The sequence below is a fragment of the Sphingomonas sp. TZW2008 genome (genome assembly GCF_002117915.1).
Classification (GTDB): Bacteria; Pseudomonadota; Alphaproteobacteria; order Sphingomonadales; family Sphingomonadaceae; genus Sphingomonas.
Window position 1 is genome coordinate 224,596 of sequence record NZ_BDJB01000001.1, and the last position, 48,587, is coordinate 273,182.

Below are 48,587 nucleotides of genomic sequence, written 5' to 3' on the forward strand. Positions count from 1 at the left end.
TAATCCTCCGTCAGGCTCGCCTCGTCGAACGGTGCGCCATGCGCCGCCTCGAGCGCGACGAGCACCTCCGTCGCGATCGCGCAGCCGACCCCCGACAGCGGCAGGCCGGCACCGATGGCGGCGCGCAGCACCATCTGGCGGCCGTGCGATTCGGCGAATTCGTCGGCATAATGGCCCGAAACTAGCCGGGCTGCCGGATCGATCAGCGGCATCACCGGGATCTGCACCAGCGGGTGATCGCCGATCAGTGCGTCGTAGACCTTGAGTTCGGCGGCGTGCACGACATCTTCCGCGTCGTGAAGGACGACGGCGCGCGTCACCGTACCCGCCGCCGCATCGTCGGCGCACAGCGTGCGCCACAAGGTGTTGAGATTGTCCGCCTTGGTCGTCGGGCCGGCACGCGGTCCGATCACCAGCCGGATGCGATCGTCGCGCGCAGCGACCGCGGTGACGACCGCGATCGTCGCGGCATCGTTGGGATAACAGCCGACGTAGAGGCGATAAGAGGAGTGATCGAGCCGCGCGAGCGCGGTCGACAGCATCGCGCCGATCACGCCTGCTTCCTCCCACGCGGGCACGAACATCGCGATCCGTCTTGGCGTCTCGGGATGCGGCAGATCGGCCAGCGCGCGCCGCGTGCTGCCGTAACGAAGCCGATGCCAGGCCCAGCCGACGTCGACGAAGAGATCGTCGAGCCCGAAGATCAGGAAGCCGACCGCCGCGAACAGCGTCACTTCGCGAACCGCGAGGTCGAGCCCCGCCAGCAGCATTTCCCCCACCGCGCCCCAAACCCCCCGATCGGTTGCGATACGCGACGCTACCACGGACTTATTCAAAATGAAGGCTTTTTCCTCTGGACCGGCGGATTCGATCGCGAACGCCTGCCACCCGTGGCGGACAGCTGGAGTAGCGCCACCAACCCCGTTAGGATGCCACCGAGGGGGAGAAAGCGATGAGACTGGCGGCGCGGCTCGCGATCCTGGCACTGGCGCTAGCGCCGGTCGCCGCGCTGTCGGACAATGCGCCGCGCGTCATCCTGGCACAGCCGGGGGTCGAGGCGGGTGGGATCCAGCGCTACACGCTGCGCTTCAGCCAGCCGATGATGCCGCTGGGCGATCCGCGCGCGGCGGCGCCGGTGACGGTGGAATGCAGCGTCGGCGGTACCGGGCGCTGGGTCGACCAGCAGACCTGGGTGTACGATTTCGCGACGGCGCTGCCCGGCGGCACGACGTGCAGCTTCACGACCCGCCCGGGCCTGAAGAGCCTGGCAGGCTACGCACTGAGCGGTGAGCAGCGCTTCACCGTGGATGCGGGCGGGCCGGTGGCACGCGCCGTGCTGCCGACCGCCGACGGGAGCGAGATCGAGGAGGACCAGGTGTTCCTTGTCGCTGCCAATTTGCCACCGACGCCGCAATCGGTGGCGGCGGGTGCCTATTGCGCCGTCGACGGTATCGGCGAGCGCATCCCGGTGGAGGTGCTGGGGCGCGACACCGCGGGTACGCTGCTCGCCGGGCTGGGCAAGGATCGCTGGGAGGTGCGCCAGTTCCTGGAGAGCGGCGGCATGCCGGCGGACCTGCCCGAGGCGGGCGCGGCGCGCGATCGCGCGACGGCGGGGGTAACGGCGCTGCGCTGTCGCCGCGCGCTGCCGCCGGGGCGCGACATGGCGCTGGTGTGGGGAGCGGGTATCGCCGCGGCGGGCGGCAAGCGCGCGGGCACCGATCAGCGCTTCGACTTTACCGTCCGCAAGCCGTTCACCGCGCGCTTCGAATGCAGCCGCGTCAACCCGCAGGCCGGATGCAGCCCGGTCGAGAAGGCCTATGTGCGCTTCACCGCCGCGGTTCCGATGTCGCAGGCGCGCGCGATCCGCATCGTCACCGCCGACGGGACGCAGATCGCGCCGACCTTTGCCAAGGAGGAGCAGCAGCGCGCGACGGTGAACGACGTCACCTTTGCCGCGCCGCTGCCGACCGGCGTGCGGGCCAGGCTCACCTTTCCGGCAGGGGTTCGCGACGAAAGTGGGCGCCCGCTCGCCAATGCCGAGCGCTTCCCGCTGGACGTGGCGTTCGATGCCGCGCCGCCGCTGGTGAAGTTTGCCGCGCCGTTCGGCATCCTCGAGGCGAAGGAGGGCGGCGTGTTGCCGGTGACGGTGCGCAACGTCGAGCCGGGGCTGCAGGGCCGCAACCTCGCGGTCGGCGGGGCGGCGATGCGCGTCGAGAGCGGGACGAACGGGCTCGACGGCGCGGTCGCCGAGTGGCTGCGCAGCGTCGACACGGCCGGCGAGACCAACATCGAGGACGTGACCGACGCGAAGGGCGAGGTGATCCGCCGCGTCAACCATACCGGCGACACGTCGATCCTCGCGGGCAAGGGCAACAAGCTTAGCGTCGCGCTGCCGGGCAAGGGGCGTGATTTCGAGGTTGTCGGCATCCCGCTCGCGAAACCAGGCTTCTACGTCGTCGAGCTGGCGAGTCCGGTGCTCGGCCGCGCGCTGCTCGGGCGGGCCGCGCCGCGCTACGTCGCGGCGGCGGCGCTCGTCACCAACATGGCGGTCCATTTCAAATGGGGGCGCGAGCGCAGCCTTGCCTGGGTGACGCAGCTCGACACCGGGCGGCCGGTGGCGAACGCGGCGGTGGCGGTGAGCGACAGCTGCACCGGCAAGCTGCTGGCGCGCGGGATGACCGATCGCAGCGGCGGGCTGATGATCCCCGCCGGGCTGCCGCAACCCGAGACCTATGCCAGCTGCGAGGCGAGTTCGACCGCGCACGCGCTGATGGTGTCGGCGCGCAGCGGCGACGATTTCAGCTTCACGCTGACCGAGTGGGGCGAGGGCATCCGGCCGTACGACTTCGACCTGCCGTACGGCTATGACGCGCGCCGCGAGATCCTGCACACGGTGTTCGACCGCGCGCTGGTGCGCCAGGGCGAGACGGTACACATGAAGCATATCGCACGCCGCCCGGTGGGCAGTGGCTTCGCGATCCCGCCGGGGTTCCGCGGCACGCTGAAACTGTCGCACCGCGGATCGGACACGCAGTTCGAGGTGCCGCTCACGATTGACGCCAACGGCATCGGCGAGACGGCATGGACCACACCGGCGGGCGCGCCGATGGGCGACTACGACCTGCAGGTGGTGACCGGCGATCGCACGATCTACACCGAGCAGAGCTTCCGGCTCGACGAGTACAAGCTGCCGACGATGCGCGCGAGCGTGAGCGGGCCAAAGGGCGCGCTGGTGCGGCCCAAGAGCGTGCCGCTCGACCTGTTCGTCGGCTACCTCTCGGGCGGGGGTGCGTCGAACCTGCCGGTCGACGTGCGCGTCGGCTGGTCGCCGCGCAGCGCGACGCCCGAGGGGTATGAGGCGTTCACCTTTGGCGGGCGGCGGATCGAAGAGGGCGTGCGCCCGCTCGACGGCGACGGCGAGGAGACGGGCGCGGCGTTCCCGCCGACGCAGACGCTGCCCGCGACGCTGCGCGCCGACGGGACGCAGCGCACCAGCGTTGAGGCGCCGACGACGCTCGACGGCAATTCCGACATGCGCGTCGAGATGGATTACCAGGATGCCAATGGCGAGACGCTGACAGCGAGCCACACGCTGCCGGTGTTCGGCGCGGCAGTGCAGCTCGGCGTGCGCACCGACGGCTGGCTGATGAAGCAGGACGACCTGCGGCTGCGCTTCGTCACGCTCGATACCGACGGCAGGCCGGTGAAAGGGCAGAAGATCACGGTGGCGGTGTACAGCCGGCAGGTGCTGACCGCGCGGCGGCGGCTGATCGGCGGCTTCTACGCCTATGACAATCGCGTCCGCGTGACGAAGCTCGACGCGAGCTGTTCGGCGACGAGCGATGCGCAGGGGCTCGCCCAGTGCAGCCTCAATCCGGGCGTATCGGGGGAGGTCGAGGTGGTGGCGACCACCACCGACGGTGACGGCAACATCGCGCGCGCGACGCGATCGGTGTGGCTGGCGGGCGATGAGGACTGGTGGTTCGGCGGCGACAACGGCGACCGGATGGACGTGGTGCCCGAGCAGATCGCCTATCAGGCGGGCGATACCGCGCACTTTCAGGTGCGCATGCCGTTCCGCAGCGCGACCGCGCTGGTGACGGTGGAGCGCGAGGGCGTGCTGTCGAGCTTCACGACGCAGCTGTCGGGCAAGGACCCGGTCGTCGCGGTGCCGCTCAACGGCGCCTATGCGCCCGACGTCTATGTCTCCGTGCTGGTGGTGCGCGGGCGCGCGACGCAGAGCTGGTGGGGGTGGCTCACCGGGCTGTTCGGTGCGCGCGACGATGCGCCGGCGCCGACCGCGCTCGTCGATCTGGCCAAGCCCGCCTATCGCCTCGGCATCGCCAAGGTGAAGGTGGGGTGGGAGGCGCATCGCCTCGGCGTGGCGGTGAAGGCCGATCGCGCGCGCTATGCTGCGCGCGACACCGCGCGCGTCGCGATCGCAGTGGCGCGGCCGGGTGGGCAACCCGCGCGCAGCGCCGACGTCGCCTTCGTCGCGGTGGACGAGGCGTTGCTGCAACTCGCGCCCAATCCGTCCTGGGACGTGCTGACCGCGATGATGGGCGATCGCCCGCTCGCGGTACTGACGGCGACGGCACAGAGCCAGGTCGTCGGCAAGCGGCACTACGGGCGCAAGGCGGTGGAGGCGGGCGGCGGCGGGGGCGGCGACCTGTCGGCGCTCAACCGCGAGAATTTCCAGCCGGTGCTGCTGTGGAAGGGGCGCGTCGCGCTCGACGCTGCGGGGCGCGCGGTGGTGCCGGTGCGGCTGAGCGACGCCTTGTCGTCGTTCAAGCTGGTGGCGATCGCGACCGACGGCGCGCAGCTCTACGGCACGGGCAGCGCCGATATTCGCACCGCGCAGGATCTGTCGATCTATGCCGGCCTGCCGACGCTGGTACGCAGCGGCGACTATTATGCGGCGGGCTTCACGCTGCGCAACGGATCGGACCGGCCGATGACCGTCACCGCCGAGGCGTCGCTGACGCCGCGGATCGCGCAGGGGCGGCCGATCACGGTGACGATCCCGGCGGGGGGCGCAGCACCGATCGCGTGGAACCTATCGGCGCCCAATGCGGCAGGTACGGTGCGCTGGCAGGTGAGCGCGCGCACCGCCAACGGGCGGGCGGCGGACCGGATCACCGTGGCGCAGGACGTGATCCCGGCGGTGCCGGTGGAAACCTGGGCTGCGACGATCGCGCGCGTCGGCGAGCAGACGACGATCTCGATCGCGCCGCCGGCAGGCGCGGTGCGCGGGCTGGGCGGCGTCGACGTGCAGCTGAGCGACACGCTGGCGCCGCCGCTCGCCGGCGTGCGCGACTATATGGCGGCCTATCCGTACGATTGCTTCGAGCAGCGGCTGAGCCGGATCGTTGCGCTGGGCGATGCGCGCGGCTGGGCGGCGCTCGCGGGCGAGATGCCGACGTATCAGGCCGCCGACGGCCTGCTGCGCTACTTCCCCGGTGACACGCTGGCGGGATCGGAGGCGCTGACCGCCTACGCCCTGTCGATCACCGCGGAGGCGGGGCTGGCGATCCCCGAGACGGTGCGGCTGCGCATGATCGAGGGGCTGCGCGCGGTGCTCGACGGACGGCTGCGGCGCGAGGAGTACGGCGACGTGCGGCTGCAGCGCGTCGCCGCCTTTGCCGCGCTCGCGCGCACAGGCGCGGCGGAGGCCGGGATGCTCGGACAGCTCGGCATTGCGGCGAACGAGATGCCGACCGCGCTGCTCGCCGACTATCTCGTCGCGCTCGATCGCACGCGCGGCATCGCCAATGTCGCCGCGCTGCGTGCCGCGGGCGAGGCGGTGCTGCGCGGCCGGCTGGTCTATGAAGGATCGCGGATCGACCTGTCGGATCGCGCCAATGCGCCGTGGTGGCTGATGTCGTCGGCGGACGAGGGTGCGATCAAGGCGCTGCTGGCGACGCTCGGGCGGCCCGGCTGGCAGGACGAGGGGCCGCGGATGATGATCGGCACCGCGCTGCGTCAGCGGCGCGGGCACTGGGACACGACGCCGGCCAACGCCTGGGGCACGCTGGCGGTACGCCGCTTCGCCGCACTGTATCCGGCGCAGGCGATCGGAGGCACGACGACGCTGTCGCTCGGCGCGCAGACGCAGTCGCGCGGCTGGCCGCTCGACTCCGCGGCGCGGCTAGCGCGCTTCGCGCTGCCCGCCGCGCCGACGCCGCTGCGGCTGGCGCAGGCGGGCGGGGCGGGGCCGTGGGCAAGTGTTGCGGTGAAGGCGGCGGTGCCACTGACGCAGCCGCTCGCCGCGGGCTACCGTCTGTCGCGCAAGTTTGATGTGGTACAGGCGCGCAACGCTGGCCGGCTGACTCGCGGCGACGTGGTGCGCGTGACGCTGACGGTACAGGCGTCTGCGGAGCGCAACTGGGTCGTCGTCAGCGATCCCGTGCCGCCAGGCGCGACGGTGATCGGCGGGCTCGGCGGGCAATCGGCGATGCTGGACGAGGGCGGTGCCGGCGAGGGCGTGACGCCCGCCTATGTCGAGCGCGGGCGGGAGGCGTGGCGCGGTTATTTCGCCTGGGTGCCGGCGGGATCGTTCACGGTCAGCTATACGATGCGGCTCAACGGGGCGGGGCGTTTCGGGCTGCCGGCATCGCGCGTCGAGGCGATGTACTCGCCCGACATTCGCGCGGCGGTGCCGGTGGGGACAATGAGCATTGCGCTGCAGTAAGGTGCCTCTTGACGCATGTCTGTGTCGCGAGCCGCAGCGCGCTGCGGCGCGATCGGGACGAGCGTTGCGATGAGCGTGCCTGACGCGGCTCGCGCTGCCGCCGAAGCGCCTGGGGGACGGTCATCGCGTGTTGCGGACGAAGAGCCCGTCGTGTCTCGCGAGGGCAGGGTGGCGATTGCCATCATCCTCTTGCTCGCGGTGCTGATCGCCGCCGCCGACTGGCTGACGCGCCCGCCGCCGCTGCCGGGCTACGCACAGACACGCGCGCGCTGGCAGCCATCGGAAGCGTGGCTGTACGATCGAAGCGGGCGGCTGATCGATTCGTCGCGCGTCGATTTCGCTGCGCGGCGGCTCGCATGGACGCCGCTGGCCCGCGTCGCCCCGGTGGCGCGCGCGACGATCCTCGCCGCCGAGGACCGGCGGTTCGCGCGTCACGGCGGGGTCGACTGGCTGGCGATCGCGGGGGCGGCGCGCGACCGATTGGAGGGAAAGCGCGGGCGCGGGGCGAGCACGATCGCGATGCAGCTCGCCGGTTTCCTGTCACCGGCGCTCGCACAGCCGGGCGCACGCGGGTGGCACGACAAGATTCGCCAGATGCGCGCCGCACGGGCGATCGACGCGGCGTGGAGCAAGGACCAGCAGTTCGAAGCGTATCTCAACCTCGCCGGATTTCGCGGCGAGGCGCAGGGGATCGGGGCGGCGGCGCTGGGGCTGTTCGGCAAGACGCCGGCGAGCCTGTCGCGCGACGACGGGCTGCTGCTCGCCGCGCTGCTTCCCGATCCGCAGGCGGACGCGGCGTCGATCGCGCGCCGCGCCTGCGCGATTGCCGGGGGCGGATGCGCGCGCTTCCCCGCGCTCGCCGCATCGATGCTCGGCCCCGCACGCAGCCTGCAGCTCGATCCGGGGCTCGCGCCGCATCTGTCGGACCGGCTGCTGATCAAGGCCGGGCTGAAGGTGACGACGACGCTCGACCTCGCCGTCCAGCGGCTGGCGATCACCGCACTCAGGCGTCAGCTGCTCGGGCTCGGCGCGACGCGTGCGCGCGACGGTGCGGTGATCGTCCTCGACAATGCGAGTGGCGACGTGCTCGCCTATGTTGGCGGGATTGGCGGCCATTCGACGAGCCCCGCGGTTGATGCTGCCGCCGCCTATCGCCAGGCGGGATCGACGCTGAAGCCGTTCCTTTACGCGCAGGCGATCGAGCGGCGCTATCTGACGGCGGCGTCGATCCTCGACGACACGCCGGTGCAGCTCGACACCGCGTCGGGCCTCTACGTGCCGCAGAATTACGACCACGCGTTCAAGGGGCCGGTGTCGGCGCGCGTCGCGCTCGCCGCATCGCTCAACGTGCCCGCGGTGCGAACGCTGCTGCTGGTCGGGACGGAGCCGTTTCGCGACCGGCTGTGGGATATGGGGTATCGCGGGCTGGTGGAGGGCGGGAGCTATTACGGCTTCAGTCTCGCGCTCGGATCGGCCGAGGTGACGCTGGGCGAGCAGGCGGCCGCGTATCGCGCGCTGGCGAACGGCGGGCGCTGGTCGCCGCTGCGGATGGTGCGCGATGCGGCGCCGGTGCCGCCCCGCGCGGTGACGGGTGCGTCGGCGGCATGGATTGTCGGCGACATCCTCGCCGATCCGGCGGCGCGGGCGGGCACGTTCGGGATGGATTCGGCGCTGCGGCTGCCGTTCTGGGCGGCGGTGAAAACGGGCACGTCAAAGGCGATGCGCGACAATTGGTGCGTCGGCTTCTCGCGCCGTTTCACCGTTGCGGTATGGGTGGGCAATGTCGAGGGCGATCCGATGCGCGCGGTATCGGGGACGAGCGGCGCGGCGCCGGTGTGGCGCGACGTGATGACCACGCTCGAGCGGCGCGGCGCGCTGCCCGCCCCGGCGCGGCCCGACGGTGTCGTCGCGCAAGCCGTGCGTTTCGCCAGCGCCCGCGAATTGCCGCGCACCGATTACTTCCTGGCGGGCACGCAGGTAGCCCAGGTCGTCGCCGCGGCTGCTGCCGCGCGACGGCCGCGGATTACCTCGCCGGTCAGCGGCAGCGTCTACGCGCTCGATCCCGATATTCCGCCCGCGGCGCAGCGGCTGGCGGTCGACGTCAGCGGCGCGGCGACGGCGCATCGCTTGCGGCTCGACGCGCGTGACCTGGGCAGCGCCGAGCATGCGCCAATGCTGCGCGTCGGACCGGGGCGGCACGAGCTTGCGTTGGTCGACGTCGCGGGAAAAATCGTCGATCGGGTATCATTTACCGTACGGTAGAACCAATTCGGATCGCGCGCGTTTGCCGAAGCAGTCCCACCCCCTTTCGGGACTAGTGCCGGATCCCAAGCCAGGCACCGACCGCGCCGCGGCGTAGCTTGCGGCGCGGTCGTTCTTGGCGCCCACTCGTTGCGGCGCCGCTGGACGTCCGTTTGCTCGCGCAACGCAGAAGGCCGGGCGATCGCTCGCCCGGCTCTCGCCTTATCCGGTAGCGGGAGCTTACCAGTAGAAGTTGCGGATCACGTTCAGCACGATGCCGCGGCGGTAATCGACCAGCACGACGTCGTTATAGTGGCGGATCCAGCGTGCGTTGCCACGCGCGGCCGGCAGGCGGTAGCGCCACGGATCGTTGATCCAGTACCGCTGGCCGTAATAGAGCGGCGCGATGCGCGCACCAGTGCGGAAGGTATTGTAGCGGAACGGCGCGCGCCAGTTGCCGCGCGAATAGAGCGCCCGGTTCTGGTTGCGGTAGCCCTGCCAGTCGTTGCGGCCCCACGCGCGGTTACGGTCCTCGAACCGATCGCGGCGGTCCTCATAGCGATCGCGACGATCGTCACGATACTCCTGGCGAGCGTCGCGCAGGTCGCGGCGCTGCTCCTCAACCTCGCGCCAGTCGCCGCGGCGCTGCGCGTCGCGCACGTCGCGCTGTTGCTCGCGAATCTCCTGCCGGTCGCGGCGCAGCTCACCGTTCTGGGCGCTGGCCACGCCGGGCAGCGCGATCGCGGCGATCAGGGTAGGAATGATCAACTTACGCATGATCGTAGACCTTTCATCTTGGTGCGGCATGAACACCGTTGCCGCGCCATGGATGCAGGTTTCGCACGATTCGGCTGAATGGCGTGGGAATGCGCCTGTCAGCCAACAGAAAGGATCGTCACGCCGGCGTTACGGCGCCCATCCGTGATCTCGTTTACGGGCCGGACGGGCCACCGGCGCCGGCCGCGCCGACGGTGCCGATGTTGCCAAACAGATCCTGGAAGAAGCCGCGCTTGCGCCCGAGCGTCGGCGTGACCTTCTTCGACGGATCGATCGCCACCACCTGCTCGGCGTTCCAGCGGCGGATCGCGGAAACGTTGCCCGCCTGATCGAAGCTGATCTGCACCGTCAGCTGATCGCGCACCTTGGGCACGTTGAAGGCGTAGTTGCGGCTGTCGCGCGAGACGTAATACCAGTCGCCCTGGTTGAACTGGCTGGCGAAGCTCGGCTGGCCGAGGGTGGCGAGCACCGACTGGCGATTGTCGACGCCGGGCTGGACCGCGTTGAGCAGGTCGTTGTCGACGACATAGCCCTGGTGCGACCGCAGCGGGGCGCAGGCCGATGCGGTGATCGCCAGCGCGGCGACAGCGGCGAGAAGGGGAAAACGCATGATCACTCCGCAATAGGCCCGCGACGGGCGACACGCCGTTGCGTCGGCGGCCATTCGCCTCAATATGCCCGCACGACAGGCGATACAAGCACGGGCGCCCGCGGGGGCGACCGGCACGACACGAAGGTTCGACGATCTTGGCTCTATTCGACCGGTTCCGGCGGCGCGACCGCGAGGCGGCGGCGCCGCTCTATGCCGCCGTGGTGGCGCGCGCGCGCGATCCGCACTGGTATCTTGCCGGCGCGCCCGATACGCTCGATGGGCGGTTCGATATGGTCGCGGCGGTGCTGTCGATGGTGCTGCTGCGGCTGGAGGATGAGCAGGCCGAGCCCGAGGCGGCGCGGCAGATCGTGGCGCAGCTGACCGAGCGGTTCATCGACGACATGGACGCGCAGGTGCGCCAGATCGGCTTCGGCGACATCATCGTCGGCAAGCATGTCGGGCGGATGATGGGCATGCTGGGCGGGCGGCTGGGCGCGTATCGCGACGGCGTCGCGGCGGGTGACCTGTCGGCGGCACTGGTGCGCAACCTGTGGCGCGGCGAGCCGCCGGCGGACGGTGCGGTGGCTGAGGTGGGCGCAGGACTGCTCGGCCTGCGCCGCGCGCTCGATGCGGTGCCGTTGGCGACGCTGCAGGCGGGGCGGCTGGCATGACGCCCGAATTCTCGCGCCCGGTGCGCGTCGACACGATCGGCGAGGGTGAGCGCACCGTGACGATCGAGGCGGACGCGGGCGAGCGCGCCGCGCTGGCGAAGCGGTTCGACCTCGTCTCGATCGAGTGGCTCTCGGCGGACTTCACCGTGCGCAAGGAAGCTGCCGGCATCCGCGTGGCGGGGCGCGTGACAGGAGCGGCGGTGCAGGCGTGTTCGATCACCGGCGACCCGCTGCCCGTGACGATCGATGAGGAGACGCAGCTGCGCTTCGTTGAGGACGATGCGCGCGAGGAGGAGATCGAGCTCGACGACGAGGCGATCGACGTGCTGCCGCTCGAAGGCGGCGCGATCGATCTCGGCGAGGCGGCGGCGGAGACGCTCGCGCTGTCGCTCGACCCGTTTCCGCGCGGGCCCAATGCCGCCGCCGCGCTCGCCGCCGCCGGCGTCGTCAGCGAGGACGAAGTGACGCCGCTCAACGCCTTCGCCGCGTTGAAGGACAAGCTCGCCAAGAAGGGCTGAGCGGCGGCTAGTGCGTGCCCGTGCCGCGCACTGCCGACAGCGTGGTGCCGGCGGTGATCTGCTCGACGTCGGTCTTGACGTGCAGCAGGCGCACGCCGCGTCGCTCCATGGCGCGGGCGAGCGCAGGGGCAAAATCTGCGGTCGTCGTCACCGTTTCACTCCACGCGCCATAGGCCTTGGCGAGCAGCGCGAAATCGGGGTTGGCGAGGCGCGTCGCGGAGGGGCGATCGGGGAACTCGCGCTCCTGGTGCATGCGGATCGTGCCGAAGGTGCCGTTGTCGACGACGACGACGAGCATGTCGCAGCCGTGCTGGATCGCGGTGGCGAGCTCCTGCCCGTTCATCAAGAAATCGCCGTCGCCGGCGACCGCGACGACCATCCGGCCGGGGCGGCGCAGCGCGGCTGCGACGGCGGCGGGGACGCCATAGCCCATCGCGCCCGCGGTCGGCGCGAGTTGCGTGCCCGGGCCCGCGTACGGCCAGTAGCGATGCCACCAGCCAGAGAAATTGCCCGCGCCGTTGCAGATGATCGTATCCGCAGGGAGCGCGGCGCGCATCGTGCCGACGCATGGCCCGAGATCCATGGCGACGCCGTCGCGCGCGGCGGGGGTCGACCAGGCGCGATAGGCGTCGTGCGCGTCGAGCTCGTGCGGGTGCGCCGGACCGTCGATAAGCGCCAGCGCCTCGGCGAACTCGGCCATCGTCGCGCAGATCGCAAGATCGGTACGGTACGTCATGCCGAGCTCGGTCGCGTCGGGGTGGACGTGGACGAGCCGCTGGCCGGGATGATCGGGAGTGATCAGCGTATAGCCGTCGGTCGTCGCCTCGCCGAGCCGTGCGCCGATCACCAGCAGCAGGTCCGCCGCCTTCACCCGCGCGACGAGCGCCGGATTGGGGCCGTAGCCGAGGTTGCCGGCATAGGCGGGGCAATCGTTGGGCACGGCATCTTGGCGGCGAAAGGCGGCGACGAGCGGTACGCGCGCGCGATCGGCCCAGGCGGCGACGTCCTGCCCCGCCGCGCTGTCCCACCCCGCGCCCCCAACGATCGCGACCGGACGCTCGGCGGTGGCGAGGAGATCGGCGAGCTGCTCCATCGCGTCCGGGTCGGGCGCCTGGCCGACGCGCTCGACGCGCGGGCGATCGATCGCCTCGACGCGGTCGAGCAGCATGTCCTCTGGCAACGCGAGGACGACGGGGCCGGGGCGCCCGTTCATCGCCACGGCATAGGCGCGCGCGACATATTCGGGAATGCGGCGCGCGTCGTCGATCCGCGCGGTCCATTTGGCGACCGCGCCGAACATCGCCTCGAAATTGATCTCCTGGAACGCCTCACGGTCACGCGTGCCGCGATCGACGTCACCGACGAACAGGATCATCGGCTGCGAATCCTGCCTGGCGACGTGGACGCCGATCGACGCGTTGGTGGCGCCCGGCCCACGCGTGACGAAGGCGATGCCGGGGCGGTGCGTCAGCGCGCCGTCCGCGCACGCCATGAACGCGACTCCGCCCTCCTGCCGACAGGTCACGACGTCGATCGCGGGCGTATCGACCAGCGCGTCGAGCACCGCGAGGAAGCTTTCGCCAGGCACGGTGAAGATCCGGTCGCAGCCCTGGCGCACGAGCTGATCGACGAGGATGCGGCCGCCGGTGCGGGCCGATGGAGGGTTCGTCATCACCCTACCCTAGCCCCGCGGGGCAGGGGCCGCCACTCGTTATGGTCGCCGATCTGAGCGGCAAGGCGGCCGGGCAGCGCGGCGATCACGGCTTGCTAAGTCGTCCGCCTTAGCCGATCGTCCGCCGCAAAGAATGGAGAGGATCACCATGGCGGATTTCGAACTCGTCACCGACGGCCTGCGCTTTCCCGAAGGGCCGGTGATGATGCCCGACGGCAGCATCGCGCTGGTCGAGATCGAGCCGGGGCGGATCACGCGCGTCCACCCCGACGGTCGCAAGGAGACGATCGCGGAGCCGGGCGGCGGGCCGAACGGCCTCGCGCTCGGGCCCGACGGCATGCTCTACTGCTGCAACAACGGCGGGTTCGACTGGCACGAGAACAACGGCATGCTCGCGCCCGGCGGGATCGCGAGCGATTATTCGGGCGGGCGGATCGAGCGGATCGATCCCGCGACGGGTACGGTCGAGGTGCTGTACAAGTCGGGCGATCACGGCTGCGTGCTGCGCGGGCCGAACGATCTGGTGTTCGACACGCACGGCGGCTTCTGGTTCACCGATCACGGCAAGATGGACCACAAGAAGCGCGTCCACGACGTCGTCGGCATCTTTTATGCCAAGGCGGACGGCAGCCATATCGAGGAAGTCGTCTTCCCGTCGAACAATCCCAATGGCTGCGGCCTCTCGCCCGACGGGAAATGGCTCTACGCCGCCGAGACCTACACCTGCCGGCTGATGAAGTTCGCCGTGACCGCGCCGGGCAAGGTGGATGCGACGGCCGGCGTCGGCGGGCCGGGCATTCCCGTCTATCGCCCGGCGGGGTGGAAGTTCTTCGATTCGCTCGCGGTCGAGGCGTCGGGCAACGTGTGCGTCGCGACGATCGGCGAGAGCGGGATCAGCGTGATCTCGCCCGACGGCGAGTTGGTCGAGTTCGTGCAGACCGACGACGTGTTCACGACCAACATCTGCTTCGGAGGAGCAGACATGCAGGACGCGTACCTGACGCTGTCGGGCACCGGGCGGCTGGTGAAGACGCGCTGGAACCGGCCGGGGCTGAAACTGGAATATTGAACCACTGGCGGGTGCGCCCCGGTTGCGCTAGCGGCCGGGCGACACGGGGGAGATTGTTATGGCGATCCGGGGCACGCGCCGGGCCAATCGGCTGGACGGAACGGACGATCGTGACGAGCTGATCGGCGACTGGGGCAACGACCGATTGTTCGGCAACGGCGGCGACGACCTGCTTATCGGCGACCTCAACGGCGACACGTCCGACCGCGCGGCGGGCAACGACCAGCTGTTCGGCGGCGACGGCAACGACGTGCTGATCGGCGGCCGCGGCGACGATCTGCTGGTGGGCGGCAACGGCAACGACACGCTCGTCGGCGGCTATGCCGAAGGCTATTTCAGCGAGGATCCGGCGAGCGGCCCGGCGATCGTCTATGGCAGCGCGGTGCCCGCGGGCAACGACAGCTACAACGGCGGCGCGGGGATCGACACCGCGATCCTACAGTATCGCGGCGACGGCGCGATCACGCTCGACATGTCGGTGACGAACCGCGCGGCGACGATCCGGCGCGACGGCGTCGACGCGGGCTCGATCGTCAACGTCGAGGCGCTGGTATTCCTGGGCGGCGACGGCAATGATCGCGTCACTGCGGCGCGTGTCTCGGCGCCGTTTCTGATCGATACGCTCGACGGCGGGGCGGGCGACGACGTGCTCGACGGCGGCGGCGGCATCGACCTGCTGATCGGCGGCGCCGGCAACGATACGTTGATCGGCGGCGGCGAGGACATCGCCTCCTACGAGGATCGCGGGCTGGCGAGCGACGACATGGCGGGCGTCACGGTCGACCTGCGGCTAAACCGCCAAGCACAGGATACCGTCGGATCGGGGATCGACACGCTGATCGGCATCCGCGGCCTGTACGGCAGCGGCGGATCGGACGTGCTGATCGGCAACGGCAGCGCGAACGAGATCATCGACCGGCTGAGCGGCGACGACCGGATCGAGGGCGGCGCGGGTAACGACAGCCTGCGGATCGACCGCTTCCTGGGCACGCGCGCCACGACGACGACGATCGACGGCGGCGTTGGCAACGATGCGCTCGACTTCGCGTCCAACCGCAACGCGGCGCATTCGGTGACGCTGATCGGCGGGACCGGCGACGACACGATTGCGGTCGAGGGCGCGGCGCGCGCGGTGATCGACGCGGGCTACGGCGTCGATCGCGTCGCGGTGGATACGTCGGCGGGCCTGTATCAGGTGACGCTGGGCGGCGGGGCCGACACGCTGATCCTGCGCGAGGCGGCGGACGCGACGCTGCGCGAGCGCGAGGTGCGTGTCACCGATTTTGCGACTGGCGACGCGGGCGACAAGGTCGACTTGCGCGATTGGCTGTCGACCGCGGCGGTCGGCTACGTCTCGGGCGACGATCCGTTCGGCGAGTATCTGAAGCTCGGCCGCCGCGGTGACGACGTCGTGCTGCTCGCTGACCGCGACGGTGCCGGCGACGCCTATGTCTTCAATACGCTGGTGATCTTCGAGGACACGCGGCTGCAGCGGTTCACCGACGCCAATTTCATCCTGCCCTCCGCCGCCTCGGCGATGGACACATTTGTATCGGATTTTGCCTGACCCATGCGTGATACCGCTATTTTCGATTTCGGCGGGGTCGTCACCTCGTCGCCGTTCGAGGCGTTCAACCGGCTCGAGCGCGAGCGCGGGCTGCCGCACGATCTGATCCGGCGGATCAACGCCACCGATCCCGACGACAATGCCTGGGCGCTGTTCGAGCGCGCTGAGATCGATGCGCGCGGGTTCGACGCGAAGTTCGCCGCCGAGGCCGAGGCGCTGGGGCACGAGTTGCGCGGCGAGGACGTTCTGGCGCTGCTGTCGGGCGATATCCGGCCGCGGATGGTGCATGCGCTCGATTGGCTGAAGACGAACGGCTATAAGCTCGGCTGCATCACCAACAACGTGCCGGCGGGCGAGGGTGCGGGCATGTCGCGCAGCGCGGAGAAGGCGGCCAAGGTCGCCGAGGTGCTCGCGCGGTTCGACCATGTCGTCGAATCGAGCAAGGTCGGCATCCGCAAGCCCGACCCCAAGATCTACCAGATGATGCTCGATCATCTCGGCAAGCCGGCAGCGAGCTGCGTCTACCTCGACGACCTCGGCATCAACTGCAAGCCGGCGGCGACGCTGGGGATGCGCGCGATCAAGGTGACGGGCGAGGCGCAGGCGCTCGACGATCTCGCCGACGCGCTGGGCGTCGAGCGCGGGCTTTTCTGACGATCAGGCGTGACGGCCGAGGAGGACGCGGCGCATGTCGCCGCGTACCTCCGCGGTAAGGTAGAAGAGATAGGGCAGCAGAAAGCCCGCACCGCCGAGCAGCGCGACCGGCGCGAGCAACAACCCGCGCGCGCTGAAACGCTCGCGCCAGGCGGTCCACGTCGCCGAGAGGATCAGGAAGCACAGGAAGTCGAGGTTGAACTGGCCGGGCCACGCCAAGCGCGCCATGTCGCCGAAGAAGATCGGCACGAGGTTGAGGCCATGGCGCGCGATGACGAGCGCGGTATAGCCGACAAGAACCACCCAGAGCGCCGCGAGCAGCGCGCGAAACGATGCCATCTTCCTACCTCTCCGATGGTCCGGCCGACCGACCGGATCGCGGTATGATGGTAGCAGCCGATGACGGCATCAAGCAAAGTTGAACACTGGTTCACCTTTGCTTGATGCCGTCAGCGCGAGCGGCTAATCGCGGGCTCCGGACGACAGCGAGAGGCAGCGCGGCAATGAACAAGCTCTATCCCGATGCGGCGGCGGCGCTCGACGGGCTGCTGCACGACGGGATGACGATCTGCGCCGGGGGCTTCGGCCTGTGCGGCATCCCCGAGCGGCTGATCGACGCGATCCAGGCGGCGGGCACGAAGGATCTGACGATCGCGAGCAACAACGCGGGAATCGACGGTGAGGGGCTCGGCAAGCTGCTGCGCACGCGGCAGGTCAAGAAGATGATCTCGAGCTACGTCGGCGAGAACAAGGAGTTCGAGCGCCAGTATCTATCGGGCGAGCTCGAAGTGGAATTCTGCCCGCAGGGGACGCTGGCCGAGCGCTGCCGCGCCGGCGGGGCGGGCATCCCGGGCTTCTACACCAAAACGGGCGTCGGCACGCTGGTGGCTGAGGGCAAGGAAGTGAAGAGCTTCGACGGCGAGGATTACATTCTCGAGCGCGGCATCCGCGCCGACATCAGCATCATCAAGGGCTGGAAGGCGGACGAGAGCGGCAACCTCGTGTTCCGCAAGACGGCGCGCAACTTCAACCAGCCGATGGCGACCGCGGGGCGGATCTGCATCGCCGAGGTCGAAGAGGTGGTGCCGGTCGGCAGCCTGGATCCCGATCACATCCATTTGCCCGGCATCTACGTGAAGCGCATGATCATCGGCGCCCCGTACGACAAGAAGATCGAGTTCCGCCTGACGCGGCCGCGCCCGACGGACGGCGCGGGAGTGGCGGGCGAGGGAGCGGCGGCGGCAGCGTGAAGCGCGCGATCGCCGCGGTGATGCTGGCGGCGCTGTTGCCGGGCTGCGTCGCGGCGGCCATTCCCGTGGCCGCGGCGGGCGTGATCGGCAAGCGCAGGCTCGACGCGCCCAAGCAGCGCAAGGCGAAGCGGCAGTCGGCGGCGGCCGCGCCGGTCGCCACGCCGCTTACGCCGTCGCTCGCAGGGGAGCGGCTGACGCTGCTGCCGAGCGGGAGCGCGCTGCCGCCGCCCGGCCCGTCGTCCACGGTAGCGACGCCCGCTCCGCAGGCGGGATGGCGCGCGCTGGTGCGCCATGTCGCGACGGCGATGACGAGCGGCGCGGCGTGTGCCGACGGGACGACCGCGGTGCTGATCGATGCGGCGGTGGCCGGTGCGGCGGCGGGTGAGCGCGATGCGGGCACGGCATCGATCAACGCGCTGCGCACGATGGGTGCGAGCGTGACGTTCGTCGCGGCCGATCGCACCGCCGCGCGCGCAGAGTTGGCGAAGGCAGGGATGGTCGAGGCTGATACCGTGATCGCCGCGCCGGCGGACGTCGTGAAGATCGCGCGCAGCGGCTGCGTGGTGGCGAGCGGCGGCGGGCGCCGCACCGATTATACCGGGCTTGCCTGGTTCGCGCTGCCCCCCGCCGTGCCGGCCGTGGCGAGCAAGGCGCCGTGAGCACGCCGCGCGCAATCGATATCGCCGGCGTGATCGGGGCGGACGACGCTTCGGTCGAGGTAGCGCGCATCTGGGTAACCGATCATGCCGGCAGCACGGTGCTGATCGACGCCGGCGTGCTCGAAGATCCGCAGGTGTTCGGCCAGCTGATGGCGGACACGATCCGCCACGCCGCCAAGGCCTATGCCGCGGCCTGGTCGATCGACGAAGGCGCGGCGCTGCAGGCGATCGTCGACGGCGTCGCGGCCGAATTGCGCGACCAGTTCCACACCATCACCCCGTTGCCCGAAGGACGTATCAACTGATGCCCGACACCGCTGCCGCCGCCACCAAGGGGTGGGACCGCAACCAGATGGCGGCGCGCGCCGCAAAGGAGCTGCGCGACGGCTATTACGTCAATCTCGGCATCGGCATCCCGACGCTGGTCGCCAACAACATTCCCGAAGGAATGACGGTGACGCTGCAATCGGAAAACGGGATGCTCGGCATCGGGCCGTTCCCGTACGAGGGCGAGGAGGACGCGGACCTCATCAACGCGGGCAAGCAGACGATCAGCGAGCTGCCGCAATCGGCCTATTTCGGCAGCGAGCAGAGCTTCGCGATGATCCGCGGCGGGCATATCGACCTGACCGTGCTGGGTGCGATGGAAGTGGCCGAGAACGGCGACATCGCGAACTGGATGATCCCCGGCAAGATGATCAAGGGCATGGGCGGCGCGATGGACCTCGTCGCGGGGGTGAAAAAGATTATCGTCGTGATGGAGCATGTGTCGAAGGACGGCAGCCCGAAGTTCATCCCCGCCTGCACGCTGCCGCTGACGGGCAAGAACGTCGTCGACATGATCGTGACCGATCTCGCCGTGTTCCAGCGCGACGATCACGCGAGCCCGTTCCGGCTGGTCGAGCTGGCGCCGGGGGTCAGCGCCGAAGAGGTCGCAGCGAAGACGACGGCGCGCTACGTTTCCTGACGCGCGGTTTCGGGCATCGCGACGGCGTAGAGCAGTAGGCCCGCGCCCGCGATGCCGGCAAGGACGAGAAAGGCGGGGGTGTAGCCGCCCCACACGATGATCGCGCCGGCGAGCGTCGTCGACAGCGCGCCGCCGAGCCCCTGGATCGTCGCGGCAATCCCCTGCGCGGCGTTGAACCGCCCGGTGCCGCGCATGATCGCCGCCACGACGACGGGGAACAGCGCACCGAAGATCCCGGCGCCAATCCCGTCGAGCAGCTGAATGGTCAGCAGCCAGACCGGGGCGTCAGACAAAGTGTAGAGCACGCCGCGCGCCGCCAGCACGGCGAAGCCCGCGAGCAAGATCGGCTTGTGCCCCAAGCGATCGGCGTTGCGGCCGACGACGATCGCGACCGGCACCATGACGAGCTGCGCGCCGACGATGCATGCGGCGATCAGCGACGTCGCCTCGCCCCCGCCGACCCGCTTGGCGAGCAGCTGGCCGACCGAAGGCAGCATCGCCGCATTAGCGAGGTGGAAGAGGAAGGCGGTGGCGGCGAAGATCGCAAGCTTTGGCGAGCCGCGTAACGTTTCGGCGACTGTCGCGGGGCGCGCATCGACATCGCTGTCGCAGCCGCGCGCGGTGGCGTGATCGATCGCGGCGGGATCGACGCGCAGGATCGCAGCGATGCTGAGTGCGGCGAGCCCGGCCATCAGCCAGAAGACGACGACCGGGCCGAACTTCCACGCGAGCAGACCGGCGAGCGCGGCCGACACGGCGTTGCCTGCATGGTTGAACGCCTCGTTCCGGCCGACGCGCTTGGCGAACGCCTTGGGACCGACGATGCCGAGCGTGATCGCCGCGATACCCGGCGCGAACACGGCGCCCGCGGCGGCGGCGAGCGACTGGCCGATCGTGACGAGCGCGAAGCCGCTGACGAACGGCAGCGACAGCGAGGCGAGCGTGACGATCAGCGCGGCGGCGACGAGCATCGCGCGTTTGGCATGGATGCGGTCGACGAGGATGCCGGCGGGGGTGGTGGCGAGCAGCCCCGCGATTCCCGCGATTGTCATCACCAGTCCGGCGGTCGCCTCGTTCCAGCCGTGGCTCGGCCCGCGCACCGCGACGAGGTAAATGGCGAGATACGGACCGAGCCCGTCGCGCACGTCGGCGAGCAGGAAGTTGAGCGCATCGAGCGGCCGCGCCCGGTCTGGCGCCGGCACTGGCTGGCCGGGTTGAGCGATCGCAACGTCGGCCATGGAGCAACAAACCTTGAAAGGGGCCGGTGCGGAACGATCGGTCGGACGAACGGGTCCAAGGGAGCGCCGACTTTCTGACACATAGGCGAAACGCCGCCTTCGCATTGCCGCCGATCTCGGTTAATGCGCTCACCCATCATGGCTAGCCGTCCGTTCACGCTCTACGAGAAGGTCTGGGCCGCGCACGTCGTCGAGCGCCGCGACGACGGCACGTGCCTGATCTACATCGATCGCCACCTCGTCCACGAGGTGACCAGCCCGCAGGCATTCGAGGGCCTGCGTGTTGCCGGCCGCCGTGTTCGCCGCCCCGATCTGACGCTGGCGGTGCCCGACCATAACCTCCCGACGACGGCGCGCGTCGACGCCGCGGGCGACGAACTACCGATCGCCGATCCCGACAGCGCGACGCAGCTTGCCGCACTGCGCCGCAACGTCGCCGAATTTGGTGTGCCGTATATCGACGCGCTCGCCGCGGCGCAGGGCATCGTCCACGTCGTCGGGCCCGAGCAGGGCTTCACGCTGCCCGGCACGACGGTGGTCTGCGGCGACAGCCATACGTCGGCGCACGGCGCGCTGGGCGCGCTCGCCTTCGGGATCGGCACCAGCGAAGTCGAGCATGTGCTCGCGACGCAGACGCTGCTGCTCAGCCCGTCGAAGACGATGGAAGTGCGCGTCGAGGGCAAGCTCGGCTTCGGCGTCGGGCCAAAGGACGTGATCCTCGCGATCATCGGCCGGATCGGCGCGGCGGGCGGCACCGGCTACGTCATCGAATATACCGGCAACGTCATCCGCGAGATGTCGATCGAGGGGCGGCTGACGGTCGCCAACATGTCGATCGAGGCGGGCGCGCGCGCCGGCATGATCGCGCCCGACGACACGACCTTCGCGTACATCAAGGGCCGGCCGATGGCGCCGACGGGCGCGGACTGGGACAAGGCGGTGGCGTGGTGGCGCAGCCTGGCGAGCGACCCTGGCGCCGTCTACGACCGGACGGTCGTGATCGATGCAAACGAGATCGCGCCGGCGCTGACCTGGGGTACGAGCCCGGAGGACGTGGTGTCGATTACCGATACGGTGCCCGCGCCCGACAGTTTCGCCGACGCATCGAAGCGCGAGGCGGCGCGCAAGTCGCTCGACTATATGGGGCTGACGCCGGGTACGCGGCTGCAGGACGTGCCCGTGCAGCACGTCTTCATCGGATCGTGCACCAACAGCCGGATCGAGGATCTGCGCGCCGCCGCCGCGGTGGCGCAGGGGCGCCGCGTGGCGGACGGGGTGCGCGCGATGGTGGTGCCCGGATCGGGGCTGGTGAAGCGGCAGGCGGAGGCCGAGGGGCTCGACCGGATCTTCACTGGCGCAGGTTTCGAGTGGCGCGAGCCGGGTTGTTCGATGTGCCTGGCGATGAACCCCGACAAGGTGCCGCCGGGCGAGCGCTGCGCGTCGACCTCCAATCGCAATTTCGTTGGGCGGCAGGGGCCGGGTGCCCGCACGCACCTCCTCTCGCCCGCGATGGCGGCGGCGGCTGCGGTGACGGGGCGGCTCGCCGACGTGCGTGAATTGATGACCGAAACGGGGAATGCGTGATGAAGAAGGTGCTGGTGCTGCTGATCGCCGGATCGATGCTGAGCGGCGTCGCCGCCTATGCCGCGATCGCCAAGCCGACGCTGCTGGCCAAGACGCGGCAGCACTGATGCAGGCGGTGCGCCAGGTATCGGGCCGCGCCTATCCGTGGGGCGCGAAGAACATCGATACCGATGTCATCATCCCGGCGCACTGGCTGAAGACGATCACGCGTGCAGGGCTTGGCCGCGGCGCGTTCGAGACGGTGCGCGCGCAGCCGGGCAACGTCTTCGACGATCCCGCCTATGCCGGCAGCCCGATCCTGATTGCAGGCGACAATTTCGGTTGCGGATCGAGCCGCGAGCACGCCGCCTGGGCGCTCGGCGACCTGGGGATCCGCGCGGTGATCGCGCCGAGCTTCTCCGACATCTTCTCGGGCAATGCGTTCAAGAACGGTATCATACCCGTCGTTCTGCCGCAGGACGCGATCGACCGGCTGATCGAGGTGGTGAAGGCGTCGGGCGGCACCGAGGCGATCACCGTCGACCTCGAGACGATGACGGTCACCACGCCCTTCCAGGATCGCTTCGTCTTCGCGCTGGACCCGTTCCGCCGGCAATGCCTGATGGAAGGGCTGGACGAGATCGGGCTGACGCTGGCAAGGGATACCGCGATTTCGAAATTTGAGGCGATGCTGGACGAGCATCGCCCGTGGATCGCGGGAGAGACTGATGCGAGCATTGCTGTCGAGGGCGCCGGGCGGACCTGAAACGCTGGAGATCGGCGAGCTGCCCGATCCGACGCCCAAGGCGGGCGAGGTGATCGTGGCGGTCAAGGCGTGCGCGATCAATTATCCCGACGTGCTGATCATCGAGGACAAGTATCAGTTCAAGCCGCCGCGCCCGTTCGCGCCGGGCGGCGAGATGTCGGGCGTGGTCGAGAGCGTCGGTGAAGGCGTGACCGCGTGGAAGCCGGGCGACCGCGTGATGGGCAACACCGGCAACGGCGCGCTGGTCGAGAAAATCGCGGTGAAGGCCGACAACATCTACGCCATCCCCGACGAGCGATCGTTCGAGGAAGGCGCGGCGATGCTGCTTACCTATGGCACGACGATCCACGCCCTGGTCGATCGCGGCGACATCAAGGAGGGCGAGACGCTGCTGGTGCTCGGCGCGGCGGGCGGCGTCGGCCTCGCGGCGGTCGAGCTTGGCAAGGCGTTCGGCGCGCGCGTCGTCGGCGCGGTGTCGAGCGAGGAAAAGGCACAGGCGGTACGCGAGGCGGGCGCCGATGACGTGATCATCTACGGCCGTGCCCCCTTCTCGAAGGACGAGAGCAAGGCGCTGGCCGATACGTTCAAGGAGAAGGCGGGCAAGAACGGCTTCGACCTCGTCTACGACGCGGTCGGTGGCGATTATGCCGAGCCGGCGCTGCGATCGATGGCGTGGGAGGGGCGCTATCTGGTGATCGGCTTCCCCGCAGGCATCCCGAAGATCGCGCTCAACCTGACGCTGCTCAAGAGCTGCGACATCCGCGGCGTCTTCTGGGGCGCGCACGCGGCGCGCGAGCCGGAGCACAACCGCCAGAACATCCGCCGGCTGTTCGATCTGTGGCGCGAGGGCAAGATCGCTCCGCGCGTGACCGAAGTGTTCCCGTTCGAGAAGGGCGGCGAGGCGATCGCCAAGATGGCCGGGCGCGGGGCGATCGGCAAACTGGTGGTGCGCGTCGCGGGCTGATGCGCAGGCGCCCGTCGTCTGGCGCGAGGGCGCTTGCAGGACGCACGCGTGCTTAGGCGTGGCGAGGTGCGCGGGTGCGACGCCGTACGTGTTGCGTCGCGTCCCCGCCGCACCTATCCCGTCGCCAAACAGGAGCACGCACACCCATGACGACCTTCGACGATCGCGAACGTGCCTTCGAAGCCAAGTTTGCGCATGACGAGGAAATGGCGTTCCGCGTCGTCGCGCGGCGCAACCGGCTGCTCGGCCAATGGGCGGCCGAGCTGATGAAGCTGACGCCGGAGGAGGCCGACGCCTATGCCAAGACGGTGGTCCACGCCGATCTGGAAGAGGCGGGCGACGGCGACGTGGTGCGCAAGGTGTTCGGCGATCTGAGCGCAGCGGGGATCGAGATCGACGAGGCGGCAGTACAGGCGGCGCTCGACGAGCAGACGGTGGCGGCGCGCCGCCAGCTGATGGAGCTGAAGTAACATGCCGATGGCGGCGGACGAGATCGCCGCGCTGATCCGTGCCGGCATTCCCGATGCCGAGGTCGAGATCACCGACCTGGCGGGCGACGGCGATCATTATGCCGCAAAGGTGACCGCCGCGTCCTTTGCGGGCATGCCGCGCGTGAAGCAGCACCAGGCGGTCTATGCCGCGTTGGGCGGGCGGATGGGCGGTGTGCTCCACGCCTTGCAGTTGACCACCGCCGTGCCGAAGTAACCGGCTGCAGCAGTTTTCCCGCGAGGACCGACCATGACCGACGACACGAACGCCCGCATTGACGCGGTGGTGAAGAACAACCCGATCGTGCTTTTCATGAAGGGCAGCCCGCTGTTCCCGCAGTGCGGCTTTTCGAGCCGGGCGGTGGCGATCCTCAACCATCTCGACGCCGAGTTCGAGAGTGTCGACGTGCTGCAGGACCAGGGCATCCGCCAGGGCATCAAGGCCTATTCGGACTGGCCGACGATCCCGCAGCTCTACGTCAACGGCGAGTTCGTTGGCGGATCGGACATCATGATGGAAATGTACGAGAGCGGCGAGCTCGCTGATCTGGTGAAGGGCACCGCCAAGGCCGAATGAGCCGGGTGCGGGCGGGCGTCGCGAGATCGAAGAAGCGACACCCGCCCACTGAAGCGTAACCACGCTCGGTACGCGGACAATTATGCACTCACCGTGCCAATCGCGGAGAGTGGCGGTTTTCCGGCGGCTCGACAGGTTAACGCGTCCGACAGCCCACACGTGGCTGTAAAAACAACCGACGGTTTTTCCGGCACTTGGCGCCCTTGGCGGCGCGAGCCGGCTACGCGCCAGACCGCGTATTGACTACGCTTGTAATCGGTGTAACTACAGCTGTAGTTGCAGGAGACGAGTCGTGGCCGAACGGATCAGCGATGCCGAGCATGCGGTGATGGAAGTGCTGTGGGACGAGAGCCCGCTCACCGCGCAGGATGTCGCCGAGCGCGTCGATCCGGCGCGCGGCTGGAGCGCCAACACCGTCAAGACGCTGCTCGGCCGCCTGCTCGCCAAGAGTGCGATCAGCCACGAGGAGGACGGGCGCCGGTATCTCTATCGGCCTGCAGTTGAGCGCGGCGACTATGTCGCTGGTGAATCGCGGCGGCTGATCGATCGGCTGTTCGGCGGCAAGCTGACCCCGCTGGTCGCGCACCTTGCCGAGCGTGACGAACTGTCGGCGCAGGACATCGCCGAGATCGAGACCTTGCTCAAGGCGCTGAAACAGTGAGCGGGCTGATCTATGCCGGCGGGGTCGCCTGGCTGGTCGAGGCGATCGCGGGGAGCGCGGTGATGATCGCGCTCGTCCTGCTGCTGCGCGCGCCGGTGCGCCGCGCGTTCGGCGCGCCGGTCGCGTACGCCCTGTGGGCGCTGCCGCTGCTACGCCTACTGCTGCCGCCGCTGCCGCAGGGCCTGCGCGCGCAAGTCGCCGCGCCGCTGCCGGCGCCGCTTGCGGACGTCGGGCAGCAGGTGACGGTGTTCATCGTTCCGGCCGCGGTCGATGGCCCAGCGACCTCGTGGTTGACGCCGGGTCTCGCGCTTGCGCTGGTTTGGGGCGTCGGCGCGGCGGCATTCATCGGCTGGCATGTCCTGTCCTACGCGCGGTTCCGGCAGCGGCTGCTGCGGCAGGCGACGACGATCGACCGGGTGGATGGCATCACGATCGTCGAGAGCGCCGCGGCGGCGGGGCCGCTCGCCTTTGGTGTCGCGCACCGTTTCGTCGCCTTCCCACGCGACTTCGCGGCGCGCTACGACGCTGACGAGCGCGGGCTCGCGCTGGCGCACGAACTCGGCCACCACCAGCGCGGCGACTTGGTCGCGAACTGGTTCGCCCTGGCGATGCTGGCGCTGCACTGGTTCAACCCGCTCGCCTGGTACGCATTTCGCGCCTTCCGCGCCGACCAGGAGATGGCCAACGACGCGCGCGTGCTGGCACGGCTCGGGCGGGGTGCGCGCCACGCCTATGCCTGCGCGATCGTCAAGGCGGCGCACGGCGGCGCGATCGCGGCGGCCTGCCATCTCCATACCGTCGACGACCTGAAGGGGCGGCTGCGGATGCTGGGGATGGGCGGCGTGTCCCGAGCGCGTGCCTGGTCGGGCCTTGCCGGCGTCGCGGCGACCGGCGCGGCGGCGCTGGCGCTGACCGCGTCGGGAACACAGGCGGCCGAGCGGGTGCGTGCAAGCGTCGCCAAGGCCGCCGACGCGACGCTACCCGACGTGTTGCCGCGCGTTCTGCCACAGATCGTACCGCCGCACGCCGCCGAAGCGAAATCGGTCCGCGTCGTCGTCGAGCAGGACGGGCGGCGGACGGTGTACAAGGGCAAGGCGGCGGAGGCGTGGATCGCGGCCAATCCGGTGCCGGCGCCGCCCGTGCCGCCGGTATCCCCGACGGTGACGGCACCGGCGGCTCCGCCCGCGCCGGCCGGCGTCGCCAGCGTGCCGGTGCCCCCGACGCCCGCCGTGCCGCCCGCCCCGCGTGTGATGCTGCACGGCGGTGCGATGACAGTGAACGTGCCCGAGGTGCGCTCGGGGAATTGCGGCGGCGCGGTCGAACAGCCCGTCGTCGAGCGTCGCGTCGAGAACGGGCGTGAGCGCATCACGATCTGCAACGATCGCATCGCCCGCACCGCCGCGCGTGCGCAGGCCGCGTCGGCGCAGGCGGCGCGCGCGCATGGCCGCGCGATGGCGAGCGCCGGGCGATCGATGCACGCGGCGCGCGCCGCGATCCTCGCCAATCCGCATCTGTCGGCCGATCAGCGCGACGCTGCGCTCGACGGCCTGGATGCAGAGATCGACCGGACGGAGGACGAGCACGACCGCTGGTAGGATGCCGCGTCGCTTCGCCGCGGCGGGGCGCGGCGCGCGCGATCGTCCTTGTCTTCCCCGACGTTAGCCGCCATCTGCCGCGCATGGACGCGCCGCCCACCGGTATACCGATCCAGCTCGAACCGCTGGTCACCCGCGTGCTGGCGCCCAATGCGTCGCCCTATACCTACACCGGCACGCAGACGCATATCGTCGGCGCGCGCGATCTCGCGATCATCGATCCCGGCCCGGCGGACGATGCGCATCACGCAGCAATGCTGGCGGTGGTCGCGGGGCGGCCGGTGCGCGCGATCGTCATCACGCACCATCATCGCGATCACAGCCCCGGTGCGCCGCGGCTCAAGGCGGAGCTAGGCGCGCCGATCGTCGGCGCCGCGCCGTTCGCGCTGGAGGACGACGGGCCAAGGTCCGACGCGTCGTTCGATCACGATTACGCGCCCGACCGCGTGCTGGCCGAAGGCGAGACGATCGCGGGCGAGGGGTGGACGCTGGAGGCGTTCGCGACCCCCGGTCACACGTCGAACCACCTCGCCTTTGCACTGCGGGAGAGCAAGGCGCTGTTCCCTGGCGACCACGTGATGGGCTGGGCGACGAGCGTCGTCTCGCCACCCGACGGCGACATGACCGCCTATATGGCGAGCCTCGAGAAGCTGATCGATCGCGACGACCGAATCTATTATCCCGGCCACGGCGAGGCGATCGAGAAGCCGCAGCGGCTGGTGCGTGGCCTCCTTGGCCACCGCAAGCAGCGCGAGGGTCAGATCCTGCGCCTGCTGCGCAGCGGCACGCAAGCGATCCCGGCGATGGTCGAGAAGATGTACGTCGGCGTCGACAGGCGGCTGTATCCTGCCGCCGAGCGATCGGTGCTGGCGCATCTCATCGATCTGGAGCGGCGCGGGTTCGTGCACGCACGCGGCGATGCGTGGGATGTCGCGGGCGCCGCGTGACGGGGCGGGAGCCCGGTAGCACCGGCGCGCGCGGGCGCGGGCTGATCGACGGGCGCGGGTTTGCGCTTGCCGCGATCGGGCTCGCGGTCGCCTTTGCGATCGTCGTCGGCACGCTTGCCGCCTATCGCTGGTGGAGCGACCGCCACGTCGTGGCAACCGACGACGGCGGGCTCGCGGTGGCGCAGGTCGTCGCGGCGACGCTCCACACCAGCGCCGAGCTGCGCGTCAGCCGTCTGTCGGGCACGGTGCAGGCGACCGGCGCGACGAGCCGGTTGTGGGGCTGGCTGGCCTCCTCGCGCGTCGTCAAGGCGCCGTTCGACGTCGACTATTTCGTCGAGGTGCGCGATCTCGACGCCGGCGATTTCCGCTATGATCCAGCGGCGCGCGTGCTCGTGGTGGAGGTGCCCGACGTCGTCGTCGGCGCGCCCAACATCGACGAGGCGCGGATCACGCTCGACCAGACCTCGGGCGTCTACGTCTCGCGCGATGCGATGGCCGAACTGCAGCGCAAGGTGTCGGGCACGGCGCGCGGTGTCGTCGAACGGCGCGCACGCGATCCGCAGAACATTGCCAAGGCGCGCGAGAACGGCCGCGTCGCACTCGCTCGCCTGTTCGGCGGCGCGCTGGGCGCAGCGGGGCTGCCGGTGCGGGTCGAGGTGCGCTACGCCGGCGAAGCGGGGCCACGCGACGGCGAGCGGTGGGACGTCAGCCGCAGCTTGGAGGACGTGCTGGGCAACGCCCGCTGAGCACGGAGCGCTGACTGGCGTGGGTACTCACCGTGCGAATCGTCGGTAGCGGGTTTATCGCCTCGGCGACGCGTCTACCGGAAGCGGATACACGGCCGCCGTTTCCAGACGGGTCGTACGGCCCTGGGCGCAATAGGCGCGGCTAAAGCAATGTGATATGATCCGTGCTCATCGGGGGGGGATTTCCGATGGCAACGATAGCAACAGCACAAGTAACCGCCGGCGACGATCGGCGCTTCTTCTTCGTCCTGTCGGTGGCGATGGCCGTCGCCAACGTCGTCGGTTTCGGCACGCAGTTCGCGCTTGGGCGATCGAGCTTCTCCGCGCCGCCGCTGGTCCATCTTCATGCGCTGGTCTTCTCTGGCTGGGTCGGGTTCTTCGTCCTTCAGGCATGGCTCGTCGCCGATGGGCGGATCGGCCGGCATCGTCGGCTCGGCTGGCTGGGGGCGGGATGGGCGGCGCTGATGGTGGTCGTCGGCATCACCGCGACGGTGATGATGGTGCGCGCGGGGCATGCACCGTTCTTCTTCGTGCCCGGATATTTCCTCGTCATGAACGCGCTCGGCGTGCTGACCTTCGCCGGCCTGCTGTGGTGGGCGATCGCGCTGCGGCGGCGGACGCAATGGCATCGCCGGTTGGTGATGTGCGCGATGACCGCGATTATGGGACCGGCATTTGGGCGGATCTTCCCCGCACCGCTGGTGATCCCGTGGGCGGCATGGTGCATCTTCGCCTGCATGATGCTGTTCCCGATTATCGGCATGATCCACGACCGCCGCCGTCATCGCCGTGTGCATCCGGCCTGGTGGTCCGGCGTCGCGATCCTGATCGGGATGCAGGTGACGATGGACGTCATCGCGGTGACGCCGTTGGGGGCGGCGCTCTACGCCGCGGCGACGCGCGGATCGCCCGGTGCGGCGGTTCCGCCGTTCGATTATCCGCCATTTCCCGGGCCGCCTGCACCGGTGACTTGATCGCGAAGCCACCGCGGGCCATCTGCGTCGCCATGGACCAGCCGCAGAACCTGAGGGGCGTCGATATTCGCGCCGAGATCGACCGCCTCCGCAAGGAGCGCAACGCGGTGATCCTGGCGCATTACTATCAGAAGCCAGAGATTCAGGACATTGCGGACTTTGTCGGCGACAGCCTCGACCTGAGCCGCAAGGCGCAGGCGACCGATGCCGACGTCATCGCCTTCTGCGGTGTGCGCTTCATGGCCGAGACGGCGAAGATCCTCTCGCCCCAGAAGACGGTGATCCTGCCCGATATGGACGCCGGTTGCAGCCTAGAGGACAGCTGCCCGCCCAAGCAGTTCGCGGCGTTTCGCAAGCAGCATCCCGATGCGATCGCGCTGACCTACATCAACTGTTCGGCGGCGGTGAAGGCGCTGTCGGACGTCATCGTCACTTCGTCGTCGGCGGAGAAGATCCTGTCGCAGATTCCCAAGGATCAGCCGATCATCTTCGGGCCGGACCGCAACCTTGGCGGGTATCTGGCGCGCAAGACCGGGCGTGACCTGATCCTGTGGCCGGGCGTGTGCATCGTTCACGAGGCGTTTAGCGAGACCGAACTGCTGAAGCTCAAGGCGCAGCATCCCGGCGCGCCCGTCGCCGCGCATCCCGAATGCCCGGCGGTGATCCTCGACCACGCCGATTATGTCGGGTCGACCAGTGGTATTCTCGCCTATGCCAATGATTTCACCGGTGACACGCTGATCGTCGCGACCGAGCCGCACATCATCCACCAGATGGAAAAGGCGCTGCCGAACAAGACGTTCATCGGTGCGCCGGGGGCGGACGGCAACTGCAACTGCAACATCTGCCCGTACATGGCGCTCAACACGATGGAGAAGCTGTACGTCGCGCTGCGCGATCTCCAGCCGCGGATCGAGATGGACGAGGATCTGCGCGTCAAGGCGAAGAAGAGCCTCGACGCGATGCTGGCGATGGCGAGCGGCACCGTCGGCCTGGGCGATCTTGGCCCGGCCAAGGTGACTGGGGACTGATCACCCGGAAGCGCCTCCCGGGCGGGGGCGCTTCCGTCTCCGCTCAGGCGGCGGCGCGGACCGCGTCGCAGATACGGTCCACCACCGCCTCGACCTGCGCCGCGTCGTCGCCCTCGGCCATCACGCGGATCACCGGCTCCGTTCCCGACGGGCGGATGACGAGCCGGCCGTTGCCCGACAGCTCGGCCTCCGCCGCGGCGATCGTGTCGCGCACCTGCGGCGCGTCGAGCGGCTTGCCGCCGCGGGCGTATTTCACGTTCTTGAGCAATTGCGGCAGCGGCTCGAAGCGGTGCAGCACCTCGCTGGCCGGCGCGCCGGCGCGCTGGACCTCGGCGAGGATCTGGAGCGCGGCGACGAGCCCGTCGCCGGTGGTGCCGTGATCCGACAGGATGATGTGCCCCGACTGTTCGCCGCCGACATTGTAGCCGCGCGTGCGCATCGCCTCGAGGACGTGACGATCACCGACCGCGGTGCGCACCAGGCCGAGCCCCTGCGCCGCCAGATGCCGCTCGAGCCCGAGGTTCGACATCACTGTCGCGACCAATCCGCCGCCGACCAAAGCGCCGCGCCTAGCATAGCCGGTGGCGATCGTTGCCATCAGCTGGTCGCCGTCGATCACGCGCCCCAGCTCGTCGACGACGATGAGGCGATCGGCGTCGCCGTCGAGCGCGATGCCAAGTGCTGCGCCGCTTGCCACCACCGTTTCGGACAGCACCTGCGGCGCGGTCGATCCGACGCGATCGTTGATGTTCTTGCCATTGGGCTCGACGCCGACCGCGACGACCTCCGCGCCCAGTTCCCATAGCGCCGACGGGGCGACCTGATACGCCGCACCGTTGGCGCAATCGACCACCACCTTCAGCCCGTCGAGCCGCGCGTCGGCGGGGAAGGTGGATTTGGCGAAGTGGATGTAGCGCCCGCGCGCATCCTCGACGCGGCGCGCGCGGCCGATGTCGGCGGCGGCGGCGAGCGGCACGTCGCCGTCGATCAGCGCCTCGATCGCCATCTCCGCCTCGTCCGACAGCTTGTAGCCGTCCGGGCCGAACAGCTTCAGTCCGTTGTCGGCATAAGGATTGTGGCTGGCAGAGATCATCACGCCGATATCGGCGCGCATCGACTGCGTCAGCATCGCCACCGCCGGCGTCGGCAGCGGGCCGAGCAGCACCACGTCCATGCCCACCGCCGTGAACCCGGCGACGAGCGCATTCTCGAGCATATAGCCCGAGAGGCGGGTATCCTTGCCGATCACCACGCGGTGGCGGTGATCGCCGCGCACGAAATAGGCGCCCGCCGCCATGCCGACCTTCATCGCCATCTCCGCCGTCATCGGCGAGATGTTGGTGAGACCCCGGATGCCATCGGTGCCGAAATACTTGCGTGCCACTCGAACCTCCACGTCGTGCCGCGCCGGCGTGGGCGAACCCATCCGCTGCGGCTTCGCGAGGAACGCGCCGCGCGATCGTTCGGCGCTTCCCCCTTGCCGCGGCATCCACCGTGCCGCAGAACCTTGTGCGATAAGCTCTTGCCGAACGGTGGACGCCGGAACAAGCCCGCCGCCACGCCACGATCGAAAGCCGTCATGTCGCAATCCACCCGTATTCTCTTCGCGCTGGTCGCGGGTCTCGTCGCCGGCGTGATGCTGGGCGGGTTTGCCCCTGCGGCCGTCAATCCCGTTACCGGCGTCGCGCAGCCGATCGGCCAGGCGTGGCTCAACGCCCTGCAGATGACGATCGTGCCGCTCGTCTTCTCGCTGCTGGTGACCGGGGTCGCCGCGACCGCCGAGGCGGCGCAGGCGGGGCGGCTCGCGGGGCGCTCGGTCGGGCTCTACCTCGTCGTCATGGCTTCCTCGGCAGTTCTTGCCGCGCTGCTGACGCCGCTGTTCCTCGAGCTTGCCCCACTGCCCGGCGAGTCCGCCGCGGCGCTGCGCAATGCGCTGACCGGTGTCGGTCCCAATCCGGCGATCCCGCCGCTGGGCGAGTTCTTGGCCGCGATCGTGCCGAGCAACATCGTCAAGGCGACCGCAGAGAGCGCTTTCCTGTCGATGATCATCTTCGCGCTGATCTTTGCTTTCGCCCTGATGCGGATCGAGGCCGAGCTTCGCAACCTGCTAATCCGCTTCTTCACCGCGGTGCGCGACACGATGCTGGTGGTGATCGGCTGGGTGCTTTGGGTTGGACCCGTCGGCGTCTTCGCGCTGGCGCTGGTGGTTGGCGCGCGCGCAGGTGGCGGGGCGTTCCACGCGCTGGTCCATTATATCCTGACGGTCGCGGCCGTCGGCGTGGTGGTGACGCTGCTCGCCTATCCGATGGCGATGCTCGGCGGCCGCGTCTCGCTCGCCGCCTTCTCACGTGCGGCGCTGCCGAGCCAGGCGGTTGCGGTGTCGACCCAGTCCTCACTCGCCTCGCTGCCGGCGATGCTGGCGGGCGCGCGGACGCTCGGCGCGCCGGTGGCGACCGCCGGCGTGACGCTGCCGCTCGCGGTCGCGCTGCTGCGCGCGACGGGCCCGGCGATGAACTTCGCGGTGGCGATCTACGTCGCGCACTGGTTTGGCGTGCCGCTGTCGCCGGGCACGCTCGCCGTCGGCACGGTGGTGGCGATGCTGACCTCGCTCGGCGCGGTGAGCCTGCCCGGAACGGTGAGCTACGTCAGCTCGATCGCGCCGGTGTGTGCGGCGATCGGCGCACCAGCCGCGCCGCTCGGGCTGCTGGTGGCGGTGGAAACATTGCCCGACATCGTGCGTACGCTGGGCAACGTGATGTGGGACCTCGCCACCACCATGACGCTGGCGCGCGGCGAGACTGGCCGGCGTGACGAGGCCGACGTGATGCTGGAGGACATGGCATGAAATACCGCGAACTGGGCGACGGGCTGGTGGTGTCGGCGATCGGCATCGGCTGCATGCCGATGGCGAGCAAGGAGGGCGGCCGTATCAACTACGGCACCGCCGACGACGCGGAGAGTATCGCGACGATCCACCGTGCAATCGATCTTGGCGTCACCTTCTTCGATACCGCCGAGATCTATGGCCCGCTGTTCAACGAAGAGCTGCTCGGCCGCGCGATCAAGGGCAGGCGCGACGGGGTGGTGATCGCCACTAAGTTCGGCTTCATCGGACCCGATGGCAGCTTCGGGATCAATTCTCAGCCGGCAAACATCCGCCGCGCGTGCGAGGGATCGCTCCAGCGGCTCGGGATCGACACGATCGACCTCTATTATCAGCACCGCGTCGATCCCAACGTGCCGATCGAGGACGTCGTGGGGACGCTCGCCGAGCTGAAAGCCGAAGGGAAGATCAAGCATATCGGCCTGTCCGAGGCGGGGGCGGGGACGATCCGCCGCGCCGCCGCGGTGGCGCCGATCGCGGCGCTACAGAGCGAATATTCGCTGTGGGAGCGCGACGTGGAGGAGGAGATTCTGCCCGCGTGCCGCGAACTCGGTATCGGCTTCGTCCCCTACAGCCCACTCGGCCGCGGCTTCCTGACCGGGTCGATCACCTCGCGCGACCAGCTGGCGGAGGGCGACTATCGCCTCAACGACCCGCGCTACGCCGAAGGGAATTTCGATGCCAACATGGCAGCGGTTGAGGTGGTGAAGCGGATCGCCGACGCGCACGGTGTCAGCGCGGCGCAGGTCGCGCTCGCCTGGCTGCTCGCGCAGGATGCGCGCATCGTGCCGATCCCGGGATCGAAACGCCGCGCGACTACCGAGGATTCGGCCAAGGCGCCCGAGGTGACGCTGACCGAGGCCGATCTCGAAGCGCTGGACCGGGCGGCGCCGCGCGGCGGCACGGCGGGCCCGCGCTATCAGGGCGCGATGATGAAGATGGTCCGCCTCTGACGCGTCAGGCGCGCTTCAGCGCCCAGCGAAGAACGCTGCTCATGCCGCGCGCGCCGAGCCGGATCGCCGGCCGGCCGAACGCCGAAGGCGTACGGCAGTGGAGCGCCGCGGCCCAGGGCGGAAGCAAATCGATTCCCGCCGGTGCGACGAGCGACAGCGCCGCGTTCGTCACCGCATCGGGGCCGGGCGCGAGCAGCGCGGCGGCGACGTCGCGGGTGCGATCGTCGAAGCGCAGTTCGGAACGGACGGCGCGGTAATAGGCCTCTACCTCGCGCCGCGTTTCGGGGACGACGATCGCGCCTAGGCGCCGCGCGATCGTCGCGACCTCGCGCAGGTAGCGATCTTGCATCGCGGCGGGGAAGCCGGGATCGCCGTAGCGGACATAGGCGCGCAGGAAGCTGTCGACCTCGGCGACGTGGACCCACGTAAGCAGCGCGGGATCGTTCGCGTCATAAGGCGTGCCATCAGGCAGTATGCCCGACACGTGATCGTGGATCGCGCGAACCTTGCCGATCAGGCGGTCGGCAGCGGCGGCGCTGCCGAAGGTGGTGACGCTGATGAATTGCGCGGTGCGGCGCAGCCGACCGAGGCGATCGCGCCGGAAATCGCTGTGGTCCCATACCCCGGCGAGGGCGCGGGGATGCAGCATCTGGAGTAGCAGCGCCGAGACGCCGCCGATCATCATCGCGCTGAAATCGGCGTGGACGCGCCACGCCGCCGATGCCGGCCCGAACAGCCCGTCGTCGCCGGGCGGCCGCGTAAGATCAATCTCACCAGAACCGACGAGCGCACGGATGCGCCCGCCGAGCTCTGCGCGAAGGTCGGGCAGCATCAGCGCTGCCCGCCGCGTGCTTATTCTCCCTCGGCCGCCGATGCGACGGCCGGGGCCGACTTGCGACCGCGCTTAGTGATGCTTGCCTCCGCCGGGGCGGCTTCCGCGCCCTTGCGCGACATGCCGGGCTTGCGGCCCAGACCGATCTTCTTCGCCATCGCGCGGCGCGCTTCCGAATAGGTTTCGGCGACCATCGGATAATCCGCCTTGAGGCCGTAGCGCTGACGATATTCGGCCGGGCTGAGCCCGTGGCCGGCAAGGTGACGGCGCAGCGTCTTGTAAGGCTTGCCGTCGATCATCGAGATGATGTGATCCTTCGACGCGAGTGACTTGCGCACCGAGACTGCCGGCGCGTAATCGCCCGTCGGTTCTTCGGTGTTAGCCGGTTCGCTGCCGCTTGCCAGCTGCGTCACCGCGTCGTGCATCTTCTGCAGGAAACTCGGGACTTCGTCACCCGAAGCGCGCGTGTTGGGATTCGACAGCCAAGCGATGGTGAGTTCGGTGGCGAGTTCGACGGCGTTAGTGTCCATTGTGTCCTCAGTCATGCGACGATCCTTTTCTATTTTTGTTTTTCTTTATCAGCGCTAGCATCATCGTCAACCGTTCGACTTGATTGATGTTCATCAAGGAGATGAAAAACGGATTTTTTGATCTGTCAGATCAGCAAAGTCGTTGAAACTGCGCCGTATCTCGATGCGGCAAAGCGTTGGTTAACTTAAACATCATTGTTGCGTGTCCGTGCGTGCCAACTCGCTTATCGCGAAACAACGGGCTACGGCATGCGTAATGAAACAATCCAGCGCCTCTTATCGTGTTTCGGCGGGCCACGCGTTCGCCATCGCGGCGACGGGTATCGGGCTGTTCTCGATCATGGACGCGGTGATGAAGGGGCTGGTGCTGGCGATCGGCGTCTACAACACGATGCTGTGGCGATCGATCGCCAATGTCGCGCTCGGCGGCATCGCGTGGGGCATCGCCGGTTATCGGATGCCCTCGCGCCGCGCGATGCTGCTGCACATCACCCGCGGGTTCGTCACCTGCGCGATGGCGCTGCTGTTCTTCTGGGGGCTGGCGCGCGTGCCGATGGCGCAGGCGATCGCGCTGTCGTACATCGCGCCGATCCTGGCGCTGCTGCTCGGCGCGTGGTGGCTGAAGGAGCGGATCACGCGCCGAGCGATCCTGGCGACGGGCGCGGCATGCGCGGGGATCGCGACGATCTTCGTCGGCCAGTCGCGCGCCGAGCCGGGGCCGGACGCGCTCGCCGGTGCGCTCGCGGTGCTCGCGTCGGCGATCCTCTACGCCGGCAATCTCATCCTCACGCGGCTGCAGTCGCTGGCGGCGCGACCGGCGGAAACGGCGTGCGTCCAATCGATCGTCATCCTGATCCTGCTGGGCTGTGCCGCGCCGTGGCTGGCGACGGTCCCGCCGCGCGACGCACTGCCTGCGCTGGCGCTGGCAGCGTGCCTCGCCTTCGTGTCGATGATGATGCTGTCCTGGGCCTATGCGCACGGCGAGGCGGGCTATCTGGCGATGACCGAGTACACGTCGTTCGTCTATGCCGCATTGCTCGGCTATCTGGTGTTCGGCGAGCGCGTCGCGCCCTATACGCTGGCCGGCGCGGCGCTGATCGTCGCGGCGTGCGTCTATGCGGCGCGGCGCCGCGATATCGCGGCGCAGACGCTGGAGCCCGTTGCATGAGCCTATCGATCCGACCCGCCGCCGCCGCCGATGTGGCGACGATCCTGCGCTTCATCCGCGAGCTCGCCGCCTATGAGCGCGAGCCCGATGCGGTCGAGACGACCGAGCCGATGCTGCACGCCGCGCTGTTCGGCGCCACCCCTGCGGCCGAGGCGATCGTCGCCGAGCGGGACGGCGTGCCGATCGGCTTCGCGCTATTCTTCCACACCTATTCGACCTGGACTGGGCGGCGCGGGCTCTGGCTGGAGGACCTGTACGTGACGCCTGAGGCACGCGGATCGGGGGCAGGCGGCAAGCTGCTCGCGGCGCTCGCGGCGCTGGCGCTCGATCGCGACTGTGCGCGATTCGAATGGTCGGTGCTCGACTGGAACACGCCCGCGATCGATTTCTATCGCGCGAAGGGCGCGTTGCCGCAGGACGAGTGGACGACGCAGCGGGTCACCGGCGCGGCGCTGCGCGCGCTGGCGGGGCGCGGTTGAGGATGGCGGGCTTCGTGACATCGGCGATCGTCGCTGAGGTTTTGTCGATGCGGCAGGTCGAGCGCCGGTTCGCAGTTCGCGGGCGTGCACGCTGATGGCGTGGGCGTGGCTGATCGTGGGCGGACTGTTCGAGGTGGGGTTCACGACCTGCCTTCGGCACGTCGACGGCTTTCGGCATCTCGGCTGGACGGCGGGGTTCCTCGCGTCGGTAACGCTGTCGATGGGGCTGCTCGAATATGCCTCGCGCTCGATCGCAATGGGCACCGCCTATGCCGTGTGGGGCGGGATCGGCGCGCTGGGCACGGTGCTGGTCGGGATCGCCTTCTACGGCGAGGCGGCGACGCCGCTACGGGTCGCGCTGATCCTGGGCGTCGTGCTGTGCATCGCGGGGCTGAAACTGACCGCGCACTGACCGCGGCCGATATCGGGATGGCCGATGGCGCAGCCGAGGCTTCGGTCGACACGGCAGCAAAAGGCGGTGCGACCGTTCAGAGCCGTAGCATGAGCCTTGCGATGGTCGACCAGGGCGCACCGCTCTTTGTTATATCACGATGCCGGCGGCTGCGGGCTGCTCGGCGACGATGAATGTCCGCCGCGTGCCCCTAGGAACAGCACGGTCTTGCAGCGGCGCCCGCCGGGCTGCGCTTGAAGTCTCCACCTTGCGCCGCCGCCCGGGTGGGAGCGGACGGCGCACGGTGGGTTGGCGCGGCTCAGCCGCGGCCGGGCACGTCGTGGTCGTGTGGCTCTTCGCCCTGCTTCTTGGCTTCGTTGTAGCGCTCGATCGCCTCAACCGTGATCTGCCGCGCTTCCTCCGCGCCACCCCACTTGCCGATGCGGACCCACTTCTTCTTCTCGAGATCCTTATAGTGGGTGAAGAAATGCTCGATCTGCTCGAACACGATCTCGGGCAGATCGTCCTTCTCACCGACCTTGGAATAATAAGGGAAGGTCTGGTCGACCGGCACGCAGACGAGCTTCTCGTCGCCGCCGGCCTCGTCCTCAAGGTTGAGCACCGCGATCGGGCGCGCGCGCACGACGCAGCCCGGGATGAACGGCGAGCGCGACACGACCAGCGCGTCGAGCGGATCGCCGTCGGGCGACAGCGTGTGCGGTACGAAGCCGTAGTTCGCCGGGTAACGCATCGGCGTGTGCAGGATGCGATCGACGAACAGCGCGCCCGACGCCTTGTCGAATTCATACTTCACCGGCTCGCCGCCAGTCGGCACTTCGATGATCACATTCAGGCTGTGCGGCGGGTTGTCACCCGTCGGTATCATGTCGATCCGCATGATGGTCCTTTATCCCCGTTTGATAAGTTGCATCGCGCCGCAGGTCAGCGCGGCGCAAGCAATCGGTCGAGACCGGCCTCTCCCGTGCCGATCTTCTCGAGCCGCGGGTAGCGCAGGCCACCGTGCCAGTCGAGCGCAACTTGCCGGTAACGCTCGCCGTTCTTGACCCACATCTGCACCGACGCCTTGCCGTCCTTTGCCGCGGCGATCGCACCTTTCAGGCGATCATCGGAATAGGCCATGCCATCGACCGAGACGATCGTCGTGCCGACCGTCAGCCCCGCGTCATAGGCGGGCGACCCCCAGGTGACCGACGTCACCTCATTGCCCGAACCGACGACGAACCCGCCCGAATAGGTGAGATCGGCGACCTTGCGCGTCTTCTCGCCGTGGCGGAACGACGGCGGCGCATCGGTGGTGTAGACAAGGCGATAGCCGTTGCGTTCCAGCCCCGAGAGCGGCGCGCCCTTGCCATTTTCGGTCAACCGCTGCGTCAGCAGCGTGCGCCAATCGTACGGCTGGATCGCGTTAAGCGTCGTGACGAGATCGTCGAACGTGTAGGTGAGATCGCCCCAGTCGCCGTCGCGCACCCCGAAAAAGGCACGGGCGAAATCGTCGATCGACTTGCGCCCACCCGACAGCGCGCGCAGCTGCGAGTCGACCTCGAGCCAGACGAGCATGCCCTCGCTGTAGTAATCCTCGCTGCGCTGCCAGCTCGACCAGCCCTTGGGCCGGCGCGCCGAGATGATCGGATCGTTGGTCGTGTCGAGGAGGTCGCGCCATTGCCGCGCGGGCTGGCTGTCGTAGAGCGCCGCGGTGGCGGCGAGCTGGTCGAGCGTATCGGCCTTCGACACCATCCCCGAGCGCGCCTGGAGGACATAGCCCCAGAATTGCGTTTGACCTTCGTATACCCACAGCAGCGAGTTGCGCATCGGCGTGCGGAAATCGGGCGTCCACGAATCGGCGCCGCGGCGGAACTTGCCGTTCCAGCTGTGCGAATATTCGTGCGGCAGCAGATTGCGCCGGCCGGGGCCGTCATCCCACTTGGTGAAATAGCCTGGCGTGACGCCGTTCTCGCTCGAGCGGTGATGCTCGAGCCCGATGCCGCCGAGATTGTCGCTGATCGACAGCAGGAAGGTGTATTTGTCGTAATGCTGGCTGCCGAACACCTTTACCGCCTGATCGACGAGCCGCTTGTGCGCATCGATCTGCGCCGGGGTGGCGGCGAGCTCGGCGGGCGTATCGGCGAAGACAGCGAGCGAGACGCGCTGGGTTAGCGGCCATGTCTTGGCGTAGCGGCCGGCGACGATCGGCGAATCGACCAGCGTCTCGTAATTGACGCGATCGTAGCTGTAGGTGCTGCCCGCGACCTTGGCGGGGATCGCGCCCGCCGCCGTCCAGCCGGCGGGATATTTCACCGTCATGCTGACCGGGATCTGCCGCGTGAACCAGCCGGCGGGATAGAGGCTGAGCGAATTGGGCTGGAGGCTGAGCAGCTCGGGCGTCATCGTGATGCGGCCCTGATCGCCCTTCGTCGCCGACAGGAACTGGAAGCTCGCCTCGATCTCGCGCGTGCCGGCGGGCACGTCGAGGTGGAAGGCGTAGACGTCGACCGGATCGCGCGTCCACGCGATCCGCCGCCCGCCGGCGGTGACGACGAGGCCGGCAAGCTTCTCGATCTGGCCGCGCGGGCCATGGTTGCCGGGCAGCCATTCGGGAAACAGCAGCACCATCGGGCCGGGCTTCGCCACGGGGATCGTCTCGGTGATGCGGAAGATCCCGCGCGTCACGTCAGTCGCGTCGATCGCGAGGCGGATCGTGCCGGGATAGGGCTGATCGACGGGATCGGGGATCGTGGCCGCAAAGGGCAGCGGCTGGGGCGCCGAATTGCCGCTGGGTACCTGGGCCGAAAGCGCGGCGGCGGAGGCGAGCAACAGGCCCGCGGTGAGGGGACGATACATCGCCGATGCGCTAGCGTGCCGGGCGGCGAAGCTCAATCGCCGGCCATCAATTGCCCAAGACATTGATCGTGAAAGCGAGCACGCCGAGGTTGAAGACGAAAGCGGCAAGGCAGTGGCCGATCACGACGCGGCGCATCGCGCGCGAGACGATCGCGACATCCGAGGTCTGGAACGTCATGCCGAGCGTGAAGGCGAAATAGATGAAGTCCCAGTAATCGGGCTCGTCGCCCTTCGCGCCGGGAAAGTCGAGGCCGCCCGCGTCGCCCGCATCACCAGGCGAGTAATAGAGGTGCGCGTAGTGCAGCGCGTAGGCGGAGTTCGAGAACAGCCAGGCGAGCGCGAGCGTGCCGATGACGAGCGCGGTGCCGAGCGGCGAGCCGCGCTGCGCGACCTCGTTGGCGACCGCGACGAGGATGACGAGCGTCACCAGCACCGTCAGCGCGAGCAATCCGGTGCGATTGGCATCGTTGCGCGCGGCGCGGCGGCGCATCGCAGCGCTGCGATCGTCGAGCAGCGGCGCGAGCGAGGCGAGGAAGCCGAGGCTAGCGACGTCGAAGCCGATCATCAACGCGCGGCCACCCGGCAGCCCCGCAGCGGCGGCTATCGTGGCGGTGAGGACTACGCCAAGCGCGAAGAGGATGAAGCGCGGCGGCGCGATCCGGTTGCCGAGGCGGAAGCGGCCGCGCGCGTTCGTCATCGGCAGGTGCTAGCGCGCGGCGCGGGGCGCGACTAGATGCGGCCGCGATGGCGCGTATCCAGACCCCCAATCGCGTGCGCGGCACGCAGGACATCCTCGGCAGCGAGGAGCGCCGCTTCGCGCGCGTGCTCGAGACGTTCGATCGCGTACGCCGGCTCTATTGCTTCCAGCGCGTTGAGATCCCGATGTTCGAGGCGACCGAGGTATTCGCGCGCTCGATCGGCGAGACGACCGACGTCGTGTCGAAGGAGATGTACACCTTTCCCGATCGCGGCGGGGATTCGCTGACGCTGCGGCCAGAGTTCACCGCGGGGATCGCGCGCGCGTATCTGACCGAGGGGTGGCAGCAATATGCGCCGCTCAAGCTCGCGACGAGCGGCGCGGTGTTCCGCTACGAGCGGCCGCAGAAGGGGCGGTATCGCCAGTTTCACCAGATCGATGCCGAGATTCTGGGGGCGCCCGAACCCGCGGCGGACGTCGAACTGCTGACGCTCGCCGACCAGCTGCTGCGCGAGCTGGGCATCGCCGACGGCGTGACGCTGCAGCTCAACACGCTGGGCGATGCCGAGACGCGCGATGCGTGGCGCGCGGCGCTGGTGGCGCATTTCGAGGCGCACCGCGAGGAATTGTCCGAGGACAGCCTGAAGCGGCTCGACAAGAATCCGATGCGCATCCTCGATTCGAAGGATCCGAAGGATCGTCCGATCGCCGACAGCGCGCCCGATATCGACGCGTATCTGACGCCCGAGGCGCGCGGGTTCTTCGACGCGGTGACCGCGGGGCTGGATGCCGCCGGAGTGCGCTGGCAACGCAACCCACGGCTGGTGCGCGGGCTCGACTATTATCGCCACACTGCGTTCGAATTCGTCACCGACCGGCTCGGCGCGCAGGGCACGGTGCTGGCCGGCGGGCGCTACGACGGACTGGTCGAGAGCTTGGGCGGGCCGGCGACGGCGGGCGTGGGCTGGGCGGCCGGGGTCGAGCGGCTGGCGATGCTGCTTGAGGAGGCAGGGGTAAGTGCCGAGCAAGTAAACGATGTGGCAGTCATTTCAGGTGGCCAAAATACTGACAGAGCAGTATGGGAAATCACGTATGCGCTGCGCCATAACGCGCAGGGAAAACATAATCGTCCGCTACTTAGCGTAGAAGCTTATGTTGGACGTGCTCGTAATAAGCTGTTTCAAAAAGCTCGACCAAAGTCATCTACGATGATTCTTGTGGACGAAGCGGAAAGCATAGACGGTAGCTTCGCAAAAATCCGATTCTCGACGGGTGCTTTTGGTGTCTCGGCATACAAAATTTTTGATGTTGTTGAAGCTCTCCGGGTTGCTGGCTTTGATGTTAAGATTCCTACTGACGCGCTCCCAACGTCAGATCAGAGGATGATAAGTCCATCTAACGAGTTGTTCATCTTGGGCAAGTCGTCCGGCGCATGACCGCCATTTCGCTCGACCGTATTCGGCAGATCGAGGCGCGGCGTGACGAGCTCGCGGCGCAGATGGCGACGGGCGATCTGCCCGGCGACCGCTTCGTCGCGGTGTCGAAGGAATATGCCGAGCTCGAACCCGTCGCGGCGGCGGCGGCGGAGGTGCGGCGGTTGCGGCAGGAGGCGGAGAGCCTCGCCTTCATGACCGAGGATGCCGACGCCGAGCTGCGTGCGATGGCGGCGGACGAGCTGCACGACAACAAGGCGGCGCTCGACGCGGCGGACCGGCGGCTCGCGCTTGCGCTGCTGCCGCGTGATGCCGCCGACGAGCGCTCGGCGATGCTCGAGCTGCGCGCCGGCACGGGCGGCGACGAGGCGGCGCTGTTCGCGGGCGACCTGTTCCGCATGTATCAGCGCTATGCCGAGGGGCAGGGCTGGCGCGTCGAGCTGATCTCCGCGTCGGAGAGCGACGCCGGCGGCTACAAGGAAGTCGTTGCCAGCGTCACCGGGCAGGGGGTGTTCGCCAGGCTGAAGTTCGAGAGCGGCGTCCACCGCGTGCAGCGCGTGCCAGTGACGGAGAGCGGCGGGCGCATCCACACCTCCGCCGCGACGGTCGCGGTGCTGCCCGAGGCCGAGGACGTCGACGTGCAGATCGACGACAAGGATCTGCGCATCGACATCTATCGCTCCTCCGGCCCCGGCGGCCAGTCGGTCAACACCACCGACAGCGCGGTGCGGATCGTCCATATCCCCACCGGACTGACGGTGATCCAGCAGGACGAGAAATCGCAGCACAAGAACAAGGCCAAGGCGCTGAAGGTGCTGCGTACGCGTCTCTACGAAATGGAGCGCGAGCGGCTGCACGCCGAGCGGGCCGGCGCGCGCAAGTCGATGGTCGGCAGCGGCGATCGTTCCGAACGCATCCGGACGTACAATTTCCCGCAGGGGCGCGTCACCGATCACCGCATCAACCTGACGCTGCACCGCCTGCCCGAGATCCTGCAGGGCGACATGGCCGAGCTGATCGGCGCGCTGATCGCGCAGGACGAGGCGGAGCGGCTGGCGAGCCTGAGTGAGTGAGGCGGGCGGCGCGCGCGCGGCGCTGAACGCGGCGGCGGCGCGCTTCGCCTTCTCCCCCACCGCGCGGCTCGATGCCGAGCTGTTGCTCGCGCATGCGCTGGGCATCACGCGCGAGCGGCTGCTGCTGACACTTGGCGACGTCGTGCCACCGCCGGGATTCGCCGCGCTGGTCGAGCGGCGCGCGCGGCACGAGCCGGTCGCCTATATCACCGGCACGCGCGCCTTCTGGACGATTGATCTCGACGTCGCGCCTGGCGTGTTGATTCCGCGGCCGGACAGCGAAACGCTGATCGAGGCGGCGGTGGAGCATTTCGCGGGCACGCCCGGCCCGCGCACGATTCTCGACCTCGGTACGGGATCGGGCGCGCTGCTGCTCGCTGCGCTCGATCAATGGCCCCACGCGAGCGGCGTGGGCATCGACGCCTCGGCGATGGCGATCGCAGTGGCGGCGCGCAACGCGGCGCGGCTCGCGCCTGGGCGGGCGACGATCGCGTCGGGCGATTGGACGGGGACGGGCGCGGCGTTCGATCTCGTCCTGTGCAATCCGCCCTATGTCGCGGCGGCGGCGGCGCTGCCGCACGAGGTGGCCGACTACGAGCCCGCGAGCGCGTTGTTCGCCGGGGCCGACGGCCTCGACGATTATCGCCGGCTGGCCGTCACGTTGGGGCCGCAGATCGCGCCTGGGGGCGTTGCGTGTGTCGAGATTGGTGCCGACCAGGGCCAGTCCGCGCCGCCGCTGTTTCGTGCCGAAGGCCTGACAGTGACCGTCCGCCGTGATCTTGCCGGGCGCGACCGTTGCCTAGTCATCACGCCTTGAAACGACACGACCGCGCCACAATATTTCTCTTTGAGAAACAGCCGTCGCTCGTTATGGCAGCGGCAGGGGCACGCAAAATCAACACTGTTGGTTGAATTTTGGGCGGGTTGCCCTCCCTTCGTCATCAGCCGCTGCAGTCCGGCGGCCGGGACAGGCTCTGGCAGAGGCATGCCGTCGCATGATCTCTACTGGGCCGGGGAATGTTGCACCGACGATCCCGGGAGCATGGCCGGTTTTGGTTTGAGGACGAGGACAGTAATTTGATCAACAACCGTCAGAACGGTCGCCGTCGCGGCCGTGGTGGGCAGCGGCCGCAGGGTGGCAGCAGCCAGGGACAGCGTGACAACGGCAATCGGATCGACAGCCGCGCGCGCGGCAACGCCAGCCAATTGTACGAGAAGTACAAGAACATGGCCTCGGATGCGCAGCGCCAGGGCGATCGGGTTAACACCGAATATTATCTGCAGTTCGCCGACCATTATTTTCGCGTCCTCGCCGACCAGCGTGGGCGCTACGAAGATCAGCAGCCGCGCCGCCAGCAGAACGATTTCGACGGCGACGACGATTATGGCGACGAGGGTGAGCCGATCCGCGCCTACGAGCAGGGCCGTGGCGGCGACGAGCGTGGCGAGCGCGACGGCAACCGTGGCGACGGCAATCGTGCGGAAGGGCGCGGCGAGAACCGCCAGCAGGAAGGGCGCCAGTCGGAAGCGCGCCAGTTCGACGGCGGTCGCACATACGACGGATCGCGGCAGCGCGATGGTAGCCGGCAAGATAGCGGGCGCCCGGACGGCGGGCGGCAGTTCGATCGTCAGCGCCCGGCCGATGGCAATCGCCAGCGCGACGACAATCGCCAGGCCGATGCCGGTCGGGAGCGGCAGGCGCGCTACGGCGATGGCGACGATGGCGAGCAGCGGGTTGCACCGCCTGCGCGTCGCTTCGCCACACCGCGTGGTGACGAGGGCCGTCGCGACGAGCGCGTGATGGGCGAAGAGGGCGGCATCGAGGGTGCGGCACAGAGCCGGGAGGCCGAATTGCAGGTGCACGGCGGCAATGTTGCGGTCGCAGAGGAAGCGGCGCCCAAGCGGCGCGGCCGCCCGCGCAAGATTGTGGCGCCCGAACAGCAGCTTGGGCTCGACACCAGTGTCCTGCCGCCGTCGATTGGTACGTCCGAGCCGGCGGCAGCGGGCGATGCGGCGGATACGCCGGCTGCTCCCAAGCCGCGGCGGCGCCGTACGCCGGCCAGCGCGCCGGAAACGAGCCCAGAGACCAGCACGGTTAGCTGAGCGCCAGGCAGGTGAATGGTTGAAGAGGGGTCGGTTCCGCGAGAAGCCGGCCCTTCTCGTATCCGTGTCACGATCACAGATCGCGGGGATCGATCGCCTCGTCATGCCCGGTGCCGGACGACAGAAATGTCAGCCCCATCAGCGCGCCGGCCATCAGCACCGATCCCGTCACCCCGCCGATCATCGCCAGCGTCGCGACCCAGCCGAGCGCGCCATAGGCCTCCCCGACCAGCCACACCGCGAGCAGCGAGGCGACGAGGCCGATCGCGCCGGACCAGCCGAGCAGGCGACGGAAGCGCCGCCAGGCGAAGCGCGCATATTCGGGATCGTCGAGCCGGCTCATGCTTCCCATCTGGCGGCAAAGCGCGCACACTTCCAGTCGCGCGACTGCCCGGGCCGTGTGGCGCCTAAGCGATCGCACGACGATCCGGGGGGCGGAACGAGAGGAGTGAGGCCATGACCATCGCGGCGATCCTTCGCACCAAGGGGCACGACATCGTATCGGTATCGCCCGACGAGACCGTTCGCGGCGCGATTGCGCTGCTCGCGTCGCGGCGGATCGGCGCGGTGCCGGTGATCGAGGGGGACGCCGTTAGCGGCGTCTTCTCCGAACGCGACGTGATCTACTGTCTGAAGGACGGCGACACGGCGGTGCTCGACCGGGCGGTACGCGACGTCATGACCGCGCCGGCGCTGACCGTGTCGCCCGACGATTCGGTGATCGGCGCGCTATCGCTGATGACGCGGCGGCGGATCCGGCATTTGCCCGTGGTGGACGGTGGGCGGATGGTCGGGGTCGTCTCGATCGGCGATCTCGTCAAGCATCGCATCGACCGGATCGAGGCCGACGCTGCAGCGATGCGCGACTATATCCAGCAGGCGTGACGCCGATCAGCGGTTGCGGATCAGCGCGAGCGTGTGGCGCACGGTCGGGCGCGCGAAGGTAACGAGCCAGGCGGCGTAGGTGACAGCGCCGATCGACCCCAGCAGCGCGAGGCGCGGCGCGGGCGGCAGCACGATCGCGCGGTCGACGAGCGTGACGACGGCGGCCATTGCGATCGCGGCGAGCAGCGCCGGGACGGTGGCGGCCGCGACGTCGGCGAGCCGCGCCCCGATGACGGGCAGCGATCGCCAGCAGCTGATCGCGAGATAGATCGGATAGCCCGCGATCCACGCCGACGCGATGCCGCTTGCGCCCCAATGCACGCCGACGAGAAACGCAAGGCCGAGCACCAGCGCACCGGTCGCGCCGTTGCGCACCCCGATGCCGGGGCGACCGAGCGCGTCGCACGCCGGCGAGAAAAGCACCTGCAGCGTCATGAACGGCATGGCGAGCGCGAGCAGCCGGACGATCGGTATCGCTGCGGCCCACTTCTCCCCCAGCATCGTCAGCACCAGCGGCTCGGCGGTCGCGGCCAGCCCGAGGTAGAAGGGCAGCGCGGCGAGCATGACGATGCGCACGCCGGTGACAAAGGCTGCCGCGGTCGCGGCGCGATCGTGCTGGATCCGCGCGTAGGCGGAAAAGGCGACTTCGTTGAGCGGGGGCACGAACTTGGACACGAAGATCTGCGCAAGGAACAGGCTGGTCGTGTAGATGCCGAGCTCGTGAACGGTAAAGTAGCGCCCGGCGACGAACACGTCGATCTGGCTCTGCAGGAACCAGAACAATTGCCCCGCCGCCATCATACCGCCGAACCGCGCCAGCGCGCCCGCGCCGCGGAAATCGAACGACGGCCACATCAGCGACCGGGCCGCGATCGTCATGCCGATCGCGCGCGTCGCGAACAGCGCGATCGGCGCGATGACAAGCGTCCACACGCCCCAGCCGGCGAAGGCGCCGGTGAGCGCGGTGGATGCGCCGGCAAGCGAGGCGAGGATGTTGACGCGCGCCTGCAGCCGGAAATCCATCTGCCGGCTGAGCAGCGCTTGCGACAGCGCGATGAACGGCGTGCCGAAATAGATCAGTGCCTGCACCCGCAGCAGGTGGGCGACCGTTGGCTGGCGATAATAGGCTGCGGCGAGCGGCGCGATCGCGAGCTGCGCGAGGGCGAGGGCGAGATTGACGACGATCAGCATCCCGAACAGCTGCCGAACCTGCCGCTCGCTCACCTGCTGCTGCTGCACGAGGCCGCTCGCCAGCCCGTAGCCGTTGAGCATGTTGAGAAACGCCATCACGACGCCGCTCATGGCGAACAGGCCGTAGTCGCTCGGCGAGAGGATGCGGATCACGATGAAGGTGGCGGCCCACTGGACCATTTGTGCGGTGATTTGGCTTCCTGATCGCCAGATGACGGCGTTGCGCACTTG

Annotated in this window: 47 protein-coding genes (1 of these 47 running past the window's edge); 33 read left to right on the top strand and 14 right to left on the bottom strand. The window is 69.1% G+C overall.

The window, feature by feature from the left end; all coding sequences use genetic code 11:
- Positions 1–836, bottom strand: the 5' portion of a protein-coding gene (locus B7L05_RS01095; RefSeq protein WP_256926550.1) for a glycosyl transferase family protein. Its footprint begins 604 nt before the window's first position; the window shows 836 of its 1,440 coding nt (coding positions 1–836); the start codon lies at positions 834–836; the stop codon falls past the left edge of the window.
- 116 nt (positions 837–952) lie between these two features.
- On the opposite strand from B7L05_RS01095, the gene B7L05_RS01100 reads away from it, so the two are divergent.
- On the top strand, positions 953–6,691 hold the full coding sequence (locus B7L05_RS01100; RefSeq protein ID WP_085808358.1) for an alpha-2-macroglobulin: 5,739 nt from the start codon (positions 953–955) through the stop codon (positions 6,689–6,691).
- Between the two features lie 168 nt (positions 6,692–6,859).
- Complete coding sequence (pbpC, locus tag B7L05_RS01105; RefSeq protein ID WP_256926551.1) at positions 6,860–8,953, top strand: penicillin-binding protein 1C; 2,094 nt, start codon at positions 6,860–6,862, stop codon at positions 8,951–8,953.
- Positions 8,954–9,172: 219 nt separating this feature from the next.
- On the opposite strand, the gene B7L05_RS01110 is transcribed toward pbpC, so the two are convergent.
- Entirely contained in the window at positions 9,173–9,709 is a 537-nt protein-coding gene (locus B7L05_RS01110; RefSeq protein ID WP_085808359.1) for an RcnB family protein, read from the bottom strand.
- A gap of 154 nt (positions 9,710–9,863) precedes the next feature.
- Positions 9,864–10,319 carry an outer membrane protein assembly factor BamE gene (locus tag B7L05_RS01115; protein WP_085808430.1) on the bottom strand — a complete coding sequence of 152 codons (456 nt, stop codon included), beginning with the start codon at positions 10,317–10,319 and terminating at the stop codon, positions 9,864–9,866.
- Between the two features lie 137 nt (positions 10,320–10,456).
- On the opposite strand from B7L05_RS01115, the gene B7L05_RS01120 reads away from it, so the two are divergent.
- Positions 10,457–10,972: a ubiquinol-cytochrome C chaperone family protein gene (locus B7L05_RS01120; protein WP_085808360.1), complete on the top strand. Its 516-nt coding sequence runs from the start codon at positions 10,457–10,459 to the stop codon at positions 10,970–10,972.
- On the top strand, positions 10,969–11,490 hold the full coding sequence (locus tag B7L05_RS01125; protein WP_085808361.1) for a DUF177 domain-containing protein: 522 nt from the start codon (positions 10,969–10,971) through the stop codon (positions 11,488–11,490). The genes B7L05_RS01120 and B7L05_RS01125 overlap by 4 nt, the downstream gene beginning before the upstream one ends.
- 7 nt (positions 11,491–11,497) lie before the next feature.
- On the opposite strand, the gene B7L05_RS01130 is transcribed toward B7L05_RS01125, so the two are convergent.
- A complete protein-coding gene (locus B7L05_RS01130) occupies positions 11,498–13,162 on the bottom strand; it encodes a thiamine pyrophosphate-binding protein (protein ID WP_085808362.1) in 1,665 nt (554 codons plus the stop codon).
- 148 nt (positions 13,163–13,310) lie between these two features.
- Between B7L05_RS01130 and B7L05_RS01135 the strand changes: the two genes are divergently transcribed.
- The 3 genes from B7L05_RS01135 to B7L05_RS01145 are packed head-to-tail and all read left to right on the top strand — an operon-like array spanning position 13,311 to position 16,452.
- Positions 13,311–14,231: an SMP-30/gluconolactonase/LRE family protein gene (locus B7L05_RS01135; RefSeq protein ID WP_085808363.1), complete on the top strand. Its 921-nt coding sequence runs from the start codon at positions 13,311–13,313 to the stop codon at positions 14,229–14,231.
- Between the two features lie 58 nt (positions 14,232–14,289).
- Complete coding sequence (locus B7L05_RS01140; protein ID WP_085808364.1) at positions 14,290–15,798, top strand: calcium-binding protein; 1,509 nt, start codon at positions 14,290–14,292, stop codon at positions 15,796–15,798.
- Positions 15,799–15,801: 3 nt separating this feature from the next.
- A complete protein-coding gene (locus B7L05_RS01145; protein WP_085808365.1) occupies positions 15,802–16,452 on the top strand; it encodes an HAD-IA family hydrolase in 651 nt (216 codons plus the stop codon).
- A 3-nt stretch (positions 16,453–16,455) separates the two neighbouring features.
- On the opposite strand, the gene B7L05_RS01150 is transcribed toward B7L05_RS01145, so the two are convergent.
- Positions 16,456–16,791 (bottom strand): hypothetical protein, encoded by a 336-nt coding sequence (locus B7L05_RS01150; protein ID WP_085808366.1) that lies wholly within the window; start codon positions 16,789–16,791, stop codon positions 16,456–16,458.
- 164 nt (positions 16,792–16,955) lie between these two features.
- Here B7L05_RS01150 and B7L05_RS01155 point away from each other — a divergent pair, with 164 nt between their 5' ends.
- Genes B7L05_RS01155 through B7L05_RS01170 form a run of 4 tightly spaced genes read left to right on the top strand, consistent with a single transcriptional unit; the run spans position 16,956 to position 19,328 of the window.
- On the top strand, positions 16,956–17,702 hold the full coding sequence (locus B7L05_RS01155; protein ID WP_085808367.1) for a CoA transferase subunit A: 747 nt from the start codon (positions 16,956–16,958) through the stop codon (positions 17,700–17,702).
- A complete protein-coding gene (locus B7L05_RS01160) occupies positions 17,699–18,361 on the top strand; it encodes a hypothetical protein (protein WP_085808368.1) in 663 nt (220 codons plus the stop codon). Before B7L05_RS01155 ends, B7L05_RS01160 begins: the two co-directional genes overlap by 4 nt.
- On the top strand, positions 18,358–18,666 hold the full coding sequence (locus tag B7L05_RS01165) for a DUF5076 domain-containing protein (protein WP_179187082.1): 309 nt from the start codon (positions 18,358–18,360) through the stop codon (positions 18,664–18,666). The genes B7L05_RS01160 and B7L05_RS01165 overlap by 4 nt, the downstream gene beginning before the upstream one ends.
- Complete coding sequence (locus tag B7L05_RS01170) at positions 18,666–19,328, top strand: CoA transferase subunit B (protein WP_085808370.1); 663 nt, start codon at positions 18,666–18,668, stop codon at positions 19,326–19,328. The genes B7L05_RS01165 and B7L05_RS01170 overlap by 1 nt, the downstream gene beginning before the upstream one ends.
- Here B7L05_RS01170 and B7L05_RS01175 read toward each other — a convergent pair.
- The gene (locus tag B7L05_RS01175; RefSeq protein WP_085808371.1) at positions 19,316–20,566 is read right to left on the bottom strand and encodes an MFS transporter; all 1,251 of its coding nucleotides are present in this window, start codon (positions 20,564–20,566) and stop codon (positions 19,316–19,318) included. The genes B7L05_RS01170 and B7L05_RS01175 overlap by 13 nt on opposite strands.
- 138 nt (positions 20,567–20,704) lie before the next feature.
- On the opposite strand from B7L05_RS01175, the gene leuC reads away from it, so the two are divergent.
- The 12 genes from leuC (at position 20,705) to nadA (ending at position 30,878) form a co-directional block, all read left to right on the top strand.
- Positions 20,705–22,150, top strand: coding sequence for a 3-isopropylmalate dehydratase large subunit (gene leuC / locus B7L05_RS01180; protein ID WP_085808372.1), 1,446 nt, complete (start codon positions 20,705–20,707; stop codon positions 22,148–22,150).
- A gap of 106 nt (positions 22,151–22,256) precedes the next feature.
- Positions 22,257–22,895, top strand: coding sequence for a 3-isopropylmalate dehydratase small subunit (leuD, locus tag B7L05_RS01185; RefSeq protein ID WP_085808373.1), 639 nt, complete (start codon positions 22,257–22,259; stop codon positions 22,893–22,895).
- Entirely contained in the window at positions 22,858–23,859 is a 1,002-nt protein-coding gene (locus B7L05_RS01190) for an NADPH:quinone oxidoreductase family protein (RefSeq protein ID WP_144037061.1), read from the top strand. The genes leuD and B7L05_RS01190 overlap by 38 nt, the downstream gene beginning before the upstream one ends.
- A 146-nt stretch (positions 23,860–24,005) precedes the next feature.
- Positions 24,006–24,329, top strand: a complete 324-nt coding sequence (locus tag B7L05_RS01195) for a DUF1476 domain-containing protein (protein ID WP_085808375.1) — start codon at positions 24,006–24,008, stop codon at positions 24,327–24,329.
- Between the two features lies 1 nt (position 24,330).
- Positions 24,331–24,564, top strand: coding sequence for a BolA/IbaG family iron-sulfur metabolism protein (locus B7L05_RS01200; RefSeq protein ID WP_085808376.1), 234 nt, complete (start codon positions 24,331–24,333; stop codon positions 24,562–24,564).
- Between the two features lie 33 nt (positions 24,565–24,597).
- Positions 24,598–24,924, top strand: a complete 327-nt coding sequence (gene grxD, locus B7L05_RS01205; RefSeq protein ID WP_085808377.1) for a Grx4 family monothiol glutaredoxin — start codon at positions 24,598–24,600, stop codon at positions 24,922–24,924.
- A gap of 292 nt (positions 24,925–25,216) precedes the next feature.
- On the top strand, positions 25,217–25,585 hold the full coding sequence (locus tag B7L05_RS01210) for a BlaI/MecI/CopY family transcriptional regulator (RefSeq protein WP_085808378.1): 369 nt from the start codon (positions 25,217–25,219) through the stop codon (positions 25,583–25,585).
- Positions 25,582–27,180 carry a M56 family metallopeptidase gene (locus B7L05_RS01215; RefSeq protein WP_256926552.1) on the top strand — a complete coding sequence of 533 codons (1,599 nt, stop codon included), beginning with the start codon at positions 25,582–25,584 and terminating at the stop codon, positions 27,178–27,180. The genes B7L05_RS01210 and B7L05_RS01215 overlap by 4 nt, the downstream gene beginning before the upstream one ends.
- An 83-nt stretch (positions 27,181–27,263) precedes the next feature.
- Positions 27,264–28,127 (top strand): MBL fold metallo-hydrolase, encoded by an 864-nt coding sequence (locus tag B7L05_RS01220; protein ID WP_085808379.1) that lies wholly within the window; start codon positions 27,264–27,266, stop codon positions 28,125–28,127.
- The gene (locus B7L05_RS01225) at positions 28,124–28,873 is read left to right on the top strand and encodes a hypothetical protein (protein ID WP_144037062.1); all 750 of its coding nucleotides are present in this window, start codon (positions 28,124–28,126) and stop codon (positions 28,871–28,873) included. The genes B7L05_RS01220 and B7L05_RS01225 overlap by 4 nt, the downstream gene beginning before the upstream one ends.
- 188 nt (positions 28,874–29,061) lie before the next feature.
- Positions 29,062–29,847, top strand: coding sequence for a hypothetical protein (locus B7L05_RS01230; protein WP_256926553.1), 786 nt, complete (start codon positions 29,062–29,064; stop codon positions 29,845–29,847).
- A gap of 32 nt (positions 29,848–29,879) precedes the next feature.
- Positions 29,880–30,878 carry a quinolinate synthase NadA gene (gene nadA, locus B7L05_RS01235; protein WP_085808381.1) on the top strand — a complete coding sequence of 333 codons (999 nt, stop codon included), beginning with the start codon at positions 29,880–29,882 and terminating at the stop codon, positions 30,876–30,878.
- Between the two features lie 43 nt (positions 30,879–30,921).
- On the opposite strand, the gene glmM is transcribed toward nadA, so the two are convergent.
- Positions 30,922–32,262, bottom strand: a complete 1,341-nt coding sequence (gene glmM, locus B7L05_RS01240) for a phosphoglucosamine mutase (protein WP_085808433.1) — start codon at positions 32,260–32,262, stop codon at positions 30,922–30,924.
- A 195-nt stretch (positions 32,263–32,457) separates the two neighbouring features.
- On the opposite strand from glmM, the gene B7L05_RS01245 reads away from it, so the two are divergent.
- Both B7L05_RS01245 and B7L05_RS01250 read left to right on the top strand, forming a co-directional pair.
- A complete protein-coding gene (locus B7L05_RS01245) occupies positions 32,458–33,723 on the top strand; it encodes a dicarboxylate/amino acid:cation symporter (RefSeq protein WP_085808382.1) in 1,266 nt (421 codons plus the stop codon).
- Positions 33,720–34,715 (top strand): aldo/keto reductase, encoded by a 996-nt coding sequence (locus B7L05_RS01250; RefSeq protein ID WP_085808383.1) that lies wholly within the window; start codon positions 33,720–33,722, stop codon positions 34,713–34,715. The genes B7L05_RS01245 and B7L05_RS01250 overlap by 4 nt, the downstream gene beginning before the upstream one ends.
- A gap of 4 nt (positions 34,716–34,719) precedes the next feature.
- Here the strand turns inward: B7L05_RS01250 and B7L05_RS01255 are convergent, their stop codons facing one another.
- Positions 34,720–35,547, bottom strand: a complete 828-nt coding sequence (locus B7L05_RS01255; RefSeq protein ID WP_144037063.1) for an oxygenase MpaB family protein — start codon at positions 35,545–35,547, stop codon at positions 34,720–34,722.
- 20 nt (positions 35,548–35,567) lie between these two features.
- A complete protein-coding gene (locus tag B7L05_RS01260) occupies positions 35,568–36,092 on the bottom strand; it encodes a MucR family transcriptional regulator (RefSeq protein ID WP_085808384.1) in 525 nt (174 codons plus the stop codon).
- A gap of 241 nt (positions 36,093–36,333) precedes the next feature.
- Between B7L05_RS01260 and B7L05_RS01265 the strand changes: the two genes are divergently transcribed.
- The 3 genes from B7L05_RS01265 to B7L05_RS01275 all read left to right on the top strand — a co-directional run bounded on the left by B7L05_RS01265 (position 36,334) and on the right by B7L05_RS01275 (position 38,136).
- Positions 36,334–37,245: a DMT family transporter gene (locus B7L05_RS01265; protein WP_085808385.1), complete on the top strand. Its 912-nt coding sequence runs from the start codon at positions 36,334–36,336 to the stop codon at positions 37,243–37,245.
- Positions 37,242–37,724, top strand: a complete 483-nt coding sequence (locus B7L05_RS01270) for a GNAT family N-acetyltransferase (protein ID WP_085808386.1) — start codon at positions 37,242–37,244, stop codon at positions 37,722–37,724. Before B7L05_RS01265 ends, B7L05_RS01270 begins: the two co-directional genes overlap by 4 nt.
- A gap of 94 nt (positions 37,725–37,818) precedes the next feature.
- On the top strand, positions 37,819–38,136 hold the full coding sequence (locus B7L05_RS01275) for a multidrug efflux SMR transporter (RefSeq protein WP_085808387.1): 318 nt from the start codon (positions 37,819–37,821) through the stop codon (positions 38,134–38,136).
- Between the two features lie 298 nt (positions 38,137–38,434).
- Here B7L05_RS01275 and ppa read toward each other — a convergent pair whose 3' ends face one another.
- Genes ppa through B7L05_RS01290 form a run of 3 tightly spaced genes read right to left on the bottom strand, consistent with a single transcriptional unit; the run spans position 38,435 to position 41,671 of the window.
- Positions 38,435–39,013: an inorganic diphosphatase gene (gene ppa / locus B7L05_RS01280; protein WP_085808388.1), complete on the bottom strand. Its 579-nt coding sequence runs from the start codon at positions 39,011–39,013 to the stop codon at positions 38,435–38,437.
- A 44-nt stretch (positions 39,014–39,057) separates the two neighbouring features.
- A complete protein-coding gene (locus B7L05_RS01285; protein WP_085808389.1) occupies positions 39,058–40,974 on the bottom strand; it encodes a M61 family metallopeptidase in 1,917 nt (638 codons plus the stop codon).
- Between the two features lie 46 nt (positions 40,975–41,020).
- Positions 41,021–41,671, bottom strand: a complete 651-nt coding sequence (locus B7L05_RS01290; RefSeq protein WP_085808390.1) for a DUF1345 domain-containing protein — start codon at positions 41,669–41,671, stop codon at positions 41,021–41,023.
- Between the two features lie 47 nt (positions 41,672–41,718).
- On the opposite strand from B7L05_RS01290, the gene hisS reads away from it, so the two are divergent.
- The 4 genes from hisS to B7L05_RS01310 all read left to right on the top strand — a co-directional run bounded on the left by hisS (position 41,719) and on the right by B7L05_RS01310 (position 46,280).
- Positions 41,719–43,107: a histidine--tRNA ligase gene (gene hisS / locus B7L05_RS01295; protein WP_256926554.1), complete on the top strand. Its 1,389-nt coding sequence runs from the start codon at positions 41,719–41,721 to the stop codon at positions 43,105–43,107.
- Positions 43,104–44,177, top strand: coding sequence for a peptide chain release factor 1 (prfA, locus tag B7L05_RS01300; RefSeq protein WP_085808391.1), 1,074 nt, complete (start codon positions 43,104–43,106; stop codon positions 44,175–44,177). Before hisS ends, prfA begins: the two co-directional genes overlap by 4 nt.
- On the top strand, positions 44,170–44,994 hold the full coding sequence (prmC, locus tag B7L05_RS01305) for a peptide chain release factor N(5)-glutamine methyltransferase (RefSeq protein WP_085808392.1): 825 nt from the start codon (positions 44,170–44,172) through the stop codon (positions 44,992–44,994). Before prfA ends, prmC begins: the two co-directional genes overlap by 8 nt.
- 260 nt (positions 44,995–45,254) lie before the next feature.
- Positions 45,255–46,280, top strand: a complete 1,026-nt coding sequence (locus B7L05_RS01310) for a DUF4167 domain-containing protein (protein WP_085808393.1) — start codon at positions 45,255–45,257, stop codon at positions 46,278–46,280.
- A gap of 73 nt (positions 46,281–46,353) precedes the next feature.
- Here the strand turns inward: B7L05_RS01310 and B7L05_RS01315 are convergent, their stop codons facing one another.
- Positions 46,354–46,623: a hypothetical protein gene (locus tag B7L05_RS01315; protein ID WP_307718242.1), complete on the bottom strand. Its 270-nt coding sequence runs from the start codon at positions 46,621–46,623 to the stop codon at positions 46,354–46,356.
- Between the two features lie 113 nt (positions 46,624–46,736).
- Between B7L05_RS01315 and B7L05_RS01320 the strand changes: the two genes are divergently transcribed.
- The gene (locus B7L05_RS01320) at positions 46,737–47,165 is read left to right on the top strand and encodes a CBS domain-containing protein (protein WP_085808395.1); all 429 of its coding nucleotides are present in this window, start codon (positions 46,737–46,739) and stop codon (positions 47,163–47,165) included.
- 6 nt (positions 47,166–47,171) lie between these two features.
- On the opposite strand, the gene B7L05_RS01325 is transcribed toward B7L05_RS01320, so the two are convergent.
- The coding region (locus B7L05_RS01325) for a lipopolysaccharide biosynthesis protein (RefSeq protein WP_256926555.1) at positions 47,172–48,587 on the bottom strand (1,416 nt) is incomplete at its 5' end.

Bases quoted from the DNA above. Each gene is read 5' to 3' on its own strand.
- B7L05_RS01175 (WP_085808371.1), bottom strand. From the start codon at position 20,566: ATGGCCGACGTTGCGATCGCTCAACCCGGCCAGCCAGTGCCGGCGCCA.
- B7L05_RS01220 (WP_085808379.1), top strand. From the start codon at position 27,264: ATGGACGCGCCGCCCACCGGTATACCGATCCAGCTCGAACCGCTGGTC.
- nadA (WP_085808381.1), top strand. From the start codon at position 29,880: ATGGACCAGCCGCAGAACCTGAGGGGCGTCGATATTCGCGCCGAGATC.
- hisS (WP_256926554.1), top strand. From the start codon at position 41,719: ATGGCGCGTATCCAGACCCCCAATCGCGTGCGCGGCACGCAGGACATC.
- grxD (WP_085808377.1), top strand. From the start codon at position 24,598: ATGACCGACGACACGAACGCCCGCATTGACGCGGTGGTGAAGAACAAC.
- B7L05_RS01315 (WP_307718242.1), bottom strand. From the start codon at position 46,623: ATGAGCCGGCTCGACGATCCCGAATATGCGCGCTTCGCCTGGCGGCGC.
- B7L05_RS01135 (WP_085808363.1), top strand. From the start codon at position 13,311: ATGGCGGATTTCGAACTCGTCACCGACGGCCTGCGCTTTCCCGAAGGG.
- B7L05_RS01285 (WP_085808389.1), bottom strand. From the start codon at position 40,974: ATGTATCGTCCCCTCACCGCGGGCCTGTTGCTCGCCTCCGCCGCCGCG.
- B7L05_RS01260 (WP_085808384.1), bottom strand. From the start codon at position 36,092: ATGACTGAGGACACAATGGACACTAACGCCGTCGAACTCGCCACCGAA.
- B7L05_RS01125 (WP_085808361.1), top strand. From the start codon at position 10,969: ATGACGCCCGAATTCTCGCGCCCGGTGCGCGTCGACACGATCGGCGAG.
- B7L05_RS01320 (WP_085808395.1), top strand. From the start codon at position 46,737: ATGACCATCGCGGCGATCCTTCGCACCAAGGGGCACGACATCGTATCG.
- leuD (WP_085808373.1), top strand. From the start codon at position 22,257: ATGCAGGCGGTGCGCCAGGTATCGGGCCGCGCCTATCCGTGGGGCGCG.
- B7L05_RS01115 (WP_085808430.1), bottom strand. From the start codon at position 10,319: ATGCGTTTTCCCCTTCTCGCCGCTGTCGCCGCGCTGGCGATCACCGCA.
- B7L05_RS01275 (WP_085808387.1), top strand. From the start codon at position 37,819: ATGGCGTGGGCGTGGCTGATCGTGGGCGGACTGTTCGAGGTGGGGTTC.
- B7L05_RS01190 (WP_144037061.1), top strand. From the start codon at position 22,858: ATGCGAGCATTGCTGTCGAGGGCGCCGGGCGGACCTGAAACGCTGGAG.
- B7L05_RS01230 (WP_256926553.1), top strand. From the start codon at position 29,062: ATGGCAACGATAGCAACAGCACAAGTAACCGCCGGCGACGATCGGCGC.
- B7L05_RS01245 (WP_085808382.1), top strand. From the start codon at position 32,458: ATGTCGCAATCCACCCGTATTCTCTTCGCGCTGGTCGCGGGTCTCGTC.
- B7L05_RS01265 (WP_085808385.1), top strand. From the start codon at position 36,334: ATGAAACAATCCAGCGCCTCTTATCGTGTTTCGGCGGGCCACGCGTTC.
- B7L05_RS01140 (WP_085808364.1), top strand. From the start codon at position 14,290: ATGGCGATCCGGGGCACGCGCCGGGCCAATCGGCTGGACGGAACGGAC.
- B7L05_RS01130 (WP_085808362.1), bottom strand. From the start codon at position 13,162: ATGACGAACCCTCCATCGGCCCGCACCGGCGGCCGCATCCTCGTCGAT.
- B7L05_RS01250 (WP_085808383.1), top strand. From the start codon at position 33,720: ATGAAATACCGCGAACTGGGCGACGGGCTGGTGGTGTCGGCGATCGGC.
- ppa (WP_085808388.1), bottom strand. From the start codon at position 39,013: ATGCGGATCGACATGATACCGACGGGTGACAACCCGCCGCACAGCCTG.
- B7L05_RS01170 (WP_085808370.1), top strand. From the start codon at position 18,666: ATGCCCGACACCGCTGCCGCCGCCACCAAGGGGTGGGACCGCAACCAG.
- B7L05_RS01100 (WP_085808358.1), top strand. From the start codon at position 953: ATGAGACTGGCGGCGCGGCTCGCGATCCTGGCACTGGCGCTAGCGCCG.
- B7L05_RS01290 (WP_085808390.1), bottom strand. From the start codon at position 41,671: ATGACGAACGCGCGCGGCCGCTTCCGCCTCGGCAACCGGATCGCGCCG.
- B7L05_RS01255 (WP_144037063.1), bottom strand. From the start codon at position 35,547: ATGCTGCCCGACCTTCGCGCAGAGCTCGGCGGGCGCATCCGTGCGCTC.
- leuC (WP_085808372.1), top strand. From the start codon at position 20,705: ATGGCTAGCCGTCCGTTCACGCTCTACGAGAAGGTCTGGGCCGCGCAC.
- B7L05_RS01195 (WP_085808375.1), top strand. From the start codon at position 24,006: ATGACGACCTTCGACGATCGCGAACGTGCCTTCGAAGCCAAGTTTGCG.
- B7L05_RS01200 (WP_085808376.1), top strand. From the start codon at position 24,331: ATGCCGATGGCGGCGGACGAGATCGCCGCGCTGATCCGTGCCGGCATT.
- B7L05_RS01270 (WP_085808386.1), top strand. From the start codon at position 37,242: ATGAGCCTATCGATCCGACCCGCCGCCGCCGCCGATGTGGCGACGATC.
- B7L05_RS01150 (WP_085808366.1), bottom strand. From the start codon at position 16,791: ATGGCATCGTTTCGCGCGCTGCTCGCGGCGCTCTGGGTGGTTCTTGTC.
- B7L05_RS01110 (WP_085808359.1), bottom strand. From the start codon at position 9,709: ATGCGTAAGTTGATCATTCCTACCCTGATCGCCGCGATCGCGCTGCCC.
- B7L05_RS01145 (WP_085808365.1), top strand. From the start codon at position 15,802: ATGCGTGATACCGCTATTTTCGATTTCGGCGGGGTCGTCACCTCGTCG.
- prfA (WP_085808391.1), top strand. From the start codon at position 43,104: ATGACCGCCATTTCGCTCGACCGTATTCGGCAGATCGAGGCGCGGCGT.
- B7L05_RS01155 (WP_085808367.1), top strand. From the start codon at position 16,956: ATGAACAAGCTCTATCCCGATGCGGCGGCGGCGCTCGACGGGCTGCTG.